Genomic DNA, 57,671 nt, shown 5'->3' on the forward strand with positions numbered 1-57,671 from the left:
TGAGGCTTTCCTGCACTAGCGAAGCAGTTCTGCTCCGCATACCCCATGTTCATCCAACAATTTTCGCCACGCGTATTCAGGATTTTGATGTGCTGTCTCGCCGCTTGTTTATGATCGGGCTGCCCGCCGTGGCCCTTGCCGCCTGTAGCTCGACAGCGCGCACTCCCCGGGTCGAAGAACCCTCCATCGGCGCCTACTACCGCGCGATGTATGGCACGCTGACCAACGAGAAGTTCGTTGTGCAGGCTATGGACCTGCGCCGCGTCGATTCGAAGTGGTGGCGCCAGGAAGTGGATTACGCCACCAACGAGCGTCCTGGCACCATCGTGGTCAATACGCCTGAGCGTTACCTCTACCTCGTTCTCGAGGGCGGCCGCGCCATGCGCTATGGCATCGGCGTTGGCAAGACGGAAGCGCTGGTGTTCCGTGGCACCGCCACCATCGGCCGCAAGGCTGAATGGCCCCGCTGGACCCCAACGGCCTCGATGATCCGCCGCGATCCAGACCGCTACAAGGCCTATGCCGGCGGTCTCGAAGGTGGTCCAACAAATCCACTCGGGCCACGCGCGCTGTACTTGTATAAGGGCGGTAAAGACACCATGTTCCGCCTGCACGGTACGACCGAACCCTACACGATCGGTACCAACGTTTCCTCGGGCTGCATTCGCCTGATGAACCAGGACATTATCGACCTCTACAACCGCGTGCCGTCCGGCACCCGCGTTGTGGTGATCAACTAAGACGGACGCTGCCGGGTCAATGCCGCGGCAGCGGGGATCCTTGCTTCGGAATCCGTAGTCACCGAAGTGAAGCTCACCGCTGTCGCGACATTGGCCCGGTGCCAAGATTTGAAAAGACCCGCTCGATAAGAGCGGGTCTTTTTTGTTTTGGGCCCTTATTCCGGTGGGCTTCGCGCCCCGTACTCCTGCTCCCTGCGATCCCATCCATCCCATGCAGGTGCGCGGGAGGCGACGGAGCGTGTGGTGGGAGAAGTGGCCAAGGCCTCGCGGGGGTGGCGCCGCATGCAGCATGCTGTCGCAACCCCGGTCGGTCATTCTCGGGCTTGATTCGGGGGCTCCGCACTTTGCACTGCCTCAGTCAGTGAAGCCCCCTCGGGTCGGGCCTGAGGGTGACGACTGGGGGGGGGGGGGGGGAGCGCGGTTGCCTCATTATTCGGCCCGCGAGCCCGCACAAACAAAAAGGGCGCGGTATGAACCGCGCCCTTTTCAAATCTTGCTTGCGACCGCTTAGAGCGAGCGCTGGACGGTCTCGACGCGGAAGCATTCGATGACGTCGCCGGCGCGCATGTCTTCGTAGTTCTCGAAAGCCATACCGCATTCCTGGCCCGTCTGGACTTCCTTGACTTCGTCCTTGAAGCGCTTGAGCGTCTTGAGCTTGCCTTCGTGGATAACGACGTTGTCGCGGATAAGACGCACGCCCGAGCCACGCTCCACCATGCCTTCGGTGATCCGGCAGCCGGCAACCTTGCCGACTTTGGTGATCGAGAAGACTTCCTGGATCAGGGCGTTACCGATGAAGGTTTCGCGGCGTTCTGGCTTGAGCAGACCGCTCATCGCATTCTTCACGTCATCCACGAGGTCGTAGATGATGTTGTAGTAGCGAATTTCGATACCGTCGCGGGTGGCCAGCTCGGTCGCCTGCTTGTTGGCACGTACGTTGAAGCCGATGACAATGGCGCTGGAGGCAGCGGCCAGGGTCACGTCGCTCTCGGTGATACCACCCACAGCCGACATCAGGATCTGCGCCGACACTTCGTCGGTCGAGAGTTTGTTGAGCGAAGCCACGATAGCTTCGACCGAACCCTGCACGTCGCCCTTGATGATCAGCGGGAACTTGGCAATGCCGGCAATCTTGAGCTGATTCATCATCTGCTCAAGGCTGGTTGCGCCGCCGCCGGCCGTCTTTTCACGGATGGCGCGCTGACGATACTCGGTGATTTCACGGGCACGGGCTTCAGTCTCGACAACCGAGAAACGGTCGCCAGCATTGGGCACGCCGGTAAAGCCGAGCACTTCCACAGGAACGGACGGACCGGCTTCCTTGACCTGCTCACCCTGGTCGTTGATCAGGGCGCGAACCCTGGCGAACTCGGTGCCAGCGACGAGAATGTCGCCGATGGCCAGAGTGCCGCGCTGCACGAGCACGGTTGCCACCGCACCACGACCGCGATCGAGCTTGGCTTCGATGACCAGACCTTCGGCGCGACCATCACGGGCCACGCGAAGTTCGAGAACTTCAGCCTGAAGCAGGATGGTTTCGAGCAGCTTGTCGAGGCCTTCGCCAGTCTTGGCGGAAACTTCCACGTCCAGCACGTCGCCGCCCATGGTTTCCACGAACACTTCATGCTGCAGCAGCTCGGTCCGCACCTTCTGCGCATCGGCAGATGGCTTGTCCATCTTGGTGATGGCCACGATGATCGGAACACCAGCAGCCTTGGCGTGCTTGATGGATTCGATCGTCTGCGGCATCACGCTGTCGTCTGCCGCCACCACGAGGATGGCGATATCGGTTGCCTGGGCACCGCGAGCACGCATGGCGGTGAACGCCTCGTGGCCTGGGGTGTCAAGGAAGGTGATCTTGGCGCCGTTACGCTCAACCTGGTACGCGCCGATATGCTGGGTGATGCCACCGGCTTCGCCCGACACAACATTGGCGTGACGGATCGCGTCCAGCAGCGAGGTCTTGCCGTGGTCGACGTGACCCATGATGGTCACGACCGGCGCACGATCGGTCAGATCCTCGGCCTTGTCGTCCGCTGGGATGTCATAGAGGCCTTCTTCCACGTCGGCATCGGACACGCGCTTGACCGTGTGGCCCAGCTCGCTCGCGATCAGCTCCGCAGTATCGGCATCCAGCACATCGTTGATGGTCGCCATCGTACCCTGCGCCATCAGCATCTTGATGACGGTGACGGACCGCTCGGCCATACGGTTTGCCAGTTCGGCAACCGTAATGGCTTCTGGAATGATGACTTCACGGCTGAGCTTGGGCGCGGCCTGCTGGTTGCGGCCCATCTTCTTGTCGCGACGACGGCGCATGGCGGCAAGGGATGGACCCTTATCGCGATCGCTTTCGGTGCCGGCATTGGTCACCGTCAGGCGGCCACGGGCATTGCCATCGTCAACCTTGCGGGTTGGACGCTCTGGCGCAGCACGCGAGGCGCGGCGGGCATTTTCCAATTCGGCTTCGGTCGTTGGACGCGCCGAAGGCGAACCGCTGCGGACCTTGCGGCCGTCTGCTTCATTGGGACCGGCGGGCGGCACATTGCCAATCGGCGCCATGCCTGCACCAGCTGGACGCCGTTCGCCGGCTGGACGGGTTGCGGTGCCCGAGGGACGGGCACCGGCAGTGCCTGGCTTGATCAGCGCATTGGCGCCGCGTTCGTTTTCCGGACGGGTATTGCCGCTTGGGCGGTCACCAGCCGGGCGAACCGGACGCGGTGGCTGGCCTGGACGACCGGCAACAACGCGCACGCTGGATGGACCGGCATTGCGCTGCGATGCAGGCGTGAAGGCGGGCTTGGCTTCCTCGGTGGCTGCAGCAGGCGCGGCAGCAACAGGGGCCGCAGCAGCTGCCGGAGCGGCTGGCGCCGGGGGTTCGACGGCTGGCGCAGTAGGGGCCGGAGCGTTGGCGGCAGCGTCGGCTGCGGCGCGTTCCTGCTCGAGACGTGCAGCCTCTTCGCGCACCTGGCGACGACGGGCGTCGTCTTCCATGCGGCGGGCTTCTTCAGCGGCAAAGCGCTGCTGATCTTCGGCGGCGCGGGCGCCAGCCATTGCCAGTGCCTGGCGGCGGGCTTCAGCTTCTGCAGCCGACAGGCCCAGAGGCGCACGCTGCTGCTGGCCGGGACGACCTGCTGGCGGGCGGCCCTGATTGGGCGATGAAGATTGTGGACGCTGCGGCGCGCCGCTTGGAGCGTTCGGCTTGGGGACCAAGCGCGTGCGCTTCTCGACGACAACCGTCGAGCGCGAAGGACCACGCGACACGCCAGGACGGTTGCCCAGGCCTGGGCCGCCCTTGAGTGTCAGCGTCTTCTTGGCGCCAGTGTCGTCGGTGCGCTTGTCGTCGTTATCAGCCATGTATCTCGCGTCTCTCGTCTTGATCCTCGGGCAAAAGGTCACCGTCAACCGCAGCGCGGTCGGTGTCCGTTTCCGTCGGTTTGGCAGTATAAAGGGCCAGTCTGCGGGCCTTTTCCACTGCTGCTTGGGCTGCCGCCCCTCTCGTTAGGGCAGCATGTATCACATTTTCAAGTCCAAGTGCCAAACCCATTTGCTCAGAACTAAGCAATTCGAAATGGGGCACGTCGAACCCGGCAATTCCTTCTTCTTCGGCCGCATAATGAAGGGCCTTGAGCGGACCCACCATCTTGCTGCGACCGTCTTCGGCAGCATCCGTCGCCGTGATCAGCGCAATCAGGCTGCCATTCTCGATCAGGCCGCGCACCTTGGTGGCGCCGAACGTCAGCTGACCGGCCTTGCGGGCCATGCCGAGCGCGGCAAGATAGCGTTGCTCAAGCCGCGTCTGGGTGAGGCCAGCCAGATCTTCGGGCAGTGTCACCTCGGTCTTGAGGCTGCGCGCAAAGACCTTCTTCTTGATCGCATCGGCCACCAGCTCGCGGTTGAGGCTGAGCCAGACCCCGCGACCTTCAGCTTTCGCGTCGGTATCGGGGACCAATACACCATCTGGGCCCAACACGAAACGGATGAGCTCCGCCACGGGCTTTTCAGCCCGTGTCAGTGCGCACATTCGCGTTGTTTCTTCGCGCCGGGCCATCTGGTCCCTCGCTCCGAAACGGCCTAAGCCGTTGCCTCATCAGCATCGTCGGCAACAACAACGTCGCCTTCTTCAGCTTCAGGCACGTCTTCGGCATTGATCCAGCCAGCCTTGAGGCGTGCAGCCAGGATCATGTCCTCAGCTTCTTCACGGCTCACGGGGAAGTCCTTGAAGGTGCCTTCAAAGCGCTTGGTTTCGCCGTCCTTGCGTTCGCTCCAGCCGATCAGATCGTCGGCTGCGCAGCCTGCGAAGTCTTCAACGTTCTTGACGCCGTCCTTGCCCAGGGCAACCAGCATGGCTGCGGTGAGGCCGGGGATTTCGTACAGATCGTCGTCAACGCCAAGGGCCTGACGCTCTTCGTCGAACGCGCGGTCGATAGCCGCCAGGTATTCGGTGGCGCGGTTCTGGATTTCGCCAGCCGTTTCCTCGTCGAACCCTTCGATGGTCGCGATTTCATTGGCGTCGATATAGGCCAGTTCCTCAACCGAGGAGAAGCCTTCGGAAGCCAATAGCTGGGCAACCATCTCGTCAACGTCAAGGGCGCGCATGAACAGCGTCGAGCGTTCGGTGAATTCCTTCTGGCGGCGTTCGCTTTCTTCCTGCTCGGTCAGGATGTCGATATCCCAACCAATGAGCTGGCTTGCGAGGCGCACGTTCTGGCCACGACGGCCGATGGCGAGCGAGAGCTGCTCATCGGGCACAACCACTTCGATGCGCTCGGCCTGCTCGTCGAGCACGACCTTGGCCACATCGGCTGGCTGCAGAGCCGACACAACGAGGTCGGCAATGGTGTCGGTCCATGGAATAATGTCGATCTTTTCGCCCTGCAGCTCGGCCACAACGGCCTGCACACGGCTACCACGCATACCGACGCATGCGCCCACTGGATCGATCGAGCTGTCCGAAGACGTCACGGCGATCTTGGCGCGGCTGCCTGGATCGCGCGCGATCGAGCGGATGGTGATCACGCCGTCATAGATCTCGGGCACTTCCTGCATGAACAGCTTGGCCATGAACTGTGGGTGCGTGCGCGACAGGAAAATCTGCGGACCGCGCTGTTCGCGGCGCACGTCATAAACGTAAGCGCGGACGCGATCGCCATAGCGGAACATTTCGCGTGGGATCAGCTCGTCACGACGGATAATGGCTTCGCCGCGACCGAGGTCGACGATCACATTGCCATATTCGACGCGCTTGACTGAACCATTGACGATTTCGCCGATGCGGCCGAAATACTCTTCATACATGCGGTCGCGCTCGGCATCGCGCACCTTCTGCACGATAACCTGCTTGGCCGACTGCGCGGCGATACGGCCGAATTCCATTGGTGGCAGCGGCTCGGTCAGGAAGTCACCAACCTTGGCGGTCGGGTTCTTGATCTGCGCGTGCTTGAGCTCGATCTGGCGGCTGGTCTCTTCGACGGTGTCGACGATTTCCAGCAGGCGCCACATGCGCGTCTCGCCCGAGCGTGGATTGATCTCCACTTTGATCTCGGTTTCAGCGCCGTAGCGGCCCTTGGCTGCCTTCTCCATGGCGTCCTGCATCGCCTCGATCACAACCATGCGGTCGATCGACTTTTCACGAGCAACAGCGTCTGCGATCTGCAAGAGCTCAAGGCGGTTCGCGCTAACGGCCATTTAGTGTGTCTCCTCGGAGAGATTGTCGTCGTCATTATCGGCGATTTCGACCGTTTCGGTCTCGTCGTCGTCGATGGGATGGGCTTCCTGATCGATCCGGGCCTTTTCCATCAAGGCGTCGGTCATCACGAGCTTGGCTTCAGCCAGGGTCGACAGCAGCAGACGATGGTCAGGATCGGTGCCTGTAGGCGCGTCCGGGACGGTGATCACAATGGATTCATCGTCGACAGACTTGATGGTGCCGCGGAACCGCTTGCGACCATTGATCATGTCGCTGAGCTCGATCTTGGCTTCGTGGCCGATATAGGCCTCGAAGTCGCGCTGGCGGACCAGCGGCCGATCAATGCCCGGCGAGGACACTTCAAGGTGATATTCGCGATCAATGGGGTCTTCCACATCGAGCACGGGCGAAAGGTCCTTGGACAGGGCCTCGCAGTTGACGATGGTGAAACGACCGTTCTCGTCTTCCGCCATGATCTGCAGCGTCATGCCATTTTCCTGGGTGACCTTTACCCGGACAAGGGCAAAGCCCAGTCCGTTGGCCACTGGCTCGACAATACGAGAAATGCGGGCTTCGACGCCCGTTTCCTTGATATAGCGCTTTGCGGTGAGATCGAAGCTCATCGGTCCCTTCAGGTAATAAAAAAGAGCGGGGCCGGGAGGCGCCCACTCTGCAAACTTGCTGAGATGTTGGCGTCTATATAGCGCCATTGTGGGAAAGTCGCAAGGGTGCTGGCGCCGGGGCCTTGTGCCGCGTGGCCAGGACGGCCCTGGGGCTGCTACTTCTCCCAGGTGACGCTGGAGACGTCCGCGCCCAGTTGCTGAAGGGCGTCGCGCAGGTCTTTGACCATGGCATCGGGGCCGCAGAGATAGAAGTGCTGGTTGAAGTCGGCAATGTGGGCCTTGAGAAAGTCGATGTCGATCCGCTGCTGCAGCAGTTTGGATTTTGGATCATTGGTGACAGTCCAGAGCGTTTCGAGCCCGTCCATGGCTTCGAACTCGTCACACAGGATGATGTCAGCCTCGGTCTGATTGGACACGATCAGCCTGTTGCCCCTAAGGCCGCCATGAGCATTGAGCTGGCGCAGGATGGCAATGAAGGGCGTAACGCCCGCGCCACCGGCGATGAATGTGCCGACGCCCTTATATTGAATGGTGCCCCACGCATCGCGCAGCAGCAGGTGATCGCCCGCCTCGCAGCCCCACAGTGCATTGGTCATGCCGGGATGATCGCGATAGCTCTTGATGGTGAACTCGAGCGTTGGCTCATCGGGCAGTGAGGTAAAGGTGAACGGGCGTTTCTCGTCGCGCCATCCGTCCTTGTCCAGGCTCACTTCTGTCGCCTGGCCAGGGCCAAATCGAAAATTTTTTGGTTTTTCGACACGATAGTGTCGCACATTATGAGTGACCATTTTGGTCTTGAGAATCTGGACGCTGGTGGGCATTTGGCTCTCCTTTCCAGAACAATTTGGTGGCGGCCAATAGGTTCCTGTGGGCTGCAAAGCCACGGCCTGCCTGAGCGTTCCGCTGGCGATACACAGTGTCTCCAAAGATACCGAGGCACGCGCAAATGCCTAGATATCCTCAGAAAAACTCTCGCAACGGGCTTGGGGCTTTCAAGACCCAAAATCATGAAAATCGTCACTTGGAAGGCGATTGGGGCGTGATCATCTTCGGTGTGTTCAAACGAAAGGAACACTTAAAATGATCAAGACCACAGTTATTGCCCTGCTCACTGCCGCTTCGCTTGCTGGCGTTGCCGCTCCTGCTTATGCCAGCGCCTTTGGCGACGTTTCGCCAGAATTCCGCTCGTTCGTCGCCGACAGCATCGTTGCTGACCTGAACCAGAAGGGCGTGCATGCCACTTCGGTTGAAGAATGGGGCGACCTGATCCGTGCTTATGTCACCAATGACAATGGCACCCAGACCATGGAATTCTTTACACCAGGTTCGCTGCAGCCAGTGACCAAGTAAACGTGCCGAAACACGGCGCCGCCGGTTTGACCGACGGCGCCCGTAACCGACTAAACTGGTCGTGAGCAGTTAAGGGTGGACGAGCCGCACGGCGGTTTCCCCACCGGACTGGTCGTAGTGCCGACGGGCCGATTCAATCTGGCGACGATTTTGCGCTGCAAAGCCGCGCCAGCTATCGGCCAGCGCCAGGAACTCGCGTCCAAGCGGGGTCAACTCATAATCTACGCGGGGCGGGATGGTCGCATACATAGTGCGACTGACAAAGCCGTCGCGCTCAAGTTCGCGTAGCGTCGTGGTCAGCGTCTTTTGCGAGATGCCCTTGGCCTGGCGGCGCAATTCGTTGAAGCGCTGCGTCTCGCCGCGCAGCAGCATCACCACGGTGAGCGTCCACTTGCCGGGGCGCACCACGAGGCGAACCTCGTCTTCGGCCGGGGCCACGAGTGTGAGATTGGGCATGCGCTTGACCTCAATATGCGAAGAGCGAGTTTCGCATATGGGGCACGATTTTGCGCCTGCTACCCCTCGGCAGCATTAAACTTCCGTCAAACTGGCAACACAGCGTTCGCTAAACGCGCGTGAAACTGAAGTAGAAGCTGATCATGCGGCCTTCGCGGCGGGCCTTCTGCTCGTAGCGCGTCGCTTCCCAGCCCGGATAGGGCGTGTGCCAGTCGCCCGGCACCTTGCTGTCAAAGCTGAACAGCGGCGCCCGCAGAATATGGGCCAGCGTCCAGTTGGCATAATCCTCGATATCGCTGGCGAAGTGGAACTTGCCGCCGGGACGAATGACGCGGGCCAGCTCGGCCAGCGTTGTCGGCGAGACAAAGCGGCGCTTGTGATGGCGCGTCTTGGGCCATGGGTCGGGATAGAGCAGATAGACCTCGTCGAGCGAGGCATCAGGCAGCTCCACCAAAAGCTTGAGCGCATCATCGGTGAAGAGGCGGATATTGCCCAGCTGCTCGGCGGCAATGGTCTGCACCATCTTGCCGATACCGCCGGTGAACACCTCGCAGCCGATATAGCCAGTATTGGGATGGCGTCCGGCCTCCAGGGCCAGATGCTCGCCACCACCATAGCCGATCTCGACGATCAGCTTGTCGGCGTCAGGGAAGAGGCTACGCGGGTCGAGCTTGCCATCCACCTTGATTTCAAGATCGGGCAGGGTCGCGTCAAAAATCGCCTGCTGGCCACCATGCAGCTTTTTGCCCGAGCGCCGCCCGAAAAAGGCGCGTGGCTCACCCGCACGGGTTTTGGGGAGCTGGTGATCGGGCTTTGAGGTCATGACGAGGCCTGGAAACAAAATGGTGCACGCGATGGCGTGCACACATACAGCAATGGATGGATATTCCCAGCCCGACATTGTGCGTCGTTCAACATCCGGGCGCTGGAGAGCAGCCCGGATGCAGGTGCTGAGCCTAGGCTTTGACGGCGGCCTTGAGAGCACTGACCAGATCGGTCTTCTCCCAGGAGAAGCTGCCATCGCGACCGGCCTTGCGACCAAAATGGCCATAGGCGCTGGTGCGCGCATAGATGGGCTTGTTGAGATCGAGATGGGTCCGGATGCCGCGTGGCGTCAGGTCCATCACCTTGGCCAGGGCGCGTTCCACAGCCTCTTCACTTACCGTGCCAGTGCCATGCAGATCGACATAAATCGACAGGGGCTGGGCCACGCCAATGGCATAGCTGAGCTGGATGGTGGCGCGATCAGCCAGGGACGCCGCAACGACGTTCTTGGCGAGGTAACGCGCAGCATAGGCTGCCGAGCGGTCGACCTTGGTGGGGTCCTTGCCCGAGAACGCGCCGCCGCCATGGGGCGCTGCGCCGCCATAGGTGTCGACAATAATCTTGCGACCGGTCAGGCCCGCATCGCCATCGGGACCGCCGACAACGAACTTGCCGGTCGGGTTGATGTGCCAGACGGTCTCGGCGGTGATCCAGCCTTCGGGCAGCGCTTCGCGAATGAAGGGCTCGACGATCTTGCGCACGTCGGCAGAGGTGAGGTTTTCATCGAGGTGCTGGGTCGACAGCACGATCTGGCTGACGCCGACCGGCTTGCCGTCTTCGTACTTCACCGTCACCTGGCTCTTGGCATCGGGGCCGAGCACGGCAGCGGGGCCGATGCCGGTCTTGCGGGCGGCGGTCAGCACTTCAAGAATCTTGTGCGCGTAATAGATTGGCGCGGGCAGCAATTCGGGGGTCTCGCGGCTGGCATAGCCGAACATGATGCCCTGATCGCCAGCGCCAACGTCCTTGTTGTCCTTTTCATCAACGCCCTGCGCGATATCGGCCGACTGGCCGTGCAGCAGCACGTCGATCTTGGCGGTCTTCCAGTGGAAGCCGGCCTGCTCGTAACCGATGGAGCGGATGGCCTTGCGGGCGGTCGATTTGAACTTGGACGGATTGACTACCGGATTGCCGGCGGCATCAAGCAGGATATTACCCTCCTTGTCCTTTTTCAGCAGCGTTTCGGGCACGCGCACTTCACCCGCGATAATGACGCGGTTGGTGGTGGCCAGCGTTTCGCAGGCAATACGCACCTGCGAGGGGTCCATGCCGGCCTTCTTGGCCTCGCGGAACACCAGGTCGACGATTTCGTCGGAGATGCGGTCGCAAACCTTGTCGGGGTGCCCCTCGGACACGGATTCGGATGTAAACTGATAAGAAGACCGCACCAGAAAAATCCCCTGAGCTTGTCGAAATACGCCCAAAACGAGCAATTATAAGGGGTTTGTGACACCCGGCGCGGGCCCGGTCAAGGAGGATATAAAGAAAGCTTGATATGTCGCGGAGCGATTTCAGAGCATGGTTTGGCCCAAGCTAAGCAATGCGCTTGCGTCCGCCCCGTGCCGCTACCACCGAAATCAACAGCCCGGCGATCAAAGCAATCAGCAGAGGCCAATGGCGCAGCCTGGAAAACACCGTGCCGGCCAGCCGTTCATGCGGCCGCACATCGAGCGCCGCCATTTGCAAGGGCGGGATTTCGGCGGTGATGCGGCCCAAGGGGTCGGTGGCAAAGGTCAGCCCCGAATTGGCGGCGCGGATCAGGCTCATGCCCTCTTCGACGGCCCGAATACGGGCGTGGTGGGCATGTTGGGCCGGACCGATAGAGCCATCGAACCAGGCGTCATTGGTGATGTTGAGCAGGAACTGCGCACCGGCCGTGTCGCCGAGATCGCCCGAAAACAGGATTTCGTAGCAGATCAGCGCAAGGAAGGTCGGCGTGCCGGGCAGGCTCATCAACCTGCGGCGCACATCACCATGGCCCCAGCCTTCCGCGCCGGGCACAAACTGCTTGATGCCGAGCTTGGAGAAGAACTCGCCATAGGGCAGGAACTCGCCAAACGGGACCAGATGGGACTTGTCGTAGGAGGAGATCACCTCGCCATCGGTGTTGATCACCAGCATGGAGTTGAACGGCGGGCCGCTGCTCTCGGTGGTGCCGGGGATGTACTCCTGGCGTGGTGCACCGGCCAATAGCGTCGTGGTTTCCGGCAGCAGCCGCGCAATGCGCGCCAGAGCGTCAGGATAGCTCGAGAGGAAAAACGGCAGGCTTGATTCAGGCCAGACCAGATGGGTGATATCGGCAAGGCCCTTGTCGGTCGGGTCCATGCGCATATCGGACAGCATCAGCAGCCGGTCGATCAACGCCACCGGATCGGCACTACCCCAGTCGGCATGCTCGTATACCAGTGGCTGGACAAGGCGGAACGCAACGTCGGTGCGTTCGGTGGACTTGGTTCCGACTAGCCGATTATAGCCATAGCCCAGCTGTCCGGCGATAATGGCGATGGCGAGGAAGAACGGAAACAGGCGCCGGCTGAGGCTGCGATTATCTGCCGGCCAGATCAGCGCCGGGGTCATGGCGAGCAGTGCCGCCATCAGGGTGAGCCCGTAGACGCCGATCACCGAGGCCAGCTGCATCATCTCGTCAGTCGGCGTCAGCGCATAGCCGAGCAGATCAAAGGGAAAGCCCGTCAGCACATGGCCGCGGGCAAATTCAGCGATGGTGACAAAGGTCGCCAGCGTCACGATGCGCCAGGGACCATGGCTCCAGAACAGATGCGCCAGGGCGCTAGCAATACCCCAGAAGAACGCAATCATCGCCGCCAGCGCCAGAATGGCGAAGGGCATCAGCGCGATCATGATGCCGCCATCGACAAAGAAGGCGGCACCCAGCCAGTGGAACGCGACCGTGAAATAGCCCCAGCCAAAGGCAAAGCCGATGGTAAAGGCGGGCCCAAAAATGCGCCCTAGGCCACGCTTGCGCTCGGCGCCATCGAGGCACCAAACCCAGAGCGGGAAGGTGACGAACAGGGCCGGCAGGATGAACAGCGGCGGGATGGACAGCCCGGCGATTGCCCCCGCCACCATCAGCAGCAGGAAGCGGCGCCAGCCATGGCTGAGCATTGCGGTTTCAGCCAGCCAGGTCATCGGTGCTCAATCGGCGAATCAGGACGCATCAGGCAACCTCGCTTTAGGGGCGCGAGGCGTCAAGGCAGCGCCGCACACAGGCGCGTGCGCGCACCCCTTGCGCAATGGCAGGCTCGACTCCGGCGCGCCCCGGCGCTAGAGCGTTTGCTATGACACTGACCCTTGCCATCGACACCGCTGCGCCCCGCCTGCAACTGGCATTGCTGCGCGCGGACGGGCGCGTGGATACCTCTGTCGACGATATCGCCACCGGCCATGCCGAGCTGGTTTTCCAGCGCATCGCCGAGCTTTTGGCGCGCAATGATGTCGGCTACCCCGATCTGACCCGCGTGGTGGTGACGACGGGTCCCGGCTCCTTCACCGGCCTGCGCATTGGGCTCTCGGCTGCGCGCGGCATCGGGCTGGCGCGCGATATCCCGGTGATCGGCGTGCCGAGCCTCTTGGCGATTTCGCTGTCGGCGGAGGGTCCGGCCATCGTGTTGCTCGATGCGCGGCGGGACGAAGCCTATTTCCAGATGTTTGCCGGTCCCGGCGTGCCGCTGACCCCAGCCGAAATCCTTCCCATGGCGATTGCGCAGGCCGGCGTGGTGCCCAGCGTCGAGCTGATCCAGTCGCCTTTCGTCGATATCGGGCTGGTGGCGCTTTATGGCGCCGAGGCCGATCCGGCAACTCATATCCCCGAGGCAGCCTATATCCGTGAGGCCGATGCCAAGCCGCAGACGGCGGCGCGTATTGCGCGGGTGACGCCGTGATCAAGCTCTGGATGGCGCCAGCGGGGCTCCATATCGAGCCGGGGCAGATTCACGATGCCAATGAACTCGCCCGCATCCATGCCAAGGGGTTTTATCGCGGCTGGCCGGGCGTCGAGTTTGTCAGTTTTCTCGAAGACCGGCATTGCTCGGTCTATGTCGCCTGCGACGCCAAGCGGCGGATCGCTGGCTTTGCGCTGATCCGGGCGGTGGCCGATGAGGCTGAGCTTCTGACCATTGCCGTTGACCCGAAATGGCGCGGCAAGAAGATCGGCCATGCCTTGCTCAAGGCGGTCTTTGAAGACCTGATGATGAGCCCTATCACCCGCATGTTCCTTGAGGTCGAGGAGCAGAACACGGCGGCCATCAAACTCTACACACGGCACGGTTTTTCCACCATTTCATCGCGCAAGGGCTATTATGCCAAGGCCGATGGCTCGGCGGCCACCGCGCTTGTCATGTCACGCGATCTTGGGTAACCCGTTTTGATGAGCAAGAGTTCAGCAGATCCGACGCTTGAGGAGGCCTGCGTCTCCAAGGGCATGCGTATGACCGATCAGCGCCGCGTTATCGCGCGCGTCATCGAGGCGGCCACCGACCATCCCGATGTCGAAGAGCTCTATCGGCGCGCCTCGGCCATTGACGATCGTATCTCGCTCTCGACGGTCTACCGCACGGTCAATCTGTTCGAGGAGGCGGGGCTCGTCACCAAGCACGACTTCAAGGACGGGCGGGCGCGCTTCGAGCTGATTCCCGACGAGCACCATGATCACCTGATCGATATTCGCTCGGGCACCGTCATCGAATTCCGCAATGAGGAAATCGAGGCCATTCAGGAGGTTATCGCCAAACGTCTGGGCTACAGGCTGGTCGACCACCGCCTTGAGCTTTATGCTGTGCCGATTGGAGCCGATGGAGACAAGATCAAGAAATGATCTTTCGCGTGCCGTTCTTCCTGTTCGTGCTGCTGCCGGTGATGATCGTCATTATCCCGGTGCAGGCTGTGATCAATGCATTGAAGCTGCCGTGCTGGGGCGTACTGCCACGCTTCTTTCATCGCCTCGGCTGCATCTTCTTGGGCCTGCGCGTCACCGTGATCGGCAAGCCGGAAACCGGTCGCGCGACCCTTCTGGTCTCCAACCATGTGTCCTGGACCGATATCGTCGCGGTGGGGTCGGTCGCTGAGGTGACCTTTGTCGCCAAGCGCGAAGTGAATGACTGGTTCTTTGTCGGCATGATGGCCCGGCTGCAGAAAACCATTTTCGTCGATCGGACCCGGCGCTCCGACGCCGGTCGCACCGCCCAGGAAATGGGCGCGCGCATGGCCAGCGGAAATGCGGTATTGCTGTTTGCCGAAGGCCAGAGCGACATCGGCACCCATGTGCTGCCATTCCGCTCGGCGCTGGTGGGCGCCGCCCAGCACGCCATGATCGAAGCGGGCGCAACCGATGTACTGATCCAGCCGCTGACCATAGCCTATACCAAGCTGCAGGGCCTGCCGGTCAGCCGCAACGAGCGGTCGATGATCGCCTGGGTGAAGTCCAAATCGATGGGCCAGAACATCCGCGAAATCCTCTCCGGCCCGGTCAAGGACGTGACGGTGGCGTTTGGTGCGCCGCGCCTGTTGCGCGAGACCGACAATCGCAAGGTCGTCACCAAATCGGCCGAGGACGATGTGCGCACCATGCTGGTGGCGCTCAACCGCGGCCAGCCGCTGCCGGTTCTCGCCGATCAATCCCTACAAGTTTAGCCATTAGGGCTAACGCAGGGCTTCGCTTGGGCGTTAAGCTTTCGTTAGCTATGTCTAGTCCGGTATTTCGGGAGATCGGACATGGCCTGGCAGATTTTAGCGATTGTCGTGATCGTCGGCGTCACGATCGTCTTGTTCATGCGGGACGAGAGGCGGCGCAAATCCGACCTGGCCCTGGCGCGTGCTGCTCAATATTATGCCCGCGTGCCTTATCAGCCCCACGCCTGGGCACCGCTGCCCGAGCCGTCTCGGCCGCGTCGTCGCACGGGCGGGCTCAGCGAAACACAGCGCAGTGCCCTGCGCCGTCTGGCTGCCAAATAATACTGCAGTGATCCCGGGGCGAGACTAGCCGCCCAGCGTCGCCTTGAGGCGCGCAATGATCGAGGCGGCCTTGAGCATCAGGGCCATGTCGATGTCCTCATTGGAACTGCCGGGGGGAATGTCGGCCCACACTGGAATAGCGAGCTCGTGCACCTGTTCACGCCCATCCTGCTGCTCAGCGAGCACGGCTCGAACGTGGCCGGTGGTGCGATCCTTGAGGCGTGGATGCGCCTGCTTGTCGCTCACCGATATATCTATCAACGCGAAACTCATCTCGGTCCCAAGCCGGGCCATCCGTAACCGGACGACACCTGTAAACGTGCTCTGTGGGCGACGAATCCGTCACCCACGCGGGAGCCCCGATGCTGAACTAAGCCGACATGCGCCCGATTACAACAACGCGGAGTCCGGGCAAAAAGTTCTCCACAACAGTCACAAAAGTGCAGGAATCAGAGGGGGCTGTCAGACCTTGACGGCGTGCGCAATCCGGCCGGCATCGCCAAACACCTCGATGTAGCGGGCAATTTCCTCAGGCGTGCCGGTGGCCTTGGCCGGATTGTCCGACAACTTGACCGCCGGGCGGCCATTGGCCTCGCTGACTTTGGCCACGATCGAGATCGGATCGAGCCCGTGATTGACGCCATCTGGTGCGCAGCCTTCAAAGTCATTGGTGAGGTTGGTGCCCCAGCCAAACGCCATGCGCACCTTGCCGTCGAAGTGCAGATACGCCTCTTCGATCATGTCGACGTCCAGCCCATCCGAGAAGATCAAAAGCTTCTCGCGCGGATCGCGGCCGCGGCTCTTCCACCAAGCAATGATCTTTTCGCCGCCGGGAATGGCCGGGGCGCTGTCGGGGCGGAAGCCGGTCCAGTCGGCGACCCAATCGGGCGCATTGCGCAGGAAGCTGTCGGTGCCAAAGGCGTCGGGCAGCACGATCTTGAGATTGCCGCCATAATAGCTCTCCCAATCGGTCAGCACCTGATAGGGCGCAGCCTTGAGGGCGTCGTCGGTCTTGGCCAGCGCCGCCAGCACCATGGGCAGTTCGTGGGCATTGGTGCCCAGCGCCTCAAGGTCATTGTCCATGGCCAGCTTGACATTGGAGGTGCCGGTAAAGGCCTCGCCAATACCTTCCTTGAGCGCTTCCACGCACCAGCGCTGCCACAGAAATGAGTGACGGCGGCGGGTGCCGAAATCGGAAATCTTGAGGTCTGGCAGCTTTTGCAGCCGCTCCACCTTTTCCCACATCTTGGCCTTGGCGCGGGCATAGAGCACGTCGAGTGCGAACGGGCCGTAATGCTTCATCGCGGCACGGCTGCGCAGCTCGTTGATGATGGCGAGTGCTGGGATTTCCCACATCGAGGTTTCCAGCCACAGGCCCGGAAATTCCAGCACGAACTGGCCGTCGCGCTTTTCCAGGCTGTATTCCGGCAGACGGAACCCTTCGAGCCATTTGAGGAACGCGGGTTCGAAAATCTGTTCGGAGCCGTAAAAGCTGTTACCGGCCAGCCAGATCATTTCTTTTTTGCTGAACCGCAGTGTGCGCGCATGATCGAGCTGCGCGCGCAGCTCATCGATATCGATCTCTTCGGCCAGCTTGACCGATTTGGTGCGGTTGATCAGCGAGAAAGTGGCGTCGACCTTGGGGTAGAGTCCCCAGATCATCTGCAGCATCAGCAGCTTGTAAAAATCGGTGTCGAGGAGGCTGCGCACAATGGGGTCGAGCTTCCAGGTGTGATTATACACCCGCCGGGCCATATCGGTGTAAGTCGCCATTGGGTGTCTCCTCTTCGCGGCAAAGGTTCTAGCGCGCAGGCAGAGGGTTGGAAAGGCGGACGGCGCGCTTGCCGCCCACCTGACCAAATTACTTTGCTGCGGCGTCCGCCAGCATGGGCACCAGATGCTCAAGCGAATACTCAAGCGCCAGGGTAGAGCCCGCCGAGAACGCGGCCATCACGTCTTCTTCGGGATAGACGGTGCGGCCGGCAATCACAGCCGGGAGCTTGGCCAGGATCGGGTCTGCCTTGAGCTCGGCAACGCTGGTATCGAGCGTCAGCAGCACAACCACATCAGCCTCCAGCAGGGCGAAGTTCTCGGGCGCAACTTCGACGAAGAAATTGCTGCCGGCGGCGTCGATCACCGGCTGGGTTGGCGAGAAGCCGAGCTGGGTCATCAGATCAAAGCGCGCATCGCCGGGCAGATAGAGACCATAGGTGTCGCTATATTTGGCAACCACGGCGACGGTCTTGCCGGTAAATTCGGGATGGGCGGCGGCGCTATCGGCAATGCTCTTGTTGGTGGCAGCGATCAGCGCTTCGCCTTGTTCGGGAATACCCATGGCGGCGGCGATCTGAGCCACCTGAACCGGCCAGCTGGCGGCATAAGGCGCCGTGCCTTCGGGCCCGAACACCGTCGGCGCGATGGCCGAGAGACGCTTGAAGGTTTCTTCCGAATTGTCCGAGCGGATGTTGACGATGACGTCTGGGGTGGTGCTCAGCAGCAGCTCATAATTGGTCTCGCCGGACTCAAGGATGACTGGCTTGTCGTCGCCCAAAAGCGGTAGGGCCCAGGAGCCAACGCCGTGCTCGACCATGCCGATCCAGTTGGATATGGCCACCGGCCGCACGCCCAGTGCCAGCACGATCTCGGCATCCGACCAGCCAATCGCGGCAACGCGCGCGGGCTTTTCCGGGATGGCAATGTCGCCAAACATGGTGGGAACGGTGATCGCCTGCGCAAAGGCTGCGCTGCTGGTTAGCAGTACGGCTGATGCAAGGGCGAGGGGGAAGCGGCGGGACATCATGCGGGCAACTCCTTGAGTGATGCCCTGCTATCGCCCGTCTCGGCGGATGCTGCAATAAATATATGAGTATTTATGTCATAATAATTATTCAGGCGCCGAGCTGAAAGGTCTCGAACCGCCCCAGCGTCTCGTCAATCGCTGCCTTTTCCTCGGCACCGACGTCTTCGAGCCATGTCCATTTCTGGATCAGGAGCTTGCGCGCCGCCCGATCCGTCTTGAGGTCGATAGCGGCCACGATCCTGTCGCCTTGCAGCACGGGCAGGGCGAAATAGCCGAACTGGCGCTTGGCCGCCGGCAGGTAGGCCTCAAACAGATGGTCGTAGTCGAACACCAGCTTGAGGCGCTTGCGCTGGATGATCAGCGGATCAAACGGCGAGAGGATATGCACCAGCGTCGGCGGCTCGCTGGCTTCGGCTGTCAGCGTTTGCGGCTGTGCCCAATGGGGCACTTTTTCGGCGCCCTCAATGCGCACTTCAACCAGTGTCTTCTGCCGCACGCGCCGCTCGATCAGCTCTTTGACCGCAGGTTTGCGCGATGGCACGAGGTGGCAGATGGAATCGAGACTCACAATGCCCTGGCTGCGCAAGGCGCGGTCGAGCAGATAGGCCGTGACCTGATTTTCGGTCGCCGGTTTGGGCTGGCGCTCCCAGGCGAAATGCCGCCCGGTGAGATCATAGGTCTTGAGCATGCCCTGACGCTGCCCGATGGTGACATGGCCCTGATAGAACATCATTTCGAGCACGCGCTTGCTCGGCTTGCGGCTGGCCCAGGGGTGGTTCTTGTCCACTAGTTCGTCATCACCAATATCGCGGATCGAGAGCGGGCCCTCGTCGCGGAGCCGCTTGAGCATCTTTTTGGCTTCGTCCGGCGCGACCGAGCCAAACCAGCGCGTAGGATTGTCGCGGTGCTGCTTCATGGCGCCCAAGAAAAACGGCAGATCGGCCACCGGCACATAGCTCAGCGCGTGAGTCCAGTATTCGAAGACGGATTTGTCGACCGATTGCGCCTGCGCCAGATGGCTGCGCTGATAGCCGGGAATGCGTGACCACAGGATGTGGTGGTGGCAGCGCTCGATGACATTGATGGTATCGATCTGCACATAGCCGAGGTGGCTGATGGCCCCCAGCGTCGCCTCGGCTTCATTGCCAAACGGTGCGGCGCTGTCGAGCTTCTGCGCTGCGATCCAGATATGGCGGGCGCGGTTCGTTGAGAGGCTGATGGGCGATTTAGGCAAGGCGCGGCCTCCGATTCGGAGCGCCAGCATGAGGGGCCAGCGCCGCTCGCGTCAATTGACGGGCAGGCTTGAGCGGAACCAGCCGCCGCCGATGACCGAAACATCGCCGTGGCGGGTGAGCTTGGTGCGCATGGCGTCGAGTTCCGCCTGTGACCAGCCCGGCGCCTCGGTCACGGCGACCCAGCCATCGAAATAGTCCTGTGGCGCGTAGACATGGCCAAAGCCGATGGGCGCGGTCTGGGCCAATGCCATATCGAGCGCGACCTGGAGGAACGTCACCACGGGATACCAGTTGAGCAAAGGCGAGACGCCCGCGCCCCGAACGCCCATCAGCCAGCTTGGCTCGCTATAGACCATGCTGGGCTCGAAAAAGACTATGGGGTCAGTTGGATATTGCAGGTAGACGATCCGCATCGGGCCCCAGGGAATGGTGGGGTCGAGGGGCCCACCATTGGAAAACCGGACGACCGAGGAATCGCCGACCTTGGGCTGCCACCAAGGCGAGCCATCATCCCGGTTATCCGTCGCCGAGCGCCAGGTGGCGCTGGCAAAGGGCGGGCCGACCCAGAGCGCGCCCTGAAACGGATCGGCCAGAATGTCATAGAGCTGCGAGGACGCTGCCGAGCTATAGGCGCCCAGGCTGAGGCCATGGAGATAGAGCTTTGGGCGACTGTCCTTGGGCATTTCGGTCCAGCGCTGATAGACGGCCTGAAACAGTGCCTTGGCGGTTTCGAGCCCCACATCGGGCTCGGACACCAGCGACAGCCAGCTGGTGAGATAGGAATATTGCACGGCCACGCTGGCCACATCCCCGCCATGGAGGATTTCCAGCGTATCGATGGAAGAGGGTTCGACCCAGCCCGTGCCCACTGGCATGATCAGCACCAGAACCGAGCGATCAAAGGCACCAATGCGGTCCATTTCCGCCAGCGCCAGATCGGCGCGCTGATCGGGCGTTTCGGCCGAGCGCAGTCCGACATAGACCCGCAGCGGTTCCTTGGCGGGCTTGTTGGTGAGCGCGGCGATTTCGTCTGGCGTTGGACCGGACTGCACATAAATGCGTGCATCAAGCCCGATGGTGTCCCAGGGCACGAGGGAGGCGGCGCTGCCCGAGCGATTGGCATCGGTCGGCGCGCTTTCATAGCTACCCGCCAGCCGGTCGAGATTGCCATAGAAGCGGTCCGCCAGCGCCAGTGCGTTGCGGGCAACCACACCATTGCCCACGGTCCAGGTGAGGATGCCCACGGCGATGAGGCTGAAGACGAAGGCGACCCGGCGCGGAATGAGACGCCCGAGCCAGCCCGAGACCAACTGCACGCCCCGCACCAGCGCCGTTCCCAGACCGATGAGGATGGCGGCAGGGACAATGGCAATCAGCGCCACGAGCAGCGGTTGATTGGCCTCCACAGGCGGCGCACCCATGCCCTCGCGGATTGAGTTCTGCCAGCCGGTGGAAAACCACAGGAAGGTCACTGTCAGCAAGAGGCACAGGAATGCAAAGCCCCGCCCGACCCAGCGCGAGACCCGCCGATTGGGCCAGGACAGTTCAAGAAAATCCCAGAGCCATTCGAGGAAAACGCCAATGCCATAGCCCGCCGCAAAGGTGCAGCCGCACAAAACGCCCTGCACGGCAAAATTACGCGGGATCAGCGAGGGCGTAAGCGAGAGGGCAAAGAACACGAGGCCCAGCAACCACCCGCCGGTGGAGACCTTGTCGAGTTGGCGCCCGAGACGGCGCATGGTCAGGCGCAATGTCGTGTTCATCGACCCATCACCGTTTGTCCCAGCGCGATCGCGCCCCAGATGGCTGCCACAGCAATGGCCAGGCCCAGCAGGGCGATCAGCACGCCCACAATAACCCCAACACCATCGCGATTGATCCGCGACACGCAGATGACAGCAATGCCCACATTGGGCACAGCGTTGATGAAAGGGATCGGCACGATCATTGGTGCGCTGACCAACAGAATGAACCAGCCCGTCATCGCTTCGGTGCGCGGGCCGACCAGAAATTCGAGTCGTGGGCGGGAGACCTTGCCCACCAGCCCCGCCAGCCATTGCAATTGCTTGACCATCTTGGACAAAACGCCGGCGGGTAGGGTGCGTTGCCCCACCCAACCATTGAGGCGCAAAGGCACGCCGCGCAGGCGCGCAATAGTGGTGCTGATAATGATGATGGCAATGGTGCCGCCATAGCCGGGCGGGCCGGGCAACATGTTGAGCACGCTCAGCACCAGCACGATCATGGTGTAGGACGCGGTGCCAAGCATGGCGATCAGGCCGTCGGCGGTTACACCGTCGGCCTGCTTGATACTGGCGGCAATCGCCGTCACGCGGGCTTCTACAGGGGTCACATCATTGCCGGATCAGATCGCATCGCGGTCACTATAGCGCACGACCCGGTCCCGCCAACCCCAAGGGGCCTCAGAGGGTAAACCGGCCTTCGGAGACGATCTCGGCCAGTGGCTTGCGCGGGCTGGCGAATTCGCGTTCGCGCAGACCGTCTGGCAGATTAGCCGCATCGCCCTGGCGACCAATGGCCACGGCAATTTCGATGCGCATGGAATCGGGCAGGCCCAGTTCCACCTTGGCGCGCTCATAATCAAGACCCGCCATGCCGTGGGCGTGCCAGCCCAGCTTGGTGGCCTGCAGCGCCAGCATGCCCCAGGCCGCGCCGGTATCGAAGGCGTGGGTCTTGTTGGGTGATTCTTCGGTGCCGGCAGAATTGAAGCGGGTGGTGCGCGAGGCGACGAAGATCAGCGCCGCGGCATGCTGCGCCCAGGCCTGATTGAACGGGGCGAGCAGACCCAAAAGGCTCTGCCAGTGTTCGGTATCGCGGCGGGCATAAATGAAGTGCCATGGCTGCACGTTGAAGGCCGATGGCGCCCAGCGCCCGGCTTCCAGAATGGTCAGCAGATCTGCTTCGGGGATCGCTTCGTCGGTGAATGCGCGGGGCGACCAGCGCGCCAGCATGTCGGGATCAATGCGATGTTCAGTGCTGCGCGGCAAAAGAGCGGTCATGGCAAGTCCAAAGGCAAAAGTGGTGATCTCCCCGCCTCGTAACTAGGCCCCAGGATCGTCTATCGCAAGCCCGCAAAAATGATTTCACTGTTCAACAAATCGCGCCATTGGCTCAGTGCGCGTGTTCGCCCATGCATTTGCCGTGGTCGGCAAGGGCTTCGACAATCTGGCAATCGCAGATCCGGCCACGCCCGCATTCAGCGATCATGCGCTCAAGCTCGGCCTGCAGCGCCTGAAGGCTCTCGATGCGGCGCGTGACTTCAGCCAGGTGGTTGCGGGCAATGCTGTCGACCTGATGACACGAGGCCTGTGGCTCGGCGGTCATGGCCAGCAGCTCGCGGATATCCTCGATCTCAAAACCCAGCTCGCGCGAATGGCGGATGAAGTTGAGCCGGTCGACCTCGGCCTTGCCATAGCGGCGCTGATTACCATCGGTGCGAGGCGCGGAGGCCAGCAAACCGATCTGCTCATAATAGCGCACGGTGGGCACCTTGACCTGCGTCCGCTTGGCCAGTTCTCCGATTGAAATGTTCATTTTTCCCTCTTGAACCTCTAGTGGCTAGAGCTTGTAGCATCCTTTCACACAAGATGAGAGGCCCTGCAATGAGCGACCAAAACCCCACCCAAACCCGCTTCCGTGTCGGCGGCATGGATTGCGCATCCTGTGGGGCCAAGGTGCAAACTGCTGTCAGCCGCCTCGCTGGGGTCGACGCGGTGGAAGTGTCGCTCAGCGCCGGGACGATGACGGTGACCCATCAGGGCAGCGTGCCGCCTGCGGTCATCGCCAAGACCGTCAAGTTCCTTGGCTATAGCGCGGTTCCGGCAGGCGAGAAAACGCGAGACGGCGGGCATGACCACTCCGCTCATGCGCACGACAACGACCATGGGCACAGCCACGGCGAGGCCGCGCCATCGGCGCACTTCGATCTCGGCGCAGGCCCATGGTGGAAAAGCCCCAAGGCCATGCTGACCGGGCTTTGCGCCATCGCGCTGGTGGCGGCCTATATCCTTGGACAAATCTTCCCCGTGCTCGATCACTGGGCGTTTCTGGCGGCCATGCTGGTCGGCCTTGTGCCGATCACCCGGCGCGCTGCTGCCGCAGCGATGACGGGTACGCCGTTTTCCATCGAAACACTGATGAGCATTGCCGCCATCGGCGCCGTCTTTATCGGCGCGACCGAAGAGGCGGCGACCGTGGTGCTGCTGTTTCTTGTTGGCGAAATGCTCGAAGGCGTTGCCGCCAGCCGGGCGCGCGACAGCATTCGCGGGCTCGCTTCACTGGTACCCAAGACAGCCTTGCTGGAACAGAACGGGGTGACCACCGAAGTGGCGGCTGCAGCGCTGCGTGTCGGCCAGACCATTCTCGTGCGTCCCGGCGACCGCATTCCGGCTGATGGGGACATCGTCGACGGCGATAGCGCCATAGATGAAGCGCCCGTGACCGGCGAAAGCGTGCCCAAACGCAAGAGCGTGGGCGACACGGTCTTTGCCGGGACCATCAATACCGATGCGGTGCTGCGCGTCCGTGTCACGGCGGCGGCATCAGACAACACCATTGCCCGCGTTGTGCGGCTGGTTGAGGAAGCCCAGGAGAGCAAGGCGCCCACCGAGCGTTTTATCGACCGCTTCTCGCGCATCTATACCCCTGCCGTGCTGGTGGTCGGTGCGCTGGTGGCGATCGTGCCGCCGCTGCTGTTCGGGCAGGAATGGGCCGAGTGGATCTATCGCGGCCTTGCCGTGCTGCTGATCGGTTGCCCCTGTGCATTGGTCATTTCGACCCCGGCCGCAATTGCGGCGGGCCTGTCGGCCGGTGCGAGGCGCGGCCTGCTGCTCAAGGGCGGGGCTGTGCTGGAAACCCTGCGCACCATCACCATGGTCGCGCTCGACAAGACCGGCACGCTGACTGAAGGCAAGCCTGTCGTCACCGACATCATCGCCTATGGTCGCAGTGAACGCGATGTGCTGTCGCTGGCCGGGGCATTGGAAACCGGCTCCAGCCACCCACTGGCACTGGCGGTGCTGGCGCGAGCCAAGGCCGACAAGGCCCCTGTGCCCCCCGCCGCTGCAGCCAAGGCGGTGCCCGGCAAGGGCGTTACCGGCACGGTAGGCGGCAAGGCGGTGTTCCTGGCCTCGGCGCAGGCAGCCGCAGCAATTGTCGCGCTGACCCCGGAGCAGGTCGGCCGCATCGAGGCGTTCAATGATGACGGCAAGACCGTCTCGGTATTGCTGGTGGATGATGCCATTGTCGGCATTCTCGCCATCCGCGACGAGCCACGCGACGACGCACGGGCTGGCCTGGCAGCGCTGAAGGCCGCTGGAATTGGCGCCATCATGCTGACCGGGGACAATGCGCGCACGGCGGCAGCCATAGGGCAGAGCCTCGGCATCGAGGTGCGCGCCGAACTGTTGCCCGAGGACAAGCAGCGCATCGTTCGTGAGCTGCAGGCCCAGGGTAAGGTCGTTGCCAAGATCGGCGATGGCATCAATGACGCACCCGCGCTGGCAGCGGCCGATATCGGCATTGCCATGGGCGGCGGCACCGACATTGCCCTCGAAACCGCCGACGCCGCGATTCTGCATGGTCGCGTCGGCGATATCGCCAATATGGTCCAGCTTTCCAACACGGTGATGCGCAATATTGCTCAGAACATCACCATCGCGCTGGGGCTGAAGGCGGTGTTCCTCGTCACCACCATTCTGGGCATTACTGGGCTGTGGCCCGCTATTCTGGCCGATACCGGCGCCACGGTGATCGTAACGCTCAACGCGCTGCGCCTGCTCGGCGTGCGCTTCGATACCGCCAAGGCCTAAAATCCAGCGCCCACCCGGGCAGGATGTTCGGGTGGGCGTGCTTTTGCGGCGGCGCTTTTGTATGAGATGGCGCCATGAGCAGTCTCAGCACACTCGCCAGTACGGCCACGGGCCGACAAGAGATCAAGAAAAGCCGCTTTATCGCGGTGGCCGGTCCTGTGAGCGACGAGGCCGAGGCGCGTGATTTCATCGCGACCCATAGCGATCTGACCGCCAACCACAATTGCTGGGCCTGGCGGATCGGGCAGGGTTATCGCTTCAATGATGATGGCGAGCCGAGCGGCACGGCGGGCAAACCGATTCTGCAGGCGATCGACGGGCAGGCGCTGGACCGCGTGGCGGTGGTGGTGACGCGCTGGTTTGGTGGCGTGCTGCTGGGCAGTGGCGGGTTGATGCGGGCCTATGGCGGCACGGCGGCGCTGTGTCTGCGCAGCGCCGAGAGAATCGCGCTGCTCGATACCGTTCCGGCCACGGTGAGTTGCCTGTTTGGGGATCTGGCGCTGCTGCAGGCGCGCCTGACCGCTCTAGTGGGCGTGCAAATGCAGAGCCCGGCCTTTACCGAAACCGGCGCAGATTTGATTCTGGCGATTCCACGAGGCGATGCTGAGGCGGTTGCGCAGATGGTCACGGACCTGACAAGCGGCCGCGCTATCGTGCGCCTGATCGAATAAGTGCCGGAAAAATGGTGCGAACGCTCAGGCGCTGCAGCAGCGCGTCAGGTTTTTGCAAAAAATGGAAAGAAATGGTGGAGCCTAGCGGGATCGAACCGCTGACCTCTTGCATGCCATGCAAGCGCTCTCCCAGCTGAGCTAAGGCCCCATTTCATTGGGTGTTTCTAAGGGGCGTTGCCCGTCGAACGAGGCGGAACCTAAGGGATGATTCCGGAAGGCGCAAGTGCCTAAGTGACACTTTTTTATTTGGTCGGCTGAACCAGCCAGCCGACCAAAAAATTCATTTAGATCAACGGTCTTCGTCGCCGCCGACGTCAAAGCCGAGTTCGTCGTCCTCGTCTTCGTCTTCCTCAAGGAAAACGTCAGCTTCGTCTTCGCCGAGTTCTTCGTCGACTTCGACGTCCTCGACATCAGGAATGTCCTCGTCGCCGGATTCTTCGGCGTCGGCATCCTCGAGCGAAACGATCTCGGGCGCCGATGCGTCCTCGACCTCTTCTTCGTCTTCGGTCTCGTCCTCGTCATCCACCTTGCGGGCAGTTGCGGGAGAAGGCTTGCCGGCCAGAACCTGCTCGAAATAGGAGCGAGGATAGGACTTGCCGGTATAGGGGGACACGATCGGGTCGAGATTGAGATCGTAGAACTTCTTCCCGGTATCGGGATCGGTCCGTTTTGTGCCGCGTTCGGAACTGGCCATCGATGTTCCTCGTGGAAGGGTTTAGGGGCTTTCAAGGCCCGGTTCGGTCAGTCCGGTTATGGACAAACCCCGGCCCTGTCAAACCGAAAATGTGCCAGCCTGCCGCGCGCGCCATTGCCGCGATGGCCTAAACCACCATGCCCATGTTAAGCCCGACCAGTTTCGTCTCTCAATTGCCGGCCCATGACCAGTCCTGAACATACCGCGATTCCGCTCACAGCCACCGCCCCTTCCCCGCTGAGCGGACGCTTCGCGACGCCAGGCGACAAGGCGATTTCTCATCGCGCGCTGATCCTGGCAGGGCTGGCGGTGGGCCAGTCCACCATTAATGGATTGCTTGAGGCCGATGACGTGCAGGCGACGGCGGCGGCGCTGCGGCAATTGGGCGTAACAATCGTCAAGCAGGGCGATGCCTATATCGTCTCAGGCCTTGGTGTGCGGGGGCTCGGCCAGCCTGCGGGCGAACTCGATCTTGGCAATTCCGGCACCGGCGTGCGCCTCCTGATGGGGCTTTTGGCCCCATATGACTTCGCCACCAGCTTTACCGGCGACTCCACGCTGACCCGCCGGCCCATGCGGCCATTGCTCGATGCCTTGCGCGCGATTGGCACAAAGGTGACCAGCGCCGAGGGTGACCGTCTGCCGCTGACGCTGGAAGGTCCCGCCATGGCGCGACCCATTCATCACATCTCGGTGACGCCATCCGAACAATTGAAGTCGGCGCTGCTGCTGGCGGGGCTGCACAGCCCCGGCACGACGACGATTGTCGAAAAGGTGCCGACGCGCGACCACACCGAAAAGCTGCTGGCGGCGTTTGGCGCTGAGATTGCCACCAGCGTTGACGATGCGGGCACCGCAACGATCACTCTGGCGGGTATGCCTGATCTGCGGCCCCAGCATGTGGTGGTCCCCGGCGATCCGTCTTCGGCGGGCTATGGCATTGTCGCCGCGCTGATCGTGCGCAAATCCGATCTGCTGGTGGAAAACGTGCTGATCAACCCGACGCGGACCGGGTTGATCGATACCCTGCTCGAAATGGGCGGGGACATTCAGTTTATCAATCAGCGCGAAACCGGCGGCGACATTGTTGCCGATCTGCGCGTACGCTCCTCGCGCATGAAGGGGGTGACGGTCAGCGCCGAACATGCCGCTTTGATGCTCGACGATATCCCGACCCTGGCGGTTGCCGCCGCCTTTGCCGAGGGGCCGACGCTGATTGAAGGGCTTGCCGAACTGCGCGAGCAGGAATGCGACCGGCTGGCCGCGACGCTGGCAGGGTTGAAGGCCAATGGCGTTGACTGTGCGCTGCGTGGCGATGCGCTCTCCATCACCGGGACGGGCAAGGTCACCGGCGGTGGCATGGCGCAGTCCTTTGGCGATCATCGCATTGCCATGAGCTTTCTGGTGCTGGGGCTTGGTGCAAAAAAAGGCGCCAGCGTTGATGACAGTGTGCCGATCTCGGCCAGCTTCCCCCATTTTGCCGCAACATTGGCCGCTCTTGGCGCCCAGTTCGATCCTGCCGAGAAAGGCCAGCCATGATCATCGCCGTTGACGGACCCGCTGCGTCGGGCAAGGGCACTCTGGCGGGCGGCCTCGCCAATTATTACGGGCTGCCTTATCTCGATACCGGACTGCTCTATCGCGCCGTCGGCCTCGCCATTTCGGGCCACGAGGATCGCCCAAACTTTGAGACAGTGGCCATCGCGGCAGCTCAAGCGCTCGACGCCAGCCATCTGACCGATGTGGCCGAGCTGACCACGGCGCAGACTGGCGTGCTGGCCAGCAAGGTTGCGGTTATCGGTGGTGTGCGGGCGGCTTTGTTCGACTATCAGCGCAATTTTGCCACCCAGCCGGGCGGCGCGGTGCTGGACGGGCGCGATATCGGCACCAAGATCTGCCCCGAGGCCGATGTGAAGCTCTTCATCCAGGCCGACAGCAAGGCGCGCATGGAGCGGCGCGCGCGCCAGCTGGAATCGCGCGGCGTGGTGGTTGATCGCTATGCGCTCTATCACCAGATAGAAGAGCGGGACGCCCGGGACTTGGCCAATCCCAATGGCGGCTTCTACAAAGCGGACGACGCGCACTTGCTCGATACGACGCTTCTCGATATAGAGGCCGCACTCCGCGCAGCCATCGCGATTGTCGATGGGACCATGGCGCGCAAGGCAGGGTCTTAGGGCCTTAATCCAACCTTGTGCGGTTCGGCCCCGGCCATCACCGAGCGATGCTACGGGAAACTACCGCAAATCAACGTTTTGATCGGGCGCTCGCGCGCCGGCATTTCCTCGTGAAATGGCGGGTTTCCGGTCCTTCAACCCCAAACCACCGGTGCAACGGAGAAGATATTTGGCACAGCAAACTGTGACGAAAGAAGATTTTGAATCGCTGCTGATGGACTCGTTCGTTGATAACGAACCCCTAGAGGGTGCCGTTGTTAAGGGCACCGTCGTTGCGATCGAAAAGGACCTTGCGATCATCGACGTCGGTCTGAAGACCGAAGGCCGTATCGCACTGAAGGAATTCGGCCAGGCTGGCCGTGACGGCACCATCAAGGTGGGCTCGATCGTCGAGGTCTATGTTGACCGCGTCGAAAACGCTGCCGGTGAAGCCGTTCTGTCGCGCGAGAAGGCTCGCCGCGAAGAGAGCTGGGTCAAGCTCGAAGAAATGTACAACAACAATGAGCGCGTTGAAGGCACCATCTTCAACCAGGTCAAGGGTGGCTTCACAGTCGACCTCGAAGGCGCCATTGCGTTCCTGCCACGTTCGCAGGTCGATATCCGCCCAATCCGCGATATTGCTCCACTGATGAACGTGCCACAGCCTTTCCAGATTCTGAAGATGGACAAGCGTCGCGGCAATATCGTCGTGTCGCGTCGTGCTATCCTCGAAGAGTCCCGCGCAGAACAGCGTTCGGAAATCGTCCAGCAGCTCGAAGAGGGCCAAGTTGTCGACGGCGTGGTCAAGAACATCACCGATTACGGTGCGTTCGTTGATCTCGGCGGCATTGACGGCCTGCTGCACGTTACCGATATCGCATGGCGTCGTGTGAACCACCCGTCCGAAGTGCTCACGATCGGCGAGACCATCAAGGTCCAGATCGTTCGCATCAACCACGAGTCTCACCGTATCTCGCTGGGCATGAAGCAGCTTCAGGCTGATCCATGGGACGGCATCGAAGCCAAGTATCCGATCGAAGCCAAGTTCACCGGCCGCGTCACCAACATCACCGACTACGGTGCGTTTGTTGAGCTGGAGCCAGGCATTGAAGGCCTGATCCACGTGTCCGAGATGAGCTGGACCAAGAAGAACGTCCACCCCGGCAAGATCGTTTCGACCTCTCAGGAAGTCGAAGTTGTCGTGCTCGAGGTCGATCCCGACAAGCGTCGTATCTCGCTTGGCCTCAAGCAGACCCTGGCAAACCCATGGGAAAGCTTCGCCGAGAAGTTCCCAGTCGGTTCGGTCATCGAAGGCGAAGTCAAGAACAAGACCGAATTCGGTCTGTTCATCGGCCTCGACGGCGATGTGGACGGCATGGTTCACCTCTCCGATCTCGATTGGCAGAAGTCGGGCGAAATCGCTCTGGAAGACTACAACCGCGGTGACATGGTTTCGGCCAAGGTCCTCGACGTTGACGTCGAAAAGGAACGCATCTCGCTGGGCATTAAGCAGCTGTCGACTGGCGAGACCTCGTCGGACGCACCAGCTGGTGCTGATCAGGGCGGCATCCGCAAGGGCGCTGTGGTCACCGGTACCGTTGTTGAAGTCAACGAAGGCGGCATCGAAGTCCGCATCGCTGACACCGAAATGACCGCCTTCATCCGTCGTGCTGACCTCAGCCGCGATCGTAACGATCAGCGTCCAGAGCGTTTCAGCAAGGGCGAAAAGGTTGACGCTCGCGTCACCCAGTACGATCGCAAGACCTCGCGCATCCAGCTGTCGATCAAGGCACTGGAAATCGCCGAGGAAAAGGAAGCCGTCGCTAACTACGGTTCGTCCGATTCGGGCGCATCGCTGGGCGACATTCTGGGCGCGGCCCTCAAGGATCGCGAAACCAAGTAAGCTTTACTTGTTCGAACCCGGGCCCGCGCTTCACAGCGCGGGCCTTTTGCTTTCTAACATCAGTCCATGAGTACGCGATTGCATTGGCGCCCCCTGACGACGCTCGACCTGCCCGCTGTGGAGGCGATCGCTGCTATCGTTCACCCGGCTTTCCCCGAGGATGCCGCGGTGTTTGCCGAGAGGCTTGCGCTGTATCCCGATGGCGCGCGCCTGCTCGAAGTCGACGGCGTTCCCTCCGGCTACATCCTCAGCCATCCCTGGCGCTTCAAGGCGCTGCCCGCGCTCAATGCGCAACTCGGCGCCATCCCGGCCGATGCCGACACCTATTACGTGCATGATCTGGCGCTGCTCAATGCCGCGCGCGGCACGGGTGCTGCTGCAATGATTGTCGGTGATATCCTGCGCCTGGCCAGGGCCGGTGGCTACGCCACCATGAGCCTCGTCGCCGTCAATGGCTCGCTGCCGTTCTGGTATAAACACGGCTTCCGCACGCTCGACGTTCCCGAGCTCACTGACAAGCTCAACAGCTACGAAGCCGCCGCCCGTTTCATGGTCAAGCGGTTGACCTGATCGGCGGCGGTCGCTACGCCAACGGCACTGACGATGCGAGGCACTGATGAGCGAGCAGCCGACGATTGATCCCATCCGTAAGGCTGATGAGCCCCATGCGGTGATGGCAGCCGAGATTTATCGCCGGTCACGGGGGCTCTGGCGGGTGCTGGCATTTGTCGCTCTGGCCGTCGCTGTCATCGCCATTGCGGCGCGCTTTGCGCTGCCGTCGACCGGCGCAGGCGCTCACATCGCGCGCGTGGTCGTCGATGGCACGATTTCCAGCGACCAGGGGCGCCTCAGGGCGCTTGCTGACCTTGGCGACGACGATGCGGTCAAGGGCGTGATCATCTCGATCAATTCTCCGGGTGGCACGACGGCTGGCGGCGAGGAGCTCTACGAGGCGCTCGGCCGGCTGCGGGCCAAAAAACCGACCGTGGCGGTGATCAACGAGCTGGGCGCGTCGGCGGCCTATATGACGGCGATTGCCACCGATCAGATTTTCGCGCGGCGTCTGTCGATCGTGGGCTCGATCGGTGTGCTGTTCCAGCACGTCAATGCCGGCAAACTGCTCGACACTATTGGCGTGGAGCTCGACAAGGTCGCTTCGGGGCCGCTCAAGGCCGAGCCCGATTACAGCAAGCCGATGGAGGGGGCGGCGCGCGCATCCATCGCGGCGCTGGTTGATGACAGCTTTCAGTGGTTCGTCGATGTCGTGGCCGAGCGGCGCGGCATGGAACGCCCCAAGGCGCTGGCTTTGGCCGATGGCCGGATCGTGACGGGACGCATGGGCGTCGAGACCGGTTTGATCGACGCCATTGGCGGCGAGCTTGAGGCGCAGGCCTGGCTGGAGGCCGAGCGTGCCGTCCCTGCCGATCTCGATGTTGTGACCGTCTGGCCTCTTCCGCAGGGCGATTTCAACTGGATTGCCTCATTTTTAGGCGGACAGGCCCGTGCGGCACTCGGATTACCCGCTGAAGGCCCCATTACGCTTGACGGCATGGTGTCGCTTTGGCAGGTTGGCGCTGCCTCATAAGTGTAGAGGTGGGCGGCCTTAAATCCGGAGCCAGGAATGATTAAGTCGGAACTCGTCGAGAAACTCGCGGCGGAAAATCCACATTTGTTCCAGCGCGACATCGAAAACATCGTCAACGCCATCCTCGATGAAATCGGGGACGCCATGGCGCGGGGCGACCGTGTTGAACTGCGCGGCTTTGGCGCGTTCTCGGTCAAAAACCGTCCCGCCCGCGTCGGTCGCAATCCGCGCACCGGCGAACAGGTGGACGTGGGCGAGAAATACGTGCCACAGTTCAAGGCAGGCAAGGAAATCCGCGAGCGGCTCAACCGCTCGTAAACGGGGCTAAGGCTCCATCGGAAATACGCGCTTATGGTCAGTAAAATCGTCGGCTGGTTGGTGCTGGTTCCGCTTTGTGCGGTGCTGATCGTGTTCGCCCTCGCCAACCGCCAATTTGTCATTGTTAATTTCAATCCGTTCGCATCCGTCGATCAGCTTGCAGCGCCTGGCTATGGTGTGCCGCTTTTCGTGGTGCTCTACCTTGTTCTGCTGATCGGCGTTTTGCTGGGCGGCATTGCGACCTGGTTCGCCCAGGGCCATCATCGCCAACGCGAGCGGCACTGGCGACGCGAAGCCAATCACCTCACCAGTGAGCTGTCTGCCCTGCGCAAAAGTCAGGGCCAACCCGCGACCAGCCCTACGGCTGATGTCGACGATCTCTTGGAACTCCGCTGAGTATAGAAATGGCCGATCAACCGATCGTCAAAATCTGCGGCATCAAAACCTCCGCTATCCTTGAAGCAACCATCGCGGCGGGCGCCGATATGGTGGGTTTTGTTCACTTTCCGCGCTCCCCCCGTCACGCCTCGATCGAGGATATCGCCAACCTCATCTCGGAGGCGCGTGGCCGCGTTCAAACCGTGGTGCTGCTGGTCAATCCCGACAACAGCACCGTCGCCGAAATCGCCGCGCTGGGTCCCGACTGGATCCAGCTGCATGGCCCCGAAACACCCCATCGTGTCGAGGCCATTCGTGCCGAGGCGGGCGTCGAGATCATGAAGGCTGTGCCCATCGGCTCGGCCGAAGACGTTACCCATGTCGCCAGTTTCCTCGATGTTGCCGACCGCATTCTGGTCGACGCCAAGCCGCCCAAGGGGGCCGATCGCCCCGGTGGGCTGGGTGAGACCTTTGACTGGGGGCTGCTCAAGGCGCTTGACCCGTCACTCCCCTTCATGCTTTCCGGGGGCCTGACACCTGATAATGTCGCTGACGCCATAAGGTCCGTGCGCCCGTTTGGGGTGGATGTGTCCTCCGGGGTCGAAAGCGCGCCGGGCGTCAAGGACGCGGGCTTGATCGAAGCCTTCATCCGCAACGCGCGCGCCGCCCTCTAAGCCAAGCCCTTCGGTCATGCGGCCGAAAGGTCGATAATTCGAAGGATATCAGCAGTGGAAACCGACGGTCTGAACTCGCTGCGAAACGGGCCTGACGAGCATGGCCGGTTTGGCATTTATGGCGGCCGTTTCGTCGCTGAAACGCTGATGCCGCTGATCCTGGATCTCGAGGCGCATTATCGCGCCGCCAAGATCGATCCGGCTTTTGCCGCCGAGCTGTCGGATTTGTCGACCCACTATGCCGGGCGGCCCAGCCCGCTGTATTTTGCCAAGCGCCTGACCGATCATCTCGGCGGGGCCAAGGTCTGGTTCAAGCGCGAAGAGCTCAACCATACCGGCAGCCACAAGATCAACAACTGCCTCGGTCAGATCCTTCTGGCCAAGCGCATGGGCAAGACGCGCGTCATCGCGGAAACCGGCGCGGGGCAGCATGGCGTGGCGACGGCCACTGTCTGCGCCAAGTTCGATCTGCCCTGCACGATTTTCATGGGCGCCACCGACGTCGAGCGCCAGCGCCCCAACGTGCTGCGCATGAAAATGCTGGGCGCTGAAGTGCGCGCTGTGACGGCTGGCGCCGGTACGCTCAAGGACGCCATGAATGAGGCGCTGCGCGACTGGGTGACCAATGTCGACAGCACCTATTACCTGATCGGCACCGCGGCAGGCCCTCATCCCTATCCAGAGATGGTGCGTGATTTCCAGTCGGTGATCGGCACCGAACTCAAGGAGCAGTTCTTCGCTGCCGAGGGCAAGCTGCCTGACGCCGTGGTGGCCTGTGTGGGCGGCGGCTCCAACGCCATTGGCACGTTCCATGCGTTCCTTGATGACGCATCGGTCAAGATCTATGGCGCCGAAGCGGGCGGCCACGGCATCGACACCGACAATGGCCACGCCGCCTCGATGACCGGTGGTCGTCCCGGCGTGCTGCATGGCAACCGCACCTATCTGCTGCAGGATGCGGATGGCCAGATCCTTGAAGGTCACTCGATTTCGGCGGGTCTGGATTATCCGGGCGTGGGCCCAGAACACTCATTCCTGCATGACAGCAAGCGCGTCACCTACGCGCCGATCACCGACAATGAAGCGCTCGAAGCCTTCCAGCTCTGCACCAAGCTCGAGGGCATCATCCCCGCGCTGGAATCAGCACACGGTCTGGCGCAGCTTATGAAGGTCGCTCCCACCATGGACAAGGATCAGTCCATCGTGCTGTGCCTGTCCGGGCGCGGCGACAAGGACGTCGAAAGCGTCGGCAACTATCTGGGGCTGCTGTAGTCATGACCAACCGTATCGATGCCCGTTTTGCCGCTCTGAAGGCCGAAAATCGTCCGGCGCTGGTGACTTTCATTATGGGTGGCGACCCAGACCTTGCCACCGGCCAGGCCATTCTCGAAGCGCTGCCGCAGGCTGGTGCTGACATTATTGAACTGGGTATGCCCTTTTCCGATCCGATGGCCGATGGCGTGGCCATCCAGCTGGGCGGCCAGCGGGCTCTCGCGGCGGGGCAGACCCTGCGTGGCGTGCTTGGCATGGTGGAAGATTTCCGCCGCAAGGACGAGCACACCCCGATCGTGCTGATGGGCTACTACAACCCCATCTATGTGTTCGGCGTCGACAAGTTCCTCGCAGCCGCCAAGGATGCCGGTGTAGATGGACTGATCGTCGTCGATCTGCCCACCGAGGAAGATGATGAGCTGTGTCTGCCCGCGCTCAAGGCGGGGATCAACTTCATCCGCCTGACCACGCCCACGACGGACGACAATCGTCTGCCGGTCGTGCTCAAGAACACCTCGGGCTTTGTCTATTATGTATCGATGACCGGCGTGACCGGCGCGGCGATCAAGTCGCGCGGCGCAGTGGGTGACGCGGTTGCGCGCATCAAGAGCCACACCGACCTGCCAGTCGCTGTCGGTTTTGGCATCAAGACCGCCGAAGACGCTGCCGATATCGGTCGCTATGCCGATGGCATCGTGGTGGGCTCGGTGCTTGTCGAAGCCGTACGCACGTCGCTGGACAATGGCAAACCGACCGATCGCACGGTGAGCGCCGTGCGCGATATCGTTGCGGATCTGGCTTCGGGCGTAAAGCGCGCCCGGGCTTAACTCCCACTACATGCCTATCTCCACCCTCGGGCGTGACCCGGGGGTGCGCGCGGTGAGCGTGAGCGGGGATGTATGCGGTACAATCCACAAATGAGTGGGTTCTGCACTTTGCTCTCGGCCCTTCGGCCTGATAACAATTGCCACAATTGACCCCTAGGTGACGTTACCGTCCCATTGCGAGGCTCGCCATGAACTGGATCGATAACTTCGTCCGCCCCAAAATCCGCTCCATCCTCGGCCAGAAGCGCGAGATTGGCGAAAATCTATGGGTCAAGGACCCCGAGTCCGGCGAGATGGTGTTCTACCGCGATCTCGAAGCCAATCAGTGGGTCGTGCCCAATTCTGGCTACCACATGAAGATCAAGCCGGTAGACCGGCTCAAGACCTTCCTCGATGACGGCAAATATGATGTCGTGCCGGTGCCCCCTGCGGCGCAGGACCCGCTGAAATTTCGCGCCCAGAAGCGCTATGTCGACCAGCTCAAGGAAAACCGTGCCAAGACCGGCTATGACGATGCCGTGCTGGTGGCGACCGGCAAGCTCTACGAGCGCCCCGTGACGGTTGCCGTGCAGGATTTCGATTTCCTTGCCGGCTCGTTGGGCATGGCCGCCGGACAGGGCATCATTACCGGGCTTGAAACCGCCGTTCAGCTCAAGACCCCGTTCATCCTCTTCGTCGCCTCGGGCGGCGCGCGCATGCAGGAAGGCGTTCTGGGCCTGATGCAGATGCCGCGCACCACCGTCGCCGTGCTGCGCCTGCGCGAAGCGGGCCTGCCCTTCTTCGTCGTGCTGACCAACCCGACCACGGGCGGCGTGACTGCGTCTTACGCTATGTTGGGCGACGTGCAGCTGGCTGAGCCCGGTGCCCTGATCGGCTTTGCCGGTCAGCGTGTTATCGAGCAGACCATCCGCGAAAAGCTGCCCAAGGGCTTCCAGCGCTCGGAATATCTCTATGAGCACGGCATGGTCGATATGGTTGTGCATCGCCATAACCTGCGCTCGACCATTGGCTCGCTCGCCGGGATTTTCACGAAGGCAGACGCCTCACCTGAACTCACCAGCTCGGCGCCGGCGATTGCCCGGGCCAGCCTCCGGGACGCAGCTGTGGCAGCAGAGGGTGTGGATGACGATCTGGCCACGCCGCCAAACCCTGCTCACGCTGAATAACGTCTTAACCCGCACTTAAAGGGTATTGCTTAGTCTCCCGTAACAGTCAGCGAAGGGGCGTGAAAACCGCCCCTGCGCTTGCTGTTCTGGGGGGAAGTTCGTGTTCAAATTATCCATGCCAATCGCCCGAAAACTGCCACTGGCACTTTTGGGCTCCGCTCTGCTCGTCAGCCTGGGTGTCGGCCTGGCGAGCTACACAATCGGTAGTCAGGCCCTGAGGGAATCTGCCGAATCCACCTTGGTGACGCTGGCCAATGAGCGCGCAGCCAAGGTCTCGACCTATCTCAAATCGGTGGAAGACGACCTGATCGCGACCTCGCGCTCGGATGCGACCATTCAGGCTCTGCGCGACCTGGGAAGCGCGTGGATCCAGTTCAAGGTCGACCCGACAGCCGAAGCGCGTCAGATCTATGTGACCGACAATCCGCATAAGGATGATCTGTCCGCGCTCGATACGCTGGGCACTAATGGCGCCTATGACGTGCCCCATACCCGCTTTCATAACGGCTTCCGTGGCCAGATCGCGGTGCGTGGTTATCGCGACCTCTATCTGTTCGACCTCAAGGGATTCCTGGTCTACTCCGTCAACAAGCGCGACGATTTCGGAACCAATTTCGCGCCCGGCGGCGCGTTTGCCGATACCAGCCTGGGACAAGTGTTTCAGCAGGCGCTGGCCATCGATGATGCCGACACCATCGTTTTTGCCGACTTTGCGCCCTATATCGCAGCCGACAGTCAGGCCGCGAGCTTTTTCGCTAAGCCCATGTTCAATGCGCAGGGCCGCAAGGTGGGTGTACTGGCTTTCCAGCTTCCCGCCGAGCGTCTCGACGAAGTCATCGGCGACCGGACCGGTCTGGGTGACAGCGGCGAAGTGATCGTTGCCGGTTCCGACGGTCTGCTGCGGACCAATTCGATATTCTCGGATGCCAACGATGTGCTGGTGACCCCGTTTGCCAGCCCCGTGCTCGATCTGGCTCTGGCTGGCACCGCCAATGAAGGCGAAACCAGCGCCTATCGTGGCACCGACATGCTGGCCGCCGCTGCGCCCATCACGACACGCGGTGCGCCATGGGCCGCCGTGGCCGTGATGGCAACCGATGAGGTCTTTGCGCCCATCACCAATATGCGCAACATGATGCTGCTGATCGGCGCGGCGCTGCTTGCGGTTGTGGCGGCCGTCGGACTGTTGTTCTCACGTACGATCACAACCCCGATCACCCGGCTCACCAGCACCATGCAGGCGCTGGTCAGGGGTGAACTCGATGTCGAAGTGCCCGGCGCCCACCGTCGCGATGAGCTGGGCGCCATGGCTGCGGCCGTGGAAGTGTTCCGCGAGAGCGGCAAGCAGGTGGCCCGCATGACCGAGGCCGAGGCCGCGCAGGTGCTGGCCAATCAGGCCGAGCGCGCCAAGATGATGGTGACCCTGCAGCGTGCCTTTGGCGAGGTGGTGGATGCCGCCATTGCCGGTGACTTCAGCCGCCGCGTCGATTCCCAGTTCCCCGATGCCGAACTCAATGGCCTGGCACGCTCGGTCAACTCGTTGGTTGATACCGTCGATCGTGGTCTGGCTGAAACCGGCGACGTTCTGTCGGCCCTTGCTGACGCCGATCTGACGCAGCGGGTTGAGGGGCACTATGAGGGGGCTTTCGCCCGGCTCAAGTCAGATACCAATGCGGTGGCAGAAAAACTCGGCGAGATCGTCGGGCGGTTGCGCACCACATCGGGCTCGCTCAAGATCGCCACGGGTGAAATCCTCTCCGGCGCGAACGATCTGAGTGAACGCACCACCAACCAGGCCGCGACCATCGAGGAAACCTCGGCCGCCATGGATCAGTTATCGGCAACGGTTTTGGGCAACGCCAAAAAGGCCGAGTCCGCCAGCGAACAGGCCGCAGTGGTCTCGCAGACGGCGATGCAGGGCGGCGAAGTGATGAACCAGGCGACCGAGGCGATGGAGCGGATCACCGCCTCCTCGGCCAAGATCTCCAACATCATCGGCCTGATCGACGATATCGCGTTCCAGACCAACCTGCTGGCGCTCAATGCCTCGGTGGAAGCGGCGCGCGCAGGCGATGCAGGCAAGGGCTTTGCCGTGGTGGCCGTGGAAGTGCGGCGTCTGGCGCAATCGGCGGCCGGCGCCTCGCGCGACGTCAAGGTTCTGATCGACCAGTCGGCGACCGAAGTCCGAAGCGGCTCCAAGCTGGTCTCCGACGCGGCGGCCAAGCTGGAATCCATGCTGTCTTCGATCCGCGACAATACCAAGGCGTTGGAGACCATCGCCCAGGAAAGTCGCGAGCAGGCGACGGCGCTCGATCAGGTGCATACGGCCGTGCAGCGGCTCGACCAGATGACCCAGCACAATGCTGCGCTGGTCGAGGAAACCAATGCTGCCATCGAGCAGACCGAGGCACAGGCCAGCGAGCTCGACCGGATCGTCGACGTGTTCAATGTCAGCGGTCATCGCATCGTCCACCAGCCGTCCGAGCCCGCCCATCGCGGTGCCCGTTCGGTGCGGGACAAGCTGAAATCTGCTGCCGGTTCCTATCTCAATCGCGGCAATGCGGCGGTGGCAATTGATCCGGAATGGTCCGAGTTCTAGGACCGGGCAAACCCAAAGCGTGGGGAGCGATCCTTCCCATGCTTTTGCATGTTGAGACTGGCTTCGATCAGGGCTAACTCAGGGGCTCATATATCGGGGTCCTGCCATGTCGCGCACAGATGCCATCCTCAAGCGTCTTTCGGAACTGCATCCAAAGCTGATCGATCTCAGCCTGGATCGCATGCTGCCGCTGCTCGACGCACTGGGCAAGCCGCAGGCCAAGCTGCCGCCGGTGATCCATGTGGCGGGCACCAATGGCAAGGGCTCAACCATTGCCTATCTGCGCGCCTTCCTCGAGGCCGCTGGCAAGACCGTCCACGTTTACAATTCCCCCCATCTGGTGCGCTTCAATGAGCGCATCCGTCTGGCCGGCAAACTCGTCGACACCCGCCGCCTCAATGCCACCCTGGAGCGGGTCGAGGCGGTCAATGCGGGCAACGCGATCACCTTTTTCGAGGTGACGACAGTTGCCGCCTTTGTGCTGTTCGCTGAGACGCCTGCCGATTACCTGCTGCTCGAAACTGGCATGGGCGGGACGTACGACACAACCAATGTGGTCGAGCATCCTCTCGGCACCATCATCACCCCCGTCGATCTCGACCATCAGGCTTTTCTGGGCAACACCATCGCCGAGATCGCCGTGAGCAAGGCGGGTATCTTCAAACGCGGCGCCAAGGCGGTGATCGGCGTGCAAAAGGAAGAGGGGCGCGTGGTGCTCGACAAAGCCGCGCGACGACTGGGCATCACGCCGGTCTGGCAGGGCGAGGACTTCCACGGCAGCGCTCAGGATGGCCGGCTCGTGTTTCAGGACGAGGACGGTCTGCTCGATCTGCCGCCGCCCGCGCTGTTCGGCATCCACCAGTATGATAACGCGACGCTGGCCATCGCTGCAGCGCGCCATTTCGGTCTGCCGATTGACGCCGACGCCTTGGCGCGTGGCCTGCGCAATGTGGTCTGGCCCGCGCGCATGACGCCCATCAAGGGCAAGCTGCGCGATCTGCTCGATCCGGCGTCCGAGCTCTGGCTCGACGGCAGTCACAACGCCCATGGCTCGGCCGCGCTGGCCGCCGCCATGCGGACCATGAACGAGAGCCGTCCCGCGCCACTGGTGCTGATCATGGGCATGATGAACACCAGATCACCGCAGGATTTCCTGGCCCACTTCAAGGGGCTGGCCGAACAGGTGATCACGCTCACCATACCCGGCGAAGCCAATGCCCATAGGGCGGACTATATCGCCGCCGAGGCGCGGAAGGCCGGGTTTGCCGCCCGGCCCAGCCGCTCGGTGCGCGCGGCGCTCAAGACCGCGTCGGTCCTTCCCGGCGCGCGTGTGGTGATCTGTGGCTCGCTGTATCTGGCGGGCGATGTTCTGGCGAAAAACGGCACCCCGCCGGATTAATACTTGCCCTGTTCGCTCCCGACAAAGGGGTCAACAGGGCTGGTGCCAGCAAAGGGGCGCCGTCCCAGAATGGCTTCCACCACAGCTGCCTGCAGCGCCTCGCTGGAGCCATAGGCGTTGACATAGGCGGGCACGCGCGGCGCGTCGTAGAGATAATAGGGGTAGCCGAACGAGATCATCAACGTCGGGATGTCGTGCCAGTAGCGCGCCATGGCGCCGAACACTGATCCGGTGAGCTTGACCCAATCGAGGAAAATCCGGCTGCGGCCAAGCGTGGTTTCCTCGGCAAACAGATACAGCACCAGATCGAAGTCCTTGGGGCTGACATTGAGGCTGGGCGTATAGAGCGTGACCTCAAAGCCTTCCTTTTCCAGCCGCTCCGGCACGCTGAGCGGCAGAGGATGGGGCACGAAGGGCAGGATCACCCCGCCTGAGAACACCAGCACGCGCTTGTGCTTGTTGGGTGCGATCGGCACTACGCCCGTCACGTCCTTGACCAGTGTGGGCACCCGAGCGGTGACGCTATCGACCGTCATCCGGCTCTGCTCGCTGGACACCACTGCCTGCGCGTTTGCCAGGCTCAGGTCAGACCGTTGCTTGTGCAGGCCCAGCGCCGCCTTGAGCGCCAGAACGCGCGTCACGGCTTCATCGACCCGCTCCTGCGTCAGCCGTCCGTCGGCGACGGCTTTGACCAGCCGCATCAGATCGGCATTGGAATCGTCGGAGAAGAGGATGACGTCGCAACCCGCGATCACCGCTTCAGGCAACACCACATCGCGCGGGCCCCAATCGCCCATGCCCGCCATGGGCGTCGCGTCCGAGACAATGAGGCCATTAAAGCCTAGCTGGTCGCGCAGCAGGGTCTGGTTGAGCACCCGGCTGAGCGATGCCGGACGATAGGCTTCGGCGCCTGCATCGGGATCGAGTTCGCGCACAAAGGCGGGGAAGGCGATGTGCGCGGACATGACGCTCAACACCCCGGCGTCGATGGCCTTGCGATAGAGCCGACCAAAGCTGGTCTCCCATTCGCTGATGGAGAGCGGGTTGACGGTCGTCACCAGATGCTGATCGCGGTCGTCATAGCCTTCGCCGGGCCAATGCTTGACTGTGGCGGCGACGCCATTGGCCTGAAAGGCCGCAATCTGCGCCAGCGCATGGCGCTCGATCTTGTCGATATCGCTGCCATAGGAGCGCGTGCCGACGATGGCGCTACGGAAGGCCGCATTGATGTCGATGACCGGGGTGAAGCTCCAGTTGAGCCCCACGGCGCCCGCCTCCTGCGCCATGATGGTGGAGATGGCTGTCGTCGCCTCCACATCGTCAACCGCGGCAAGGCCTAGTGGATTGGGCACGCTGCTGCCAAACGGCAGGCTCATGCGGCTGCCTTCAAGATCGGCGCTGATGAACAGGGGGATAGGGCTGTTGCCGTTCAGCTCGTTGGCAAGGCTCACCTCGCTTGCCAGATCGCTGGAATAGATGCGGGTGATGCCGCCGGGGCGGAAATTGCGGACGGTTTCGGCGACTTCAGCCGGAGCGCCGCGTTCCAGCAGCACAAAAAGCTGGGCGAGCTTGTCGCGGGGCGTCAGGCCATCGCGGGTCGTATTGACCCAGGCGATGGCCGCGTCATCAAGATGGAACGGGGCAGCTGAAAGATCGATGGCGGCCAATGGGTATCCTCCCCAAGTCTTCTTTTGACAGAAGAATTAGCAGAGAACGGGCCGCTCTGTCTCAGGCGGCGTGGGATTCCAGCCACTTGACCAGCTGCGCGCGCGACTGGCCTGCACCAACCTTCATATCGACCGGCTGGCCGTTCTTGAAGATCACCAGCGTCGGCATGGCGCGGATGCCGTATTGGGTGACGGTGGATGGATTGCTGTCGACGTCGAGCTTGACGATATTGACGGTGTCGGTGAGGTCGCCCGCCACCTGCTCGAGGATTGGGTCCATCGCCTTGCAAGGGCCGCACCATTCCGCCCAGAAATCCACCAGCACCAGTTTGTCGGATGCCAGAACCTCTGTTGCGAAATCGGCGTCAGTCACGTGGTGGGCCATCGTCTTCTCCATCGGTAAGTTACGATGGAGATTAGCGGGAGTCGTCGCGCCTGGGAAGCGGCACAAAACATTGTGCGCGTGGGCAAACAAAAACACCGCCGGATCGCTCCAGCGGTGTTTCGAAGTCTGATGGCCAGCCGGGATTAGACGGCGTGGCTCTCCAGCCATTTGGTCAGGCCGGCCTTGGGCGTGCCTGCACCGATCTTCATGTCGGCAGCTTCGCCGCCCTTGAACAGGATCATGGTTGGAATAGAGCGGACGCCGTACTTGACGGTCGTGGACGGGTTCTCGTCGATGTTGAGCTTGACGATCTTGACCTTGCCGGCCAGCTCAGTCGACAGCTCGTCGAGAACAGGTGCGATCGCGCGGCACGGCCCGCACCACTCCGCCCAGAAATCCACGAGGACGGGCTCTTTGGAGTTAAGGACTTCCTCGCCGAAATTGGCGTCGGAAACGTGAGTAGTCATGGTGTTCTAGCCTTTGGGTTGAAAGCGGCGGTCTCTGTGCGCCTAAAGCTGGGAAGAGTCCAGCATTGGTGCAAGGAGGGTCACCGCATGGTGAAGCCAGATATGTCGGCCGCGAGATCGTCCAGCGGCAAATTCATGAGCGATTCCAATTGGGTCCATAGGATCGCCACGCGGACGGACCGCCCGGGGAACAGCTGACCTGCAACCAGTGCATATAGGCCCAACTGGGTGCGATACTGGTTGGGCACGGCGCTGGGAGAGGTGGGCACGGCCGCGTCGGATTTGTAGTCCACCACCAGCACGTCCGATTCGTTGACCACCAGCCGATCCATGCGCCCGGCAATGCGAATGTCCTGGCCATCGCGCTGTCCATTGATCAGGAATGGCACTTCGGCGCGGCTATTGGGCCCGAACAGTTCGGCCAGCTCGGGCCGCGTCAGGATGGACATTGCATGCGCGCCAATGGCGGCGTGGCGCTCGGGCGCATCACCCAACAGCACCTGGAGGGCCTTGGGCACCACCTGTGGCCAGAGCGACTTCTCCACCCGCCCCAGATGCTGCAGCAGGGCATGCAGCGCGATCCCGTCCTTGCGGGCGGCATCGGCGTCACGAACCTGCTCAGCGGCGCTGTCGAGCGCCTGAAGCGGCGCAACACGGGTGCTGGCAGCGCTGGGCGTAACAATGGGCACGGCTTTGTGCGCGGCGAGCGGCTCAAAGCGCAGGCCAACCACATCGCGGGCATCACGACCACTTGGCGCATGCGGCTGTTGTGCCGCCCAGGTCGCCGGGTAGATGATCGCGTTGACCGTGCCATCATCGGCTTTGGTCACCGTGCTGAGAGGCAGCAAGGCGGTCTCGATGGCAGCGTACCAGCTGCCCTCAAGCTGGGTCTCGGGCTTGGCCGAGGCATTGAGCGCGCCGGTGACGTAAAGCTCGTCTTCGGCCCGCGTCATGCCGACATAGAGCTTACGCCAATATTCCTGTTCGAGATTGGCCTCGATCTCCTGCTTCTTCTCGCGCGTTTCGAGCACGTGTTGCTTGTCGCCAGCCGCATGGATCAGCAAGGGACCGGGCGCTTCAGACAGCACATAGCTGGGGCGGCTCTTCTGTTTGCCGCTGGGCTTGCTGGTGGCATCGGCCAGAATGACGATGGGCGCTTCAAGGCCCTTAGCGCCATGCACGGTCATCACCCGCACGCCGGCGCCCGTATCGGCGAGATCGCGCTTGATCGAAACATCGCGGCGCCGCATCTCGGCAACGAACCCTTGCAGGGAAGGCTGACTGCCCTGCTCATGGCTCAGTGCCAGATCGAGCAGTTCGGCGAACACTTCGTCGACCTCCGTCCCCAGCCGGGCATGGAAGCGCCGCAGCCCGCCTTCGGCATAGAGCACGGCAGTCAAAAACTCGAAGGGGCGTTCAAAGTCGAGCTCGCTGCGCCAGCGGCCCAGCGTTGCGGCGGCGTCAATGGCATGGGGAAGCTGCGAGCCCTCCATCGCCGACCACAGGCTTTGCCCGCTGGCACGCGGATTGGCGATTTCGAGTAGTTCGTCGTCGCTGACGTCGAACAGCGGCGAGCGCAATACGGCCGCCAGTTGCAGGTCATCGGCAGGGTTGAGCAGCACGTCGCAGACGGCGAGCAAATCCATCACCGCAATATGGCCGGTGACCTTGAGCCGGTCGGTGCCCGGCGTCGGCAGGTTCTCGCGTCGAAGAGCGCGGATCACTTCCTGAAACAGCGTGCTGCGCGACTGGACGAGGATCAAAACGTCATCGGCGGTCACCGCGCGTCCACGTCCGGAAAGGGCACGACCGCTCTCGATCCAGAAGCGAATTTCCCGGGCAATGCGAGTGGCAACCTGGCGTGGGGCGGTCTGTTCGGCTTCCACCGGCTCGATGGGCCATTCCCCACTCGCCGGACCGCCGCTTTGTTGCTGCAGCGGGGGCCAGAGGGTCACGCTGCCGCCGGTCATGACGCGGGCGGTGTCGTGATGCACCTTGTCGCGCGACAGCAAGGCCGCCTGGATCGGGTGCTGGTCGCTGACCAGATCCACCGCCTTGAGGATTTCGGGCAGGGTGCGGAAGCTGGTGTGCAGCGGCAGCGGCTGGAAGAGCATGCCGGCCTCTTCGGCGCGACGGCCAAACTCGGCGCCGGTCTCGCCAAACAGCGCTGGCTCGGCCCCCTGGAACGAATAGATCGACTGTTTCTGATCGCCCACGGCAAACAGCGAGCGCGGCCGCGTCACCGCGCCTTCACCGGCAAAAAATTCTTCGGCAATGGCTTTGACGACACGCCACTGCTCGCCATTAGTGTCCTGGCTTTCGTCGACCAGAATATGATCGATCCCGGCGTCGAGCTTGTAGCGCACCCAATCTGCCGCATCGGTTTCAAACAGATGTGCTAGCCGTTCGACCAGATCGTCAAAATCGAGCAGCGAGCGGCTGCGTTTTTGCCGCTCATAGCGCTCGGCGATGGCTGCAATCACATCGAGCAAGGCTTCGCTACGCTGCACCAGTTGCGCGCCGGCAATCGCCGCATCGAGCGCCACGATCCGTTCCTGTTCCGCGACGAAGCGCTGGAAGATGTGGGGGTAGCTCGCCTGCTGCTTGGCGGTCAGCAATTGAGCGCGCGGGCCCTTGTCAGTGAGAAACGCCGCGCGCAATCCGGTCGCCGTCATGGCATCGGGATCGATGCGTGCGATGAGATCGATGAAGCGGCGGCTCCCGTTGGGATCGCCCTCGAACAATTGCACCGCTTCGCGCAGGTCGAGCGGAGACAGCAGGCTCTCCGAGATCAGCTTCTGGTTCAGTACGGCTGGTGTTTCTGTGCCGGTGCCAACAAAGCGGCGCAGGTTGGCCTTGGCGGTGTCGACATCGGCCAGCACGGCCTTGAGCTTGCGCCCATCGCTCAGCGCTTCGCGAATGGCATCGCCGATCTGGCTGTCGCTGAGGCTGACAAACAGCGTCTCGACCGCACCCTCAACGCCCAGCCCTTCGGCCAGAACGGCCTCGCGCGCTGCCAGCACCATGGCCTCGCGCTCGTCATCCTCGATGACGGCAAAATCAAACGGCACCCCAGCTTCGAGCGGAAACCGATGCAGCACCGATTCACAAAAGGCGTGAATGGTGACGATCTTGAGCCCGCCCGGGGTTTCCAATGCCTTGGCAAACAGGGTTCGTGCGCGATCGAGCAGGGCCGGATCAAAGCCCGGTCCTTCAATGCCGACCAGTTCGGCTTCCAGCGCAGATGTCTCCATGACCGCCCACTGCGCCAGTTCCTTGGCGACGCGGCGGCGCATCTCGGCAGCGGCGGCCTTGGTATACGTGAGGCACAAAATGGTCTGTGGCGCGACATCGGCCAGCAGCAGCCGCAGCACGCGGCGCGTCAGCACATAGGTCTTGCCCGACCCCGCATTGGCCTCCACCCAGATCGACCATTTAGGGTCGGCGGCGCGCGCCTGATTGGCGCTGGTCTGGGCCGGAACGCGAAGCTGTCCCCTCATGCTTCGTCCTCTCCGCCGTCAACGGCAGTCCATTCCGCCACGCGCGCCAGATGATCATAGGCCCCGGCAAAGCGCTGCGATTTGAGCGGCAGCAGGCGCGCCGTCATCGGCACATCCTGAAACAGGAAATAGGCAATGTGGCTCTGCATGCGGCGGGCAATCTCGTCGGCGGCATCCATCAGGTCAAAGCCATCGGCTGGGGTGAAATCCTTGCGGGTAAAGGCATCTGGCCCCAGCCCGATCTTGATATAGGTGAGGGCCGAGCTGTCGGCCGGCACGATGGCCTCCAGCGCTCCGGCCTTGGCCATCTGCGCTTCGAGCAGCAATTGGGGCACTTCAAATGCCTTCATCGCGCCGGGCGAGGGCGGCGAGCCGGTCTTGAAATCGATGATTTCCAGCGTGCCATCCACCATCTCGTCGACGCGGTCGGCGCGGCCGGTGATGGTGAAGGTCTCGTCCATGGCCAGGTCCCACTTGCCGTCGATCTCGGCGTGGCGCTTGCGCACATTGGAATTGCGCGCCCGCTCGAAATCGAGGAACTGCGCAGCGGTGGTTTCAAAGCGGCGCAGCCAGATATCCCGACGCTCGCCAATGGCGTCGAGCCCGGAGAACTTTTCGACCGCGATGGTGCGCAGAATATCGGGCGCGTCGGCGGCCATCACATCATGCCTGTCTATGACGAACTGCGCGAAGATGTCGTGGATGATGGTGCCGCGCTCGCGCGCATCAGGCGTTTCGCCCAGCGGGTCGAGCGGGCGCAGCTTGAGCACATGCTTGGCGTGAATGTCATAGGGCGAGCGCATCAGCGTTTCGATCTCGGTGACCGAGAGGCGGCGCGGACGCCTGTGGGCGGCAGGGCTTGGCGCAGGGCGTGCTGCGGGTGTTGGCAGGCCCACGGCGTCGATCCGACGGGCCTCCTCCAGCCAGCGGGCACCCTTGGCCTGCCAGAGTTTGACGTAGTCCTCGCCGGCAAAGGCTTCGAGCCGCTGCAACAGGCGGGAAGCAATGGAGGGGCTAGCGCCGACACGGTCAGACAGCGCGATGATGACGTTGCTATTGCCGAGCCCCTGCGCAAAGTCATGCGCGGCCAGGCCCTGCTTGCGCTCGGGTGGCTGCATTCCGGCCGCTAGCCGCATGCCCCGGCTGAGCCATGGGCCGGGATCGGCGGCCTCCGGCCATTTGTCTTCGTTGAGCGCGGCCAGGATCAGCAGGTCTGGGTTTTGCAGACGCGCTTCGAGCTGGCCCCAGATGGAGATGTCGCCGCGGCGCTCATCATGCGTGCGCACTTGAAAGCCAAGCATCAGCGCATTGAGCACGCCTTCGAGCTGGCGCGGCGCAAACTCATGGCCCTCACCCACCTGTTGGGCCATCTGACGGCCCCATTCGGCCAGCTCCAGCCTACCGGGCAGAGTGGCGCCATCGGCCACGGCCTCGAAGGCCGAGCAGAGAGCGCTGGCAAAGCCGCTGGCTGAGATCAGCTTTTGCGCAAACAGCGACCGCAGCGGCACCAGCGCTGCCTCGATGCGCACGAACAGCGCCTCGATGGCGATGCCCTGATCCTCATTGAGGCGTTTGCTCGGATGCGTCGTGACCTTGTCGATATTGGCCCGGAGCAATTGGCGCAGCCCGGCAATGCCCGGATTGGCGCGTTGCCCACGCAGAAGGCCCAGCTCGATGTCGTCGGTCAGCTTGCCGATGGTGGCGCGGTCCAGCCCAAACAGGGCGGCGCGATTGCGCAGCAGGGAGACCAGATCAACGGCCGAGCAATCGGTGCTGGCGACGGCGAGAATTTGTCGCAACAGGCGTCCCGCTGCCGACTGGAACAGCGGTGCACCGGCCGCATCGTCGACGGCGACATCGAAGCGGCGCAGTTCGGCGGCGATGCGGCGCGCCAGATTGCGATCCGGCGTGACGATGCCAACGGTTTTCTGGTCTTCCAGCGCCTGCCTTGCGGCCAGCGCAATGGCGCGCGCCTCCTCGTCCTCGGTGCGGGCGCGAATGACGGTGAGCCCTTCGCTGGCAGCGTCGAGCTGAGCGGGCGACAAGCGCTGCTGTGCCCACAGCGCCGTGTCCTTAGTCAGCGCCAGCGCGCGGTTCACCAGCGTGGTGCGCGGCGACGTCGCCGGTGCCAGTTCGATGACTGAGGCAATGGTGGCGTCCAGCCCACGCAGCAGCTTGGCCAGACCATATTGCGGGTGGCCGTGCGGGTTGTTCTTGTCGTCGAGCAGAGCCGCATGACCGGCTGGCGTAAGACTGGTATCGAGACCCGGCAGCACGACGGCGCCGCGCGGCAATAGATGCACGGCCTTGAGCAGGCGAGCGGTGGCGGCGATCGAGCCGGTGGAGCCTGCGGCGATGACCGGGCGGTCGCCATAAATCAGTGGTGCGGCAAGGGCTTGCCGGTCGAGACGTTGCCCGCGCAGGGCGGCAACGTCGGCATGGCCCTTGGCGCCAAGGCGCAGGGGCCAGTAGCGCAGCGCAATATCAAGAAAGGTCAGGGTCTGCTGCCAATAGGCGCTGAGATTGGTTTCGATCTCGGGCACGATGGCGGCGATCTCGTCGGCGCTGCGCTCTTCGGTGTGAAGATCATCGATCAGCTGGCCGAGCGACTCGGCCATGGCCAGGATTTCACCAGCTGTCGGCGGCGTCGAGAAAGCCTGACGGCCCGCGTCCGAATTGGCCCACTTATCCACCAGTTGTGCCAGCGCCAAGCGGCGTTCCAGCGCCGATGCGGCGGGCAGCGGGGTCTCGGCGTCGAAGGGCGGCAGGAAGGGTTCTTCGTCCTCGGTTTCACCCCCGAAAGTGCGAATATCGGGTAACAGACTGTGACCCTTTCGCGCGAATTCATCCGCCAATGCTAACTTGGCGCGGCGCGTCGGCAGCACCACAGTGACATCGCTCAGCCAGAACGGATTGTCCTGGCTCCAGCCACCGAGCAGCGTGCCGTCGATGATCTTGTCGGCCAGAACGGCGATGAATTTGGCATGGGGCGCGATGGTGTACAGCGTCATGGCGCGAGCTGGCTTTCGGCATCGGCCAGCGCCTGCGGGTCGCCGACATGGAACCATGGTGCGTTGAGCGCCACGCCCATCAGCGTCTCGCGCTCCAGCGCCGCCTCGAACAGCTCATTGAGCGAGAAGGCGCCGTCCGGCGTGTCCTCGAACAGCTTTTTGCCCAGCAGCGCCACGCCGCCATAGATCACCGGCGCGCCATAGTCGCGGGTGATGCGGCCTTGTGGGTCGAGGCAAAAATCATGGCTGCGGGCAAAGCCGGTGGCATTGCGTGGATGCACGCAGAGCAGCACGATTTCGGCGTCTTCGCCATAACGCGCCAACATGCGGGTGAGCGGCGTGTCGCTTCCGGCGGGCCAGAAGGCGTCGGTATTCATCACCAGGATCGGGTCGGAATGCAGCATGGGCAGGGCGCGCTTTACTCCCCCGCCGGTACCCAGCAAGTCGTCCTCGCGGCTGACTTTGATCAGGCCGCCGAAATGGGCGAGAATCTGGTCGGCGCGATAATGCACATTGGCGACGAAGCGCTTGGCCCCTTCGGCGCGCGCATTGCTGACAATCCGCTCGATCAGCGGCACGCCGGCTACGGGCACCAGCGGCTTGGGAATGGCCTCGGTGATCGGGCGCAACCGCGTGCCCAACCCGGCCGCCAGGAGCATGACATCGGGGAATCGAATGGTGTCGTTCATGGTCGGGATAAGACCGGGGGAGCGGCGCGATGTCCAGTGGGAGCCGCGGCGCTCTCTCACACCCACCGGCGCTGTCCTCGGACTTGATCCGAGGACCACTACCCGCTTGTGCCGCGTGCTGAGTGGCCCTCGGGTCGAGCCCGAGGGCAGCATCTGTGGGGAGAAGGGATACAGTTCTGAGCATCAAGTGGGTGGAGAGACACCCCCACCCTGCTCGATGGACGGACTTAGCAAGCTAAGTCCTGTCTCGCTTCCCTCCCCACAAGGGGGAGGGTCGTCGACTGATGGATCGAACTACGTGCGGAGCACGCCGCCGGTGGATTTGGTGACGGCGGCGACGATGGCGGACGAGACTTTTTCGATGTCTTCGTCGGTCAGCGTCTTGTCGGTTGGCTGCAAGGTCACTTCGATGGCGACGGATTTCTTGCCTTCCCCGACATGGCTGCCTTCGAACACGTCGAACACATTGACGTCGGTGATCAGCGCCTTATCGGCACCGCGCGCGGCGCGCAGGATCACGGCGGCGGTGACCGCCTTGTCGACCACGAAAGCGAAGTCACGGCTGAGCGGCATCAGGGCCGAGAGGTCCAGCGCGGGCTTGGTCTTGGTCGCCTTCTTGCGGGGCTCGGGAAGCGCATCGAGGTCGATCTCGAAGGCGCTGACGGGGCCATGGATGTCGAGCTCGGCGGCCCAGGCGGGATGCAGTTCACCGAACCAGCCCAGCGTGACCTTGGGGCCGAGTGCAATGCGGCCGCCGCGACCCGGATGGCTCCAGGCGGCGGGCTCGGGCAGAACCTGCACCTTGTCGATATCAACGCCCAGCGCGTCGAGCACGGCAGCAAGGTCGGCCTTGGCGTCGAACACGCCAACGGCCTCGGCCTTGCCGGTCCAGTGGCGGCCTGCGCCATCGAGCTTTGCCGTGCCGGTGCGGATGCCAGTGGCATAGGTGTGCTGGCCATCTGGCGTATCGGACAGGAACACCTGACCAACTTCGAACAGACCCAGATCGGACGTGCCGCGATTGGCGTTGCGGCGCGCAGCCGCAAGCAGACCCGGCAGCAGCGATGGCCGCATGTCGGTCATGTCGGAGGCAATGGCATTGGCCAGCTGCAGGCTTTCCTGCCCACCGCCGAAACGGGTGGCTTCATCATGGGAAATGAACGACCAAGTGACTGCCTCATCGAGACCGCGCGACGCCAGCGCCCGGCGCGCGATCCGGCGGCGGTTCTGGATCGTGGTCAGCATGCGTGGCGCCACGTGGTTGAGGCGCGGCAGCGGCTCGACGGGGACATTGTCCACGCCCACCATGCGCATCACTTCTTCCACCAGGTCGGCCTTCTGCGTCACGTCGGGGCGCCAGCTTGGCACCTTGACCGTCAGCACGTCGCCCTTGCCCGAAATCTCAAAGCCGAGGCGCGTGAGAATGGCGGTAACGATCATCGGCTCGACGGAAAGACCGGTCAGACGCTTGACCTCGGAGAGCGGGAATTCGACCACGGTATTGGGGAAGACGTCTTCGCCCGAGAACACCGGCTCCATCGGCTCGCCGCCGCAGAGTTCCAGCACCAGACGCGTCGCCAGCTCAAGGCCGGGCACGGTCAGCGCGGGATCGACATTGCGCTCGAGGCGATAGCGCGCGTCAGAAACGATGCCGGTCTTGCGGCCGGTGCGAGCGACCAGTTCTGGATCCCAGCTGGCGCATTCCATGAAGACGTTCACAGTCTCGTCGGTCGAGCCCGAGCGGATGCCGCCCATAATGCCACCAAGGCAGAGCGGACCCTGATCGTCGGCAATGACCGTCATGGTCTCGTCGAGCGGATAGATCTTGTTGTCGAGCGCATCGAGCGTTTCGCCAGCGCGGGCATTGCGCAGCACGGGCTGGCCGACGATCTTGTCGGCGTCATAAGCGTGCAACGGACGGCCCCAGCCCAGCGACACCCAATTGGTGATGTCGACAATGGCGTTGATGGGACGCAGACCCACGGCGCGCAGACGCTGCTGCAGCCATTCGGGCGATGGACCGTTCTTGACGCCCTTGATCAGGCGGCCACCGAACTTGCGCGCGGTGTTGGGCTCGTCTGCGCCGAAAAGCTGTGGCAGTGCTGCAATCGGGCTCGGGCCCTTGGATGGGATCGGCGACATGTCGGTGGTCTTGAGCGTGCCAAGGCCATAGGCGGCCAGATCGCGCGCCACGCCATAAACGCCGGTCGCGTCACCGCGATTGGGGGTGATCGAGATGTCGAAGGTCACGCCATTAATGCCGACGAAATCGACATAGGGCACGCCGATCGGCGCATCCTCGGGCAGCTCGATAATGCCGTCGTGGTCGGTGCTCAGCTCCAGCTCGGCGGCCGAGCACAGCATGCCGTTCGACACCTGGCCACGGATATTGCCTTTGCCGATGGTCATGTCCTTGCCCGGAATATAGGTGCCGGGCGAGGCGAACACTGTCTTGAGGCCGGTGCGCGCATTGGGGGCGCCGCACACGACATCGATCAATTCGCCGGTGCCCGCATCAACCTTGCAGACGCGCAGCTTGTCGGCATTGGGGTGCTGTTCGGCCGAAACGATATGGGCGGTCACGAATGCCTTGAGCGCCGCGCCCTGCGATTCAACGCCTTCGAGCTCCAGCCCGACCAGGGTCAGCGTCTTGCCGATGTCGTCGACCGAGGCATCGGTGTCCAAATGATCCTGGAGCCAATCGAGAGTGAATTTCATGGTTTTGGCCTTTAACGGAAGTCGCTGGCGGAGCCGGTGATGGCGGGCAACGCACGGGAGAGTTTGAACAGTTCGACAAGCACATTGGCAAAGCCGCGCGCATCGTCGATGGCTTTATGGGTGTGGGCGATATGCCCGTAGAATTCGGCCGGCAGCTTGCTCATGCCCCAATCGAGATAGGGTGCGCCGCGCAGGGTTCCGGCCATGGTGTAGAGGCAGACGCCGCCGCCTCGGAAAATCTGGCGCTGCTTGAACGGACCGCTCAGCACGCGGGTGCCAGCGAATTCATCCAGATAGTGATCCATCCACAGCCCATCAAAGATCATCGGCGCGGCGACGAACACTTTTGGGCCGGGCAGGGCTTCCACCCAATCGGCAAAGCGCGGCATCACCACCGATGGCGCTTCGGCATTGGCGGTGGTTGCCGCCCATGCCTCGGGCTGGGTTTCCCACCAGGCCATGGTCTGCTCATTGGTGGTGCGATCAGCGCGCTGGGTCAATTGCGCCTCGAACTCGCCATGGCGCGTGCCATCGGCTTCGATGGCCACCGATGCAAAGCTCAGCATGGAATTGTGCAGCGGCGTTGGCCCGTCGCTTTCGATATCGGTGACGATAAAGATCGGCGAAGCGACCTGATTGTAGACCGCGCGTCCAGCCGGCAGCACTTCGACCAGCCGGAACCGCTCGCAGGCGAGTTCCATGTCCGGCGAGAAGCCACCATTGCGGGCAAAATAGGCCTCGTGCTCGGCCCGCCATTTGGCATAGGGGCCTTCGCCTTCCCGGTCGCTGAATTCAGGCGTGACAGCGTCGAAGCGCACGATCTCGACCGACAGCGTTTCGATAACGGCAGCAGGCTCGCCCGCCCCGTTCAGCACCACATCGCGCCGACCGGCCACAGGCAGCGGCTCCTTGCCCGGACCAAAATCGCGCACGGCGCCGCAGGTCGCGGTCTTTTCACCAGTGAGCACCAGCGCCAGCAAAGCGTCAGCCAGCTCGGGGGAATCCCCGAAGCTGAACTGGTTGGCATTGGCATAGTGGGCGGGGAGTGCAGCCATGGTGGATTAGCTGCTCAGCCCGCCAAACAGGGTCGGCAGATCGAGCGGGCGGAAGCCGTAATGGTCGAGCCAGCGCTGGTCACCATCAAAGAAGGCGCGCAGGTCGGGCATGCCGTATTTCAGCATGGCGATGCGATCGATACCCATTCCCCAGGCAAAGCCCTGATAGACATCGGGATCGAGCCCCGCGCTGCGGATCACATTGGGGTGGACCATGCCGCAGCCCAGGATTTCCAGCCAGTCATTGCCTTCGCCGATCTTGACCTCATTGCCCGACCGATCGCACTGCACGTCGACTTCCATCGATGGCTCGGTGAAGGGGAAGAAGCTGGGGCGGAAGCGCAGGGTGACGTTGGGCACTTCGAAATAGGCCTTGAGGAATTCCTCAAGCACCCAGCGGAGTTGTCCAATGTGACTGGATTTATCGATGACGAGACCTTCCACCTGATGGAACATCGGGGTGTGGGTCTGATCGCTGTCATTGCGATAGGTGCGGCCGGGAATGACCACGCGGATCGGTGGCTCCATGGCCGGGGTCATGTAGCTGGCGGCAGGCTTTTCATTGGTCTGCTGCATGACGCGGACCTGCACCGGCGAGGTGTGGGTGCGCAGCACCTTTTTCACGCCATCCGCACCGGGCTTCATGAAGAACGTGTCGTGCATCTCGCGGGCCGGGTGGCCTTCGGGGAAATTCAGCGCGGTGAAGTTGTAATAGTCGGTCTCGATGTCGGGGCCTTCGGCAATCGAGAACCCCATATCCGAGAAGATCGCCGTGATCTCGTCAATGGTCTGGCTGATCGGGTGAATGCGGCCGCGCGCGGTGGGGGCAGGCTGCAGCGGCAGGGTGATGTCGACGGTTTCAGCGGCAAGGCGGGCATTGAGAGCGGCGGACTTCAGCGTCGCGCTCTTGGCCTCGATCAGGCCAGCGATTTCGACCTTGAGGCCGTTAATAGCGGGACCAGCCGACTTGCGGTCTTCAGCGGCCATGGAGCCCAGCGAGGCGAGCAGGGCCGAAACACTGCCCTTCTTGCCAAGGGCTGCAACACGCACCGTATCGAGCGCGGCTTCATCGCCAGCAGCAGAAATTGCGGCCGAGAGCTCGGCGCGGAGGGTGGCGATCTGGTTCTCGAGGGACATGCGCGGGTTCTCGTTTTTCAGTAGCCCTCATCCTGAGCTTGTCGAAGGGCGAGGGCGTGGCACGATCTCACGTACCCGACCTCGTGGTTCGACAGGCTCACCATGAGGTCTCATGGGTGTCGGCGTGGTTGATCTCCTGGTTCACAGGGGATCCAAAAACTCTGTGGGCTATAGACCAAAACAAAACGCCCCACGCCAGCCCTTTCGGGATAGCGCAAGGCGTCATTTTTAGCCTCAGCGATGCTGAAGATTAGGCAGCAGTAACGCGAGCGTGGGTCGTAGCGTCGATCGCTTCGAGATACGCAAGTGCAGCCTTGGCCTTTTCGACCAGCACGCCGAACGCTTCTGGCTGGGTGATCGCGAGATCGCTCAGCACCTTGCGGTCAACGGCAACCTCAGCCTTGCTGAGGCCGTCGATAAATCGGCCATAGGTCAGTCCGTAATCACGCACTGCTGCGTTGATACGCTGGATCCACAGAGCGCGGAAATTGCGCTTCTTGACGCGACGATCGCGGTACGCGTACTGGCCGGCCTTTTCGACGGCCTGCTTGGCGATACGGATCGTAGACTTACGGCGGCCATAATAGCCCTCCGCAGCCTTCAAAACCTTCTTATGACGGGCGTGATTGGTAACGCCTCTTTTAACGCGTGACATGTGTCAGCTTCCCTTCAGCGTTAGCGGTTGTACGGCATGTACCACTTCACCAGACCCTCGTCGCCCTTGGACAGGATCTTGGTGCCGCGGTTAGTACGGATGTACTTGGCGTTGTGGTTGATCAAGCGGTGACGCTTGCCTGCGACGCCTGCCTTAACGCGACCGGTCGCTGTGAAGCTGAAGCGCTTTTTGGCGCCAGACTTCGTCTTCATCTTGGGCATTTTGCGGGTCCTTTAGAGTAGTTTGGATGGATTTGGGCCCATCGCATTCAAAGATCGCCACGGCATGCCTTTTGGCCGGGCGATCCGGAGAAGTGGGCTCTATAGGAGGAAAGCGGCGGGGTGGCAAGCCCCGGCCGCCTCAATGTGCACTGATCTCGCCCACTGGTTCGCGATAATTGCGCAGGGCAATCAGCACCACCACAGCCAGAATACCGATGAGGCTGGCCGCTGTCAGCAGCACCATGGCATGCGCATCGGAAAACGCATTCCGCGCCGCCTCGATCAGCGCCAGTCCATCGGCGCCGCCTACCTGTCCGGCCGCCGTCATGGTTTCCCCGATCGAATGGCTGGCATTGGCGGGCAGGTCGACAAGGCCGGACGGCAAACGAATGGCCGCGGCATAGCTGGCCGACAGCAGCACCCCAAAGAAGGTGATGCCGAGACCGGCCCCCAGCTCATAGCCGGTGGCTTCGAGCGAGCCCGCCGCGCCGGCCTTTTCGATGGGGGCGCTGCCCATGATGGCGATGGACGATGCGGTCAGGCCAATGCTGAGCGACAGGCCCAGTGTGACCATGAGGGCAATCACGCCAATCCCGGGATTGTGGAAGTCACTGAGCCCGAGCCCGGCAAGACTTGCTGCGGCAACAGCCAGCGACAGCACGGCCACCGCGCGTAAGCCCACCGCAGAGGTGAGATACCCCGCCAGCGGTCCACCCAAGGCCGAGGCGATCACCAGCGGCATCATGAACAGGCCCGCTTCAAGCGGCGAGCGTCCGACGACGAATTGCAGCTCTTGCGCGATGGTCAGCTCGACGCCAGCGAGGGAACCCGAGACGATCAGGGCAATGACCATGCCCATGCTGATCGCCGGACGAGCGAACAGGGTGAGGTCGAGCATGGGCGAAGTCGACCGCAATTGCTGGCGCGCGAAGAGAACGAGCAGAGCCAGCCCGGCCACCAACGTTACGCCGGTGATCAGCGGTGAGGTGCCGCTCTTGAAGCCGGACT

The 57,671-nt window shown here is 62.5% G+C and carries 52 protein-coding genes and 1 tRNA gene (1 of these 53 running past the window's edge); 22 read left to right on the forward strand and 31 right to left on the reverse strand.

Features of this window, described 5'->3' with window-relative positions; translation table 11 throughout:
- Positions 1-89 precede the first annotated feature (89 nt).
- Positions 90-740: a L,D-transpeptidase gene (locus WH87_RS09170; RefSeq protein ID WP_245622357.1), complete on the forward strand. Its 651-nt coding sequence runs from the start codon at positions 90-92 to the stop codon at positions 738-740.
- 507 nt (positions 741-1,247) lie between these two features.
- Here WH87_RS09170 and infB read toward each other — a convergent pair.
- The 5 genes from infB to WH87_RS09195 all read right to left on the reverse strand — a co-directional run bounded on the left by infB (position 1,248) and on the right by WH87_RS09195 (position 7,873).
- The gene (infB, locus tag WH87_RS09175; protein ID WP_046139398.1) at positions 1,248-4,097 is read right to left on the reverse strand and encodes a translation initiation factor IF-2; all 2,850 of its coding nucleotides are present in this window, start codon (positions 4,095-4,097) and stop codon (positions 1,248-1,250) included.
- The gene (locus WH87_RS09180; RefSeq protein WP_052726475.1) at positions 4,090-4,791 is read right to left on the reverse strand and encodes an RNA-binding protein; all 702 of its coding nucleotides are present in this window, start codon (positions 4,789-4,791) and stop codon (positions 4,090-4,092) included. Before WH87_RS09180 ends, infB begins: the two co-directional genes overlap by 8 nt.
- 23 nt (positions 4,792-4,814) lie before the next feature.
- Entirely contained in the window at positions 4,815-6,428 is a 1,614-nt protein-coding gene (gene nusA / locus WH87_RS09185) for a transcription termination factor NusA (protein ID WP_046139397.1), read from the reverse strand.
- Positions 6,429-7,052 (reverse strand): ribosome maturation factor RimP, encoded by a 624-nt coding sequence (rimP, locus tag WH87_RS09190; protein WP_046139396.1) that lies wholly within the window; start codon positions 7,050-7,052, stop codon positions 6,429-6,431.
- 155 nt (positions 7,053-7,207) lie between these two features.
- The gene (locus WH87_RS09195) at positions 7,208-7,873 is read right to left on the reverse strand and encodes an FAD-binding oxidoreductase (RefSeq protein WP_046139395.1); all 666 of its coding nucleotides are present in this window, start codon (positions 7,871-7,873) and stop codon (positions 7,208-7,210) included.
- A gap of 259 nt (positions 7,874-8,132) precedes the next feature.
- Here WH87_RS09195 and WH87_RS09200 point away from each other — a divergent pair, with 259 nt between their 5' ends.
- Positions 8,133-8,402, forward strand: a complete 270-nt coding sequence (locus tag WH87_RS09200; RefSeq protein WP_046139394.1) for a hypothetical protein — start codon at positions 8,133-8,135, stop codon at positions 8,400-8,402.
- Between the two features lie 69 nt (positions 8,403-8,471).
- Here the strand turns inward: WH87_RS09200 and WH87_RS09205 are convergent, their stop codons facing one another.
- The 4 genes from WH87_RS09205 to lnt all read right to left on the reverse strand — a co-directional run bounded on the left by WH87_RS09205 (position 8,472) and on the right by lnt (position 12,830).
- Complete coding sequence (locus WH87_RS09205; protein WP_046139393.1) at positions 8,472-8,858, reverse strand: winged helix-turn-helix transcriptional regulator; 387 nt, start codon at positions 8,856-8,858, stop codon at positions 8,472-8,474.
- Positions 8,859-8,967: 109 nt separating this feature from the next.
- Positions 8,968-9,681, reverse strand: a complete 714-nt coding sequence (trmB, locus tag WH87_RS09210) for a tRNA (guanosine(46)-N7)-methyltransferase TrmB (RefSeq protein WP_046139826.1) — start codon at positions 9,679-9,681, stop codon at positions 8,968-8,970.
- A 133-nt stretch (positions 9,682-9,814) separates the two neighbouring features.
- Positions 9,815-11,071 (reverse strand): methionine adenosyltransferase, encoded by a 1,257-nt coding sequence (gene metK, locus WH87_RS09215; RefSeq protein WP_407060030.1) that lies wholly within the window; start codon positions 11,069-11,071, stop codon positions 9,815-9,817.
- A gap of 145 nt (positions 11,072-11,216) precedes the next feature.
- Entirely contained in the window at positions 11,217-12,830 is a 1,614-nt protein-coding gene (gene lnt / locus WH87_RS09220; protein WP_046139392.1) for an apolipoprotein N-acyltransferase, read from the reverse strand.
- 149 nt (positions 12,831-12,979) lie between these two features.
- Between lnt and tsaB the strand changes: the two genes are divergently transcribed.
- The 5 genes from tsaB to WH87_RS09245 all read left to right on the forward strand — a co-directional run bounded on the left by tsaB (position 12,980) and on the right by WH87_RS09245 (position 15,650).
- On the forward strand, positions 12,980-13,582 hold the full coding sequence (gene tsaB, locus WH87_RS09225) for a tRNA (adenosine(37)-N6)-threonylcarbamoyltransferase complex dimerization subunit type 1 TsaB (protein ID WP_052726474.1): 603 nt from the start codon (positions 12,980-12,982) through the stop codon (positions 13,580-13,582).
- Positions 13,579-14,058, forward strand: a complete 480-nt coding sequence (rimI, locus tag WH87_RS09230) for a ribosomal protein S18-alanine N-acetyltransferase (RefSeq protein ID WP_082092596.1) — start codon at positions 13,579-13,581, stop codon at positions 14,056-14,058. The genes tsaB and rimI overlap by 4 nt, the downstream gene beginning before the upstream one ends.
- 9 nt (positions 14,059-14,067) lie before the next feature.
- Positions 14,068-14,514 carry a Fur family transcriptional regulator gene (locus tag WH87_RS09235; RefSeq protein WP_046139391.1) on the forward strand — a complete coding sequence of 149 codons (447 nt, stop codon included), beginning with the start codon at positions 14,068-14,070 and terminating at the stop codon, positions 14,512-14,514.
- Positions 14,511-15,329, forward strand: coding sequence for a lysophospholipid acyltransferase family protein (locus WH87_RS09240; RefSeq protein WP_046139390.1), 819 nt, complete (start codon positions 14,511-14,513; stop codon positions 15,327-15,329). Before WH87_RS09235 ends, WH87_RS09240 begins: the two co-directional genes overlap by 4 nt.
- An 81-nt stretch (positions 15,330-15,410) precedes the next feature.
- A complete protein-coding gene (locus WH87_RS09245) occupies positions 15,411-15,650 on the forward strand; it encodes a hypothetical protein (protein WP_046139389.1) in 240 nt (79 codons plus the stop codon).
- A gap of 24 nt (positions 15,651-15,674) precedes the next feature.
- On the opposite strand, the gene WH87_RS09250 is transcribed toward WH87_RS09245, so the two are convergent.
- The 8 genes from WH87_RS09250 to WH87_RS09285 all read right to left on the reverse strand — a co-directional run bounded on the left by WH87_RS09250 (position 15,675) and on the right by WH87_RS09285 (position 23,240).
- Entirely contained in the window at positions 15,675-15,896 is a 222-nt protein-coding gene (locus WH87_RS09250; RefSeq protein ID WP_156458173.1) for a hypothetical protein, read from the reverse strand.
- A 216-nt stretch (positions 15,897-16,112) separates the two neighbouring features.
- The gene (gene pncB / locus WH87_RS09255; protein ID WP_046139387.1) at positions 16,113-17,423 is read right to left on the reverse strand and encodes a nicotinate phosphoribosyltransferase; all 1,311 of its coding nucleotides are present in this window, start codon (positions 17,421-17,423) and stop codon (positions 16,113-16,115) included.
- 88 nt (positions 17,424-17,511) lie between these two features.
- Positions 17,512-18,450 carry an ABC transporter substrate-binding protein gene (locus tag WH87_RS09260; RefSeq protein WP_052726473.1) on the reverse strand — a complete coding sequence of 313 codons (939 nt, stop codon included), beginning with the start codon at positions 18,448-18,450 and terminating at the stop codon, positions 17,512-17,514.
- 88 nt (positions 18,451-18,538) lie between these two features.
- Positions 18,539-19,684 (reverse strand): winged helix-turn-helix domain-containing protein, encoded by a 1,146-nt coding sequence (locus WH87_RS09265; RefSeq protein WP_407060031.1) that lies wholly within the window; start codon positions 19,682-19,684, stop codon positions 18,539-18,541.
- A gap of 51 nt (positions 19,685-19,735) precedes the next feature.
- Entirely contained in the window at positions 19,736-21,448 is a 1,713-nt protein-coding gene (locus tag WH87_RS09270; RefSeq protein WP_245622359.1) for an alpha/beta hydrolase, read from the reverse strand.
- Positions 21,445-22,038 (reverse strand): exopolysaccharide biosynthesis protein, encoded by a 594-nt coding sequence (locus WH87_RS09275; protein ID WP_082092597.1) that lies wholly within the window; start codon positions 22,036-22,038, stop codon positions 21,445-21,447. Before WH87_RS09275 ends, WH87_RS09270 begins: the two co-directional genes overlap by 4 nt.
- A 70-nt stretch (positions 22,039-22,108) precedes the next feature.
- Positions 22,109-22,705 (reverse strand): nitroreductase family protein, encoded by a 597-nt coding sequence (locus WH87_RS09280; protein ID WP_046139384.1) that lies wholly within the window; start codon positions 22,703-22,705, stop codon positions 22,109-22,111.
- 112 nt (positions 22,706-22,817) lie between these two features.
- On the reverse strand, positions 22,818-23,240 hold the full coding sequence (locus WH87_RS09285; RefSeq protein ID WP_046139383.1) for a MerR family transcriptional regulator: 423 nt from the start codon (positions 23,238-23,240) through the stop codon (positions 22,818-22,820).
- Between the two features lie 68 nt (positions 23,241-23,308).
- Here WH87_RS09285 and WH87_RS09290 point away from each other — a divergent pair, with 68 nt between their 5' ends.
- Positions 23,309-25,516, forward strand: coding sequence for a heavy metal translocating P-type ATPase (locus WH87_RS09290; RefSeq protein WP_046139382.1), 2,208 nt, complete (start codon positions 23,309-23,311; stop codon positions 25,514-25,516).
- Between the two features lie 74 nt (positions 25,517-25,590).
- On the forward strand, positions 25,591-26,187 hold the full coding sequence (locus WH87_RS09295) for an IMPACT family protein (protein ID WP_046139381.1): 597 nt from the start codon (positions 25,591-25,593) through the stop codon (positions 26,185-26,187).
- 72 nt (positions 26,188-26,259) lie between these two features.
- Here the strand turns inward: WH87_RS09295 and WH87_RS09300 are convergent.
- Positions 26,260-26,335: transfer RNA gene (locus tag WH87_RS09300), tRNA-Ala, on the reverse strand.
- Between the two features lie 141 nt (positions 26,336-26,476).
- Positions 26,477-26,881, reverse strand: coding sequence for a TIGR02300 family protein (locus WH87_RS09305; RefSeq protein WP_046139380.1), 405 nt, complete (start codon positions 26,879-26,881; stop codon positions 26,477-26,479).
- A gap of 183 nt (positions 26,882-27,064) precedes the next feature.
- Between WH87_RS09305 and aroA the strand changes: the two genes are divergently transcribed.
- The 13 genes from aroA (at position 27,065) to WH87_RS09370 (ending at position 41,158) form a co-directional block, all read left to right on the forward strand.
- Positions 27,065-28,420, forward strand: a complete 1,356-nt coding sequence (gene aroA / locus WH87_RS09310) for a 3-phosphoshikimate 1-carboxyvinyltransferase (RefSeq protein ID WP_046139379.1) — start codon at positions 27,065-27,067, stop codon at positions 28,418-28,420.
- On the forward strand, positions 28,417-29,058 hold the full coding sequence (locus WH87_RS09315; RefSeq protein WP_046139378.1) for a (d)CMP kinase: 642 nt from the start codon (positions 28,417-28,419) through the stop codon (positions 29,056-29,058). The genes aroA and WH87_RS09315 overlap by 4 nt, the downstream gene beginning before the upstream one ends.
- Before the next feature lie 169 nt (positions 29,059-29,227).
- Positions 29,228-30,940, forward strand: a complete 1,713-nt coding sequence (gene rpsA, locus WH87_RS09320; RefSeq protein WP_197410767.1) for a 30S ribosomal protein S1 — start codon at positions 29,228-29,230, stop codon at positions 30,938-30,940.
- Positions 30,941-31,006: 66 nt separating this feature from the next.
- Positions 31,007-31,510: a GNAT family N-acetyltransferase gene (locus WH87_RS09325; protein WP_046139377.1), complete on the forward strand. Its 504-nt coding sequence runs from the start codon at positions 31,007-31,009 to the stop codon at positions 31,508-31,510.
- A 46-nt stretch (positions 31,511-31,556) separates the two neighbouring features.
- A complete protein-coding gene (sppA, locus tag WH87_RS09330) occupies positions 31,557-32,525 on the forward strand; it encodes a signal peptide peptidase SppA (RefSeq protein WP_052726472.1) in 969 nt (322 codons plus the stop codon).
- 36 nt (positions 32,526-32,561) lie between these two features.
- Positions 32,562-32,843, forward strand: coding sequence for an integration host factor subunit beta (locus tag WH87_RS09335; RefSeq protein ID WP_035099264.1), 282 nt, complete (start codon positions 32,562-32,564; stop codon positions 32,841-32,843).
- A 33-nt stretch (positions 32,844-32,876) separates the two neighbouring features.
- A complete protein-coding gene (locus tag WH87_RS09340) occupies positions 32,877-33,239 on the forward strand; it encodes a lipopolysaccharide assembly protein LapA domain-containing protein (protein WP_046139376.1) in 363 nt (120 codons plus the stop codon).
- 8 nt (positions 33,240-33,247) lie between these two features.
- A complete protein-coding gene (locus WH87_RS09345; RefSeq protein WP_052726471.1) occupies positions 33,248-33,895 on the forward strand; it encodes a phosphoribosylanthranilate isomerase in 648 nt (215 codons plus the stop codon).
- A gap of 54 nt (positions 33,896-33,949) precedes the next feature.
- Entirely contained in the window at positions 33,950-35,167 is a 1,218-nt protein-coding gene (gene trpB / locus WH87_RS09350) for a tryptophan synthase subunit beta (RefSeq protein ID WP_197410768.1), read from the forward strand.
- Positions 35,168-35,169: 2 nt separating this feature from the next.
- Positions 35,170-35,994, forward strand: a complete 825-nt coding sequence (gene trpA, locus WH87_RS09355) for a tryptophan synthase subunit alpha (RefSeq protein WP_046139373.1) — start codon at positions 35,170-35,172, stop codon at positions 35,992-35,994.
- Between the two features lie 188 nt (positions 35,995-36,182).
- Positions 36,183-37,160: an acetyl-CoA carboxylase, carboxyltransferase subunit beta gene (gene accD / locus WH87_RS09360; RefSeq protein ID WP_046139372.1), complete on the forward strand. Its 978-nt coding sequence runs from the start codon at positions 36,183-36,185 to the stop codon at positions 37,158-37,160.
- Between the two features lie 100 nt (positions 37,161-37,260).
- On the forward strand, positions 37,261-39,759 hold the full coding sequence (locus WH87_RS20015; protein ID WP_156458174.1) for a methyl-accepting chemotaxis protein: 2,499 nt from the start codon (positions 37,261-37,263) through the stop codon (positions 39,757-39,759).
- 106 nt (positions 39,760-39,865) lie between these two features.
- Positions 39,866-41,158 (forward strand): bifunctional folylpolyglutamate synthase/dihydrofolate synthase, encoded by a 1,293-nt coding sequence (locus WH87_RS09370; protein ID WP_046139371.1) that lies wholly within the window; start codon positions 39,866-39,868, stop codon positions 41,156-41,158.
- Here the strand turns inward: WH87_RS09370 and WH87_RS09375 are convergent.
- The 12 genes from WH87_RS09375 to WH87_RS09435 form a co-directional block, all read right to left on the reverse strand.
- Positions 41,155-42,825 (reverse strand): glycoside hydrolase family 3 protein, encoded by a 1,671-nt coding sequence (locus WH87_RS09375; RefSeq protein ID WP_046139370.1) that lies wholly within the window; start codon positions 42,823-42,825, stop codon positions 41,155-41,157. The two genes, WH87_RS09370 and WH87_RS09375, sit on opposite strands and share 4 nt — an antisense overlap.
- Positions 42,826-42,886: 61 nt before the next feature.
- The gene (gene trxA / locus WH87_RS09380; RefSeq protein WP_197410769.1) at positions 42,887-43,210 is read right to left on the reverse strand and encodes a thioredoxin; all 324 of its coding nucleotides are present in this window, start codon (positions 43,208-43,210) and stop codon (positions 42,887-42,889) included.
- A gap of 143 nt (positions 43,211-43,353) precedes the next feature.
- Positions 43,354-43,677: a thioredoxin gene (gene trxA / locus WH87_RS09385; RefSeq protein WP_046139368.1), complete on the reverse strand. Its 324-nt coding sequence runs from the start codon at positions 43,675-43,677 to the stop codon at positions 43,354-43,356.
- 80 nt (positions 43,678-43,757) lie between these two features.
- Entirely contained in the window at positions 43,758-47,177 is a 3,420-nt protein-coding gene (gene addA / locus WH87_RS09390) for a double-strand break repair helicase AddA (RefSeq protein WP_046139367.1), read from the reverse strand.
- Positions 47,174-50,188, reverse strand: coding sequence for a double-strand break repair protein AddB (addB, locus tag WH87_RS09395; protein ID WP_046139366.1), 3,015 nt, complete (start codon positions 50,186-50,188; stop codon positions 47,174-47,176). The genes addA and addB overlap by 4 nt, the downstream gene beginning before the upstream one ends.
- Positions 50,185-50,877: a nucleotidyltransferase family protein gene (locus tag WH87_RS09400; RefSeq protein ID WP_046139365.1), complete on the reverse strand. Its 693-nt coding sequence runs from the start codon at positions 50,875-50,877 to the stop codon at positions 50,185-50,187. The genes addB and WH87_RS09400 overlap by 4 nt, the downstream gene beginning before the upstream one ends.
- 294 nt (positions 50,878-51,171) lie before the next feature.
- Entirely contained in the window at positions 51,172-53,595 is a 2,424-nt protein-coding gene (pheT, locus tag WH87_RS09405; protein WP_046139364.1) for a phenylalanine--tRNA ligase subunit beta, read from the reverse strand.
- 11 nt (positions 53,596-53,606) lie between these two features.
- A complete protein-coding gene (locus WH87_RS20300) occupies positions 53,607-54,650 on the reverse strand; it encodes an ASCH domain-containing protein (RefSeq protein WP_082092601.1) in 1,044 nt (347 codons plus the stop codon).
- A gap of 6 nt (positions 54,651-54,656) precedes the next feature.
- Positions 54,657-55,787 carry a phenylalanine--tRNA ligase subunit alpha gene (gene pheS, locus WH87_RS09420; RefSeq protein ID WP_046139363.1) on the reverse strand — a complete coding sequence of 377 codons (1,131 nt, stop codon included), beginning with the start codon at positions 55,785-55,787 and terminating at the stop codon, positions 54,657-54,659.
- 250 nt (positions 55,788-56,037) lie between these two features.
- Positions 56,038-56,442, reverse strand: a complete 405-nt coding sequence (gene rplT / locus WH87_RS09425) for a 50S ribosomal protein L20 (protein WP_046139362.1) — start codon at positions 56,440-56,442, stop codon at positions 56,038-56,040.
- A 20-nt stretch (positions 56,443-56,462) separates the two neighbouring features.
- Positions 56,463-56,663, reverse strand: a complete 201-nt coding sequence (gene rpmI, locus WH87_RS09430) for a 50S ribosomal protein L35 (protein ID WP_035099236.1) — start codon at positions 56,661-56,663, stop codon at positions 56,463-56,465.
- Between the two features lie 139 nt (positions 56,664-56,802).
- A protein-coding gene (locus WH87_RS09435) for an MFS transporter (RefSeq protein WP_046139361.1) crosses the window boundary here: on the reverse strand, positions 56,803-57,671 show its 3' portion. 646 nt of this gene lie beyond the right edge of the window; 869 of the gene's 1,515 nt are visible here — the last part of the coding sequence; its start codon lies off the right edge, out of view; it ends in the stop codon at positions 56,803-56,805.

It is taken from the genome of Devosia epidermidihirudinis (genome assembly GCF_000971295.1).
Taxonomy (GTDB): domain Bacteria; phylum Pseudomonadota; class Alphaproteobacteria; order Rhizobiales; family Devosiaceae; genus Devosia; species Devosia epidermidihirudinis.

Excerpts from the sequence above, each read along its gene's own strand:
- infB (WP_046139398.1), bottom strand. The coding sequence starts at position 4,097 with ATGGCTGATAACGACGACAAGCGCACCGACGACACTGGCGCCAAGAAG.
- WH87_RS09180 (WP_052726475.1), bottom strand. The coding sequence starts at position 4,791 with ATGGCCCGGCGCGAAGAAACAACGCGAATGTGCGCACTGACACGGGCT.
- nusA (WP_046139397.1), bottom strand. The coding sequence starts at position 6,428 with ATGGCCGTTAGCGCGAACCGCCTTGAGCTCTTGCAGATCGCAGACGCT.
- rimP (WP_046139396.1), bottom strand. The coding sequence starts at position 7,052 with ATGAGCTTCGATCTCACCGCAAAGCGCTATATCAAGGAAACGGGCGTC.
- WH87_RS09195 (WP_046139395.1), bottom strand. The coding sequence starts at position 7,873 with ATGCCCACCAGCGTCCAGATTCTCAAGACCAAAATGGTCACTCATAAT.
- WH87_RS09200 (WP_046139394.1), top strand. The coding sequence starts at position 8,133 with ATGATCAAGACCACAGTTATTGCCCTGCTCACTGCCGCTTCGCTTGCT.
- WH87_RS09205 (WP_046139393.1), bottom strand. The coding sequence starts at position 8,858 with ATGCCCAATCTCACACTCGTGGCCCCGGCCGAAGACGAGGTTCGCCTC.
- trmB (WP_046139826.1), bottom strand. The coding sequence starts at position 9,681 with ATGACCTCAAAGCCCGATCACCAGCTCCCCAAAACCCGTGCGGGTGAG.
- lnt (WP_046139392.1), bottom strand. The coding sequence starts at position 12,830 with ATGACCTGGCTGGCTGAAACCGCAATGCTCAGCCATGGCTGGCGCCGC.
- tsaB (WP_052726474.1), top strand. The coding sequence starts at position 12,980 with ATGACACTGACCCTTGCCATCGACACCGCTGCGCCCCGCCTGCAACTG.
- WH87_RS09235 (WP_046139391.1), top strand. The coding sequence starts at position 14,068 with ATGAGCAAGAGTTCAGCAGATCCGACGCTTGAGGAGGCCTGCGTCTCC.
- WH87_RS09240 (WP_046139390.1), top strand. The coding sequence starts at position 14,511 with ATGATCTTTCGCGTGCCGTTCTTCCTGTTCGTGCTGCTGCCGGTGATG.
- WH87_RS09245 (WP_046139389.1), top strand. The coding sequence starts at position 15,411 with ATGGCCTGGCAGATTTTAGCGATTGTCGTGATCGTCGGCGTCACGATC.
- pncB (WP_046139387.1), bottom strand. The coding sequence starts at position 17,423 with ATGGCGACTTACACCGATATGGCCCGGCGGGTGTATAATCACACCTGG.
- WH87_RS09260 (WP_052726473.1), bottom strand. The coding sequence starts at position 18,450 with ATGATGTCCCGCCGCTTCCCCCTCGCCCTTGCATCAGCCGTACTGCTA.
- WH87_RS09270 (WP_245622359.1), bottom strand. The coding sequence starts at position 21,448 with ATGAACACGACATTGCGCCTGACCATGCGCCGTCTCGGGCGCCAACTC.
- WH87_RS09280 (WP_046139384.1), bottom strand. The coding sequence starts at position 22,705 with ATGACCGCTCTTTTGCCGCGCAGCACTGAACATCGCATTGATCCCGAC.
- WH87_RS09285 (WP_046139383.1), bottom strand. The coding sequence starts at position 23,240 with ATGAACATTTCAATCGGAGAACTGGCCAAGCGGACGCAGGTCAAGGTG.
- WH87_RS09290 (WP_046139382.1), top strand. The coding sequence starts at position 23,309 with ATGAGCGACCAAAACCCCACCCAAACCCGCTTCCGTGTCGGCGGCATG.
- WH87_RS09295 (WP_046139381.1), top strand. The coding sequence starts at position 25,591 with ATGAGCAGTCTCAGCACACTCGCCAGTACGGCCACGGGCCGACAAGAG.
- WH87_RS09305 (WP_046139380.1), bottom strand. The coding sequence starts at position 26,881 with ATGGCCAGTTCCGAACGCGGCACAAAACGGACCGATCCCGATACCGGG.
- aroA (WP_046139379.1), top strand. The coding sequence starts at position 27,065 with ATGACCAGTCCTGAACATACCGCGATTCCGCTCACAGCCACCGCCCCT.
- WH87_RS09315 (WP_046139378.1), top strand. The coding sequence starts at position 28,417 with ATGATCATCGCCGTTGACGGACCCGCTGCGTCGGGCAAGGGCACTCTG.
- WH87_RS09325 (WP_046139377.1), top strand. The coding sequence starts at position 31,007 with ATGAGTACGCGATTGCATTGGCGCCCCCTGACGACGCTCGACCTGCCC.
- sppA (WP_052726472.1), top strand. The coding sequence starts at position 31,557 with ATGAGCGAGCAGCCGACGATTGATCCCATCCGTAAGGCTGATGAGCCC.
- WH87_RS09335 (WP_035099264.1), top strand. The coding sequence starts at position 32,562 with ATGATTAAGTCGGAACTCGTCGAGAAACTCGCGGCGGAAAATCCACAT.
- WH87_RS09340 (WP_046139376.1), top strand. The coding sequence starts at position 32,877 with ATGGTCAGTAAAATCGTCGGCTGGTTGGTGCTGGTTCCGCTTTGTGCG.
- WH87_RS09345 (WP_052726471.1), top strand. The coding sequence starts at position 33,248 with ATGGCCGATCAACCGATCGTCAAAATCTGCGGCATCAAAACCTCCGCT.
- trpA (WP_046139373.1), top strand. The coding sequence starts at position 35,170 with ATGACCAACCGTATCGATGCCCGTTTTGCCGCTCTGAAGGCCGAAAAT.
- accD (WP_046139372.1), top strand. The coding sequence starts at position 36,183 with ATGAACTGGATCGATAACTTCGTCCGCCCCAAAATCCGCTCCATCCTC.
- WH87_RS09370 (WP_046139371.1), top strand. The coding sequence starts at position 39,866 with ATGTCGCGCACAGATGCCATCCTCAAGCGTCTTTCGGAACTGCATCCA.
- trxA (WP_197410769.1), bottom strand. The coding sequence starts at position 43,210 with ATGGCCCACCACGTGACTGACGCCGATTTCGCAACAGAGGTTCTGGCA.
- trxA (WP_046139368.1), bottom strand. The coding sequence starts at position 43,677 with ATGACTACTCACGTTTCCGACGCCAATTTCGGCGAGGAAGTCCTTAAC.
- addA (WP_046139367.1), bottom strand. The coding sequence starts at position 47,177 with ATGAGGGGACAGCTTCGCGTTCCGGCCCAGACCAGCGCCAATCAGGCG.
- addB (WP_046139366.1), bottom strand. The coding sequence starts at position 50,188 with ATGACGCTGTACACCATCGCGCCCCATGCCAAATTCATCGCCGTTCTG.
- WH87_RS09400 (WP_046139365.1), bottom strand. The coding sequence starts at position 50,877 with ATGAACGACACCATTCGATTCCCCGATGTCATGCTCCTGGCGGCCGGG.
- pheT (WP_046139364.1), bottom strand. The coding sequence starts at position 53,595 with ATGAAATTCACTCTCGATTGGCTCCAGGATCATTTGGACACCGATGCC.
- WH87_RS20300 (WP_082092601.1), bottom strand. The coding sequence starts at position 54,650 with ATGGCTGCACTCCCCGCCCACTATGCCAATGCCAACCAGTTCAGCTTC.
- pheS (WP_046139363.1), bottom strand. The coding sequence starts at position 55,787 with ATGTCCCTCGAGAACCAGATCGCCACCCTCCGCGCCGAGCTCTCGGCC.
- rplT (WP_046139362.1), bottom strand. The coding sequence starts at position 56,442 with ATGTCACGCGTTAAAAGAGGCGTTACCAATCACGCCCGTCATAAGAAG.
- rpmI (WP_035099236.1), bottom strand. The coding sequence starts at position 56,663 with ATGCCCAAGATGAAGACGAAGTCTGGCGCCAAAAAGCGCTTCAGCTTC.